Origin of the sequence: Hymenobacter rubripertinctus (genome assembly GCF_003583925.1) — a bacterium.
In the GTDB taxonomy this organism is placed as follows: Bacteria; Bacteroidota; Bacteroidia; order Cytophagales; family Hymenobacteraceae; genus Hymenobacter; species Hymenobacter rubripertinctus.
Genome location: NZ_QYCN01000035.1, coordinates 1 through 40,772, shown reverse-complemented (window position 1 = coordinate 40,772; position 40,772 = coordinate 1). Strand labels below are relative to the sequence as shown.

The 40,772-nt window shown below is 55.7% G+C and carries 37 protein-coding genes; 13 read left to right on the top strand and 24 right to left on the bottom strand.

Annotated elements, in window-relative coordinates; translation table 11 throughout:
• Window positions 1–1,364, bottom strand: a 1,364-nt coding sequence (locus D0T11_RS17960; protein ID WP_317127277.1) for a DUF6603 domain-containing protein, incomplete at its 3' end; no start/stop codon positions are given.
• A 1,410-nt stretch (window positions 1,365–2,774) separates the two neighbouring features.
• Between D0T11_RS17960 and D0T11_RS17955 the strand changes: the two genes are divergently transcribed.
• Window positions 2,775–3,422: a hypothetical protein gene (locus tag D0T11_RS17955; protein WP_119657188.1), complete on the top strand. Its 648-nt coding sequence runs from the start codon at window positions 2,775–2,777 to the stop codon at window positions 3,420–3,422.
• A gap of 10 nt (window positions 3,423–3,432) precedes the next feature.
• Here D0T11_RS17955 and D0T11_RS17950 read toward each other — a convergent pair whose 3' ends face one another.
• The 5 genes from D0T11_RS17950 to D0T11_RS17930 form a co-directional block, all read right to left on the bottom strand.
• Window positions 3,433–4,911, bottom strand: coding sequence for a hypothetical protein (locus D0T11_RS17950; protein WP_147374714.1), 1,479 nt, complete (start codon window positions 4,909–4,911; stop codon window positions 3,433–3,435).
• A gap of 444 nt (window positions 4,912–5,355) precedes the next feature.
• Entirely contained in the window at window positions 5,356–6,348 is a 993-nt protein-coding gene (locus D0T11_RS17945) for a hypothetical protein (protein WP_119657186.1), read from the bottom strand.
• A 24-nt stretch (window positions 6,349–6,372) separates the two neighbouring features.
• Entirely contained in the window at window positions 6,373–6,858 is a 486-nt protein-coding gene (locus D0T11_RS17940) for a Mov34/MPN/PAD-1 family protein (protein ID WP_119657185.1), read from the bottom strand.
• On the bottom strand, window positions 6,855–8,657 hold the full coding sequence (locus D0T11_RS17935) for a ThiF family adenylyltransferase (RefSeq protein WP_119657184.1): 1,803 nt from the start codon (window positions 8,655–8,657) through the stop codon (window positions 6,855–6,857). The genes D0T11_RS17940 and D0T11_RS17935 overlap by 4 nt, the downstream gene beginning before the upstream one ends.
• A 20-nt stretch (window positions 8,658–8,677) precedes the next feature.
• The gene (locus D0T11_RS17930; protein WP_119657183.1) at window positions 8,678–9,145 is read right to left on the bottom strand and encodes a YegP family protein; all 468 of its coding nucleotides are present in this window, start codon (window positions 9,143–9,145) and stop codon (window positions 8,678–8,680) included.
• Between the two features lie 261 nt (window positions 9,146–9,406).
• Between D0T11_RS17930 and D0T11_RS17925 the strand changes: the two genes are divergently transcribed.
• From D0T11_RS17925 to D0T11_RS17915, 3 genes are all read left to right on the top strand, one after another.
• Window positions 9,407–9,814, top strand: a complete 408-nt coding sequence (locus tag D0T11_RS17925) for a helix-turn-helix domain-containing protein (protein ID WP_119657182.1) — start codon at window positions 9,407–9,409, stop codon at window positions 9,812–9,814.
• Window positions 9,780–10,385 carry an ImmA/IrrE family metallo-endopeptidase gene (locus D0T11_RS17920; RefSeq protein ID WP_119657181.1) on the top strand — a complete coding sequence of 202 codons (606 nt, stop codon included), beginning with the start codon at window positions 9,780–9,782 and terminating at the stop codon, window positions 10,383–10,385. The genes D0T11_RS17925 and D0T11_RS17920 overlap by 35 nt, the downstream gene beginning before the upstream one ends.
• 392 nt (window positions 10,386–10,777) lie before the next feature.
• Window positions 10,778–11,626: a hypothetical protein gene (locus D0T11_RS17915; protein ID WP_119657180.1), complete on the top strand. Its 849-nt coding sequence runs from the start codon at window positions 10,778–10,780 to the stop codon at window positions 11,624–11,626.
• Between the two features lie 96 nt (window positions 11,627–11,722).
• Here D0T11_RS17915 and D0T11_RS17910 read toward each other — a convergent pair whose 3' ends face one another.
• The 8 genes from D0T11_RS17910 to D0T11_RS17875 all read right to left on the bottom strand — a co-directional run bounded on the left by D0T11_RS17910 (window position 11,723) and on the right by D0T11_RS17875 (window position 20,309).
• Window positions 11,723–11,992, bottom strand: coding sequence for a hypothetical protein (locus D0T11_RS17910; RefSeq protein WP_119657179.1), 270 nt, complete (start codon window positions 11,990–11,992; stop codon window positions 11,723–11,725).
• Complete coding sequence (locus D0T11_RS17905; RefSeq protein WP_119657178.1) at window positions 11,989–12,780, bottom strand: ParA family protein; 792 nt, start codon at window positions 12,778–12,780, stop codon at window positions 11,989–11,991. The genes D0T11_RS17910 and D0T11_RS17905 overlap by 4 nt, the downstream gene beginning before the upstream one ends.
• Before the next feature lie 377 nt (window positions 12,781–13,157).
• Window positions 13,158–14,486, bottom strand: a complete 1,329-nt coding sequence (locus D0T11_RS17900) for an ATP-binding protein (protein WP_119657177.1) — start codon at window positions 14,484–14,486, stop codon at window positions 13,158–13,160.
• Window positions 14,487–14,597: 111 nt separating this feature from the next.
• A complete protein-coding gene (locus D0T11_RS17895; RefSeq protein WP_092743128.1) occupies window positions 14,598–15,290 on the bottom strand; it encodes a recombinase family protein in 693 nt (230 codons plus the stop codon).
• Window positions 15,291–16,201: 911 nt separating this feature from the next.
• Window positions 16,202–17,242 carry a replication initiation protein gene (locus D0T11_RS17890; RefSeq protein ID WP_119657176.1) on the bottom strand — a complete coding sequence of 347 codons (1,041 nt, stop codon included), beginning with the start codon at window positions 17,240–17,242 and terminating at the stop codon, window positions 16,202–16,204.
• Window positions 17,243–18,066: 824 nt separating this feature from the next.
• A complete protein-coding gene (locus D0T11_RS17885) occupies window positions 18,067–19,017 on the bottom strand; it encodes an IS481 family transposase (protein ID WP_119657175.1) in 951 nt (316 codons plus the stop codon).
• A 189-nt stretch (window positions 19,018–19,206) separates the two neighbouring features.
• Window positions 19,207–20,013 (bottom strand): IS5 family transposase, encoded by an 807-nt coding sequence (locus tag D0T11_RS17880; protein WP_119657174.1) that lies wholly within the window; start codon window positions 20,011–20,013, stop codon window positions 19,207–19,209.
• Between the two features lie 62 nt (window positions 20,014–20,075).
• Entirely contained in the window at window positions 20,076–20,309 is a 234-nt protein-coding gene (locus D0T11_RS17875; RefSeq protein ID WP_245990994.1) for an XRE family transcriptional regulator, read from the bottom strand.
• A gap of 237 nt (window positions 20,310–20,546) precedes the next feature.
• Here D0T11_RS17875 and D0T11_RS17870 point away from each other — a divergent pair, with 237 nt between their 5' ends.
• The 5 genes from D0T11_RS17870 (at window position 20,547) to D0T11_RS22655 (ending at window position 27,349) form a co-directional block, all read left to right on the top strand.
• The gene (locus D0T11_RS17870; RefSeq protein WP_119657173.1) at window positions 20,547–21,557 is read left to right on the top strand and encodes a helix-turn-helix domain-containing protein; all 1,011 of its coding nucleotides are present in this window, start codon (window positions 20,547–20,549) and stop codon (window positions 21,555–21,557) included.
• 92 nt (window positions 21,558–21,649) lie between these two features.
• Window positions 21,650–22,237, top strand: a complete 588-nt coding sequence (locus D0T11_RS17865) for a hypothetical protein (protein ID WP_119657172.1) — start codon at window positions 21,650–21,652, stop codon at window positions 22,235–22,237.
• Between the two features lie 736 nt (window positions 22,238–22,973).
• Entirely contained in the window at window positions 22,974–23,213 is a 240-nt protein-coding gene (locus D0T11_RS17855; RefSeq protein WP_147374713.1) for a hypothetical protein, read from the top strand.
• A gap of 1,790 nt (window positions 23,214–25,003) precedes the next feature.
• Entirely contained in the window at window positions 25,004–25,807 is an 804-nt protein-coding gene (locus D0T11_RS17850) for a hypothetical protein (RefSeq protein WP_119657169.1), read from the top strand.
• 132 nt (window positions 25,808–25,939) lie between these two features.
• The gene (locus D0T11_RS22655) at window positions 25,940–27,349 is read left to right on the top strand and encodes a DUF5712 family protein (protein ID WP_182888481.1); all 1,410 of its coding nucleotides are present in this window, start codon (window positions 25,940–25,942) and stop codon (window positions 27,347–27,349) included.
• On the opposite strand, the gene D0T11_RS17840 is transcribed toward D0T11_RS22655, so the two are convergent.
• The 4 genes from D0T11_RS17840 to D0T11_RS17825 all read right to left on the bottom strand — a co-directional run bounded on the left by D0T11_RS17840 (window position 27,271) and on the right by D0T11_RS17825 (window position 29,841).
• Complete coding sequence (locus D0T11_RS17840; RefSeq protein ID WP_245990998.1) at window positions 27,271–28,290, bottom strand: IS3 family transposase; 1,020 nt, start codon at window positions 28,288–28,290, stop codon at window positions 27,271–27,273. The two genes, D0T11_RS22655 and D0T11_RS17840, sit on opposite strands and share 79 nt — an antisense overlap.
• 38 nt (window positions 28,291–28,328) lie before the next feature.
• The gene (locus D0T11_RS17835; protein ID WP_119657167.1) at window positions 28,329–28,742 is read right to left on the bottom strand and encodes a hypothetical protein; all 414 of its coding nucleotides are present in this window, start codon (window positions 28,740–28,742) and stop codon (window positions 28,329–28,331) included.
• Window positions 28,743–28,853: 111 nt separating this feature from the next.
• On the bottom strand, window positions 28,854–29,468 hold the full coding sequence (locus tag D0T11_RS17830; RefSeq protein ID WP_119657166.1) for an ImmA/IrrE family metallo-endopeptidase: 615 nt from the start codon (window positions 29,466–29,468) through the stop codon (window positions 28,854–28,856).
• Window positions 29,434–29,841, bottom strand: coding sequence for a helix-turn-helix domain-containing protein (locus D0T11_RS17825; RefSeq protein WP_119657165.1), 408 nt, complete (start codon window positions 29,839–29,841; stop codon window positions 29,434–29,436). The genes D0T11_RS17830 and D0T11_RS17825 overlap by 35 nt, the downstream gene beginning before the upstream one ends.
• Before the next feature lie 104 nt (window positions 29,842–29,945).
• Here D0T11_RS17825 and D0T11_RS17820 point away from each other — a divergent pair, with 104 nt between their 5' ends.
• The 3 genes from D0T11_RS17820 to D0T11_RS17810 are packed head-to-tail and all read left to right on the top strand — an operon-like array spanning window position 29,946 to window position 32,865.
• Complete coding sequence (locus D0T11_RS17820; RefSeq protein WP_119657164.1) at window positions 29,946–30,560, top strand: YegP family protein; 615 nt, start codon at window positions 29,946–29,948, stop codon at window positions 30,558–30,560.
• Window positions 30,561–30,580: 20 nt separating this feature from the next.
• Window positions 30,581–32,383 carry a ThiF family adenylyltransferase gene (locus D0T11_RS17815; RefSeq protein WP_119657163.1) on the top strand — a complete coding sequence of 601 codons (1,803 nt, stop codon included), beginning with the start codon at window positions 30,581–30,583 and terminating at the stop codon, window positions 32,381–32,383.
• Window positions 32,380–32,865 carry a Mov34/MPN/PAD-1 family protein gene (locus tag D0T11_RS17810; RefSeq protein ID WP_119657162.1) on the top strand — a complete coding sequence of 162 codons (486 nt, stop codon included), beginning with the start codon at window positions 32,380–32,382 and terminating at the stop codon, window positions 32,863–32,865. Before D0T11_RS17815 ends, D0T11_RS17810 begins: the two co-directional genes overlap by 4 nt.
• Window positions 32,866–33,154: 289 nt before the next feature.
• Here the strand turns inward: D0T11_RS17810 and D0T11_RS17800 are convergent, their stop codons facing one another.
• The 6 genes from D0T11_RS17800 to D0T11_RS17775 all read right to left on the bottom strand — a co-directional run bounded on the left by D0T11_RS17800 (window position 33,155) and on the right by D0T11_RS17775 (window position 40,232).
• The gene (locus tag D0T11_RS17800; RefSeq protein WP_119657160.1) at window positions 33,155–35,377 is read right to left on the bottom strand and encodes a LamG domain-containing protein; all 2,223 of its coding nucleotides are present in this window, start codon (window positions 35,375–35,377) and stop codon (window positions 33,155–33,157) included.
• Window positions 35,378–35,380: 3 nt separating this feature from the next.
• Complete coding sequence (locus tag D0T11_RS17795) at window positions 35,381–35,794, bottom strand: hypothetical protein (RefSeq protein ID WP_147374712.1); 414 nt, start codon at window positions 35,792–35,794, stop codon at window positions 35,381–35,383.
• A 33-nt stretch (window positions 35,795–35,827) separates the two neighbouring features.
• Complete coding sequence (locus D0T11_RS17790) at window positions 35,828–36,745, bottom strand: hypothetical protein (RefSeq protein WP_119657158.1); 918 nt, start codon at window positions 36,743–36,745, stop codon at window positions 35,828–35,830.
• A gap of 83 nt (window positions 36,746–36,828) precedes the next feature.
• Window positions 36,829–38,115, bottom strand: a complete 1,287-nt coding sequence (locus D0T11_RS17785; RefSeq protein ID WP_119657157.1) for a patatin-like phospholipase family protein — start codon at window positions 38,113–38,115, stop codon at window positions 36,829–36,831.
• A 198-nt stretch (window positions 38,116–38,313) separates the two neighbouring features.
• Window positions 38,314–39,462: a hypothetical protein gene (locus D0T11_RS17780; RefSeq protein ID WP_119657156.1), complete on the bottom strand. Its 1,149-nt coding sequence runs from the start codon at window positions 39,460–39,462 to the stop codon at window positions 38,314–38,316.
• Window positions 39,459–40,232: a lipase family protein gene (locus tag D0T11_RS17775; RefSeq protein ID WP_119657155.1), complete on the bottom strand. Its 774-nt coding sequence runs from the start codon at window positions 40,230–40,232 to the stop codon at window positions 39,459–39,461. The genes D0T11_RS17780 and D0T11_RS17775 overlap by 4 nt, the downstream gene beginning before the upstream one ends.
• Before the next feature lie 246 nt (window positions 40,233–40,478).
• On the opposite strand from D0T11_RS17775, the gene D0T11_RS22650 reads away from it, so the two are divergent.
• Window positions 40,479–40,649 (top strand): hypothetical protein, encoded by a 171-nt coding sequence (locus D0T11_RS22650; RefSeq protein WP_182888480.1) that lies wholly within the window; start codon window positions 40,479–40,481, stop codon window positions 40,647–40,649.
• Window positions 40,650–40,772: the final 123 nt, after the last annotated feature.

Below are 40,772 nucleotides of genomic sequence, written 5' to 3'. Positions count from 1 at the left end.
TGCAGGTAGAGCTGCAGGGTGAGCTTGTTCTGGCCGTTGCGCTTGATGGCCACGCCGGCCCCGATCTGCACGTCGAGGCGGAAGGGGTTGAACTGGAAGAGCGTGTCGAAGAACAGGTGGCCCTCCAGCGAGAAGCCCAGCGGCAGGTCCACGAACAGGTCGAGGCGGGCGCCGACCTGCACCGTGTTGGAGGTGATGGCCAGGTAGGTTTGCAGCACCAGCCGGAAGTCGCGGCTGTCGGCCAGGGCCAGGCGCAGGCGCTGCAGTTGGGGTAGGTTGGCGTTGGCCGGGGGCTGGAAGGCGGGGTGGAAGCCGCCGGCAGTGAGCAGGAACACGGGATTCTGGCCCTGGTAGAGGCGGAAGGCCCCGTCGCCGCTGAGCGGGAAGCGGTCGAGGATACTCGAATCGCGCAGCGTGGCGTCGAACTCGACGCTGCCGGCCCCGAAATCGACGCTGCCCACAAAGTCGGCCCGCAGGCGCAGGATGGGCTTGTCGAAGCTCGGCAGCGTGGCTTGCAGCACGCCCAGCAGCACCAGGCGCACGGGGGCGGGCAGCTCGATGATCAGGCCCACATCGAGCGTGAGCAGCGTTTTGGGTGCCCCCCAGCCGATTTTGGCCAGCAGGCCGAACACGTAGCGGCCCTCGGTGGCCGGGAAGCTGGCGTCGGTCACGGCCAGGGCGGCGGCCGGGTTATCGAGCACGTTGGCCGGGAACAGCAGCTGGTCCAGCTGCCCGCCGGAGAGCAGCCCGCGCAGGTAGTCGGTGTTGGCGGCGCGGTTGACGCCGACCAGGCCGCCGATGCCGTTGAGCGTGAAGCCCAGCCCGAGTTGGAGGGGCTTGAAGCCGGTGGCCGTGATGAGCAGCAGCAGCGAGTAGCCGTCGCGGCCCTCGGGCAGCTCGGTTTGCAGCAACCCCAGGGCGTTGAGGTTGATTTTCTTGTGGAGCGTGAGGTTCGCCACGCCCGCGTATTGCTTAGCAGCCGCATCGAAATACAAATAACCCCCGCCTGATACGGCATCAGACTCAATGTTGATATCGATACCTTGAGGAAATTTGAATCCGAAAGCTAACTCCTTCGGATTTGACAAATCAGCAATTGAAAAAAACGCGCCCGTATTGCCGACTGTGACAGTTACCGGGCCCAACCCGGCAATTATATCGACACCCGCATTGATAATCAGATCATATCGGGAAGTTGATGCAATACCGATCGTTAACCGCTCAAACTGAATAGAGCCTATTTTAACATTTTTTGGAATTTTTATAAGAAAGGAGTTATTGCCATTAACTCTCAGCCCTTCTTTAGATGAAAGAGAAATACTCAGCGGTACTAAGATGTTGCTCTTAGGTAGTATACGACCCATAAATGAGTCGCCTTCGCTCCCATCAATTATCAATTGGCTGTTAACCAGTTCTAGCTCCAGCTTTGCTCCACGGTCCACACTTAATGCCAGTGCTAGCTGCACGCTATCGGCTTGCAAACGTGTCCGGCCTTTCTCCCCGACAAAAAGCAGGGGTTCTGTTGGTGTGTATGCCAGCACTACAGCTGGGTCGAGACTCAGGCTGACAATTGGATTGCTGGCTCCATCCGCAAAGCTGATCCCATCTGTCCCCAGTCGGAGAGTAAGCGCATTACTCAAGTCCGCAAACATTAGGGTCAGATGGTCGCTCAGGCTGATGGGCTGCGGTGGTTTGGAACCTGATATAAAGTTGAGAAGTAACTCGTCGTAGGGGGGGGCGTAGGACGAGAAGTAAATAGCTTCTGAGTCTGGGTCATCCTGAGTCATAGTGCTATCATCCGTCAGCTCTTCCGGATAATCTTCTTCCGGCACGGAGTTAGCCGTTAACTGAGGCACTAGCGACACGGAAAATAGCCGGCTTAATTTATTTCCCACCGTCTTAGTAAAGGGCAAGTACAGCACCCCGCGGCCCGCAGGGTCACTAGTTCCTTCATATACGACCGGTGAGGTCAAATCCGTCGTCAGCAACACGGGCTGCCCACCAAGGGCCTCTACAAACCGAAGAATATCGTTTTGTAAGTCACTGTCTAGTGAGAAACCCGCTCCCCAACTCAGGTATTTGCTCAAGTACTGAGCCGGTTGGTTGAGTAAGGCCTTAAAGTTGGCTAGGTTAAAACTTTTACGATGGTATACCTCTGTACCTATAGTGGGGAAATCGTCCGTGGCTGTAACAATTCCAATAGCCGAAAACAAGTAGTAAGCTGCTGGGAAGTTGCGCCTGATCCCTGCCTCTACCAGTAGCCCTATGAACTGCTCCTTGAATGCAGTCAGAAAATTTGGGTCGGTGACATTACCTGGCACATCGTTGATGGCTTCCAGGTCGTCGATAAAGTTTACGAGCTTTTCGACTAGTTCCCTCAGGTCGGCATAGCTGGGGTCGTCGGCCAGTACTAAAGTAGCATCGCGCAATAGTAAGGCCTTTTGAACTAAGTTCTGATAGCTGGCTGGCAACACTGCTTCGGGCCAACCCAAATAGGCGACTAGGCTTTGGAAGCTGTTGGCATCCCCAAAAAAATCGGCTACATCGCCGAATGCCTGGCCCAGTGCTGTCACCAGCCGCGTAGATAGTCCCTGCTGCATGTGGCTACTTGTTAGAGCGTACGAAATAAAGGACAAGCGACATATTTGAGTACAGCAGTTGCCAGAAAAAGCGATGAGTAGCGCATGGTTCTGGCCACCATCACCGCTCTGTTCATACCGTCGCATTGAGTTGCCAGATGGCAGCCCTTGGGTAAATATGCTAAATTTGGAAGTATGAAAAAGTTCATCTGGTTACTATTGCTGCTATTGCCACTGAGCACTATGGCGAGCCTTCCGCCTGACTCAATTGAGGCCCGCACACTCCGCCAAGGAGTGGCATGTCGGCAACCGGCCGAAACGGTCGAGGCGTTTGTACGGCGGGTGCTACCGGTCTCGTGCCCGGCAGATGATCCATCCGGTATCGTTCAATACGCTTGGCGTCCCAGTACCTTTGGCAAGCAGTTGTTTTTGTCTGCATACGATCCGCAGGAAGCCTATCGGCTGTACGTGTATATACTTGATCCCTACCAGCCAAATACTTATGCTGTCAAGCGGTGGGAAGTACAGTTACCCATCAGTGACCAGCCAAGCCTTCAGGCTATTTTCTTTGCCGACGCCGACCAGGACGGCCGCAAAGAACTGTTGGTGCTGGTTAACTCTAGTTCCCGGGAGCCAGTTACGGAAGACGATATCTCCCGGTATGGGCACTTTTCGCATTACCATACGCGCCTGTATGGCTACCTGCCGGTGGTTGACGGCCAGCGTCCACGCTACCGAGAATTCCCTAACCGCCCATACCTTGACGACTTGGAAACTGCCGCTGAAGTACGCGAGGTGCTGGATAAGCGTCGGCCGTCAGTCCGACGGCGACGCGCCCGTTAGACTAACCGGTTCAGAGCAATCCGCGGGCCCTAAATGCAGCCAGAATAGCTGTGTAACGACTACCTCCCTTAGAATACATAGGTGGCCAAATCCCTTGTCTAGTATCGCGTAGTGGACCATATATCTCAATTAATCGGGGCTCATATCTCAGTCGGTCTGCGGCCGTCCACTGGCGCGGGTCTTGCTTAGCTAGCGGCAGAGATAACTCGTTGAACAATTGCCGTAGTGCCACACCTATGTGTGGGCCTACGCAATTTGGGCGGTTGACAGAATGGTCAAGCACTATCGTTTGACCCAAGCTGGATTGAAAGCAGTCAGCCGCTGTAAAGGAATATGTAGGCGCGTTAAGCTTGGAAGTGTTAAGTGCTGGGCGAACGGCCAGCGCTTGATGTAGCCGGGCAATAAAGTCCTGAACCTGCTTGTCCTGGAATATCTCGTTTTGTCCAAGTAATACGAAAGGGGCTAGCAGCGTACTACGCTTTTTAGTTTTGTGCTTGATGTTCTCGTCTGTAATACCTTCTCGGACCTTCTCAAACAATTCTTCTTCCGTGTATATGATATTGGTACCGGGTTCAGTATAGACAGCCCGTCGTGTCGTTACGTCCCATCCGTACTGGCCCAAGAAGCGGTCAAACAAGGCACGGTGGTCACGTTTGAACTCGGTAATCTGTTGTATCAATTCTCCACCTCCGCCTATTATACCAGTAGGGTTGCGACGAAATGTTTTCTGCATTATCCCAATAGAGAGAATTTGGTCGTCCCATGCGTTAATGGAATCGAAAGCTCCTTCGTTATCCGCCATGATGGATGCAACAACCCGCTCAGCTGCTGTTGCAACACCATTAACGATTAGGTCGTCCCAGCGGGGGTATGCATTGAGTTTGAGGCTCCTGCCAGCTTTTTTTTGGCCAGCAGCACGACGACCCATGTGGCCTTCATATAGAAAACCTGGCTCGTTTCCCTCAAGTAGTGGCTGACCGTTCGGCTTAAACCGAAGCTGACCCTTCTTGCTGCTGCTCTTCGGATAGACCATCTGCTTACGATTAATAGCAAGCTTTCCCTGTGTAATAAATATTGCGCCGACATCTGCCACAGTACGTGGAAAATCGGTTGGTAATGGTGGAGTAGCAAAATCAAACTCCAACGAGACCGTCAAGTGGATACCACTTGTCAGCAACATATAAAATTTGGGTTTGGGATTGGTTAAAACATTGGGCACTATAGTATCCGGCAGTTCTAGTATGAAATTGGCACTGTACTCCGGTAAGGTTATAGGCAGCGTTTGCACTCCAACCCCATAGGGTAATGGTTCATCTTCCGCATGCATAAGCGTGAGTGCAGCCGCCACGTCCTTGAGACCAGTGGCTGTAACAGTACATTTTATCTCATATATATTGTTAGCAAGCGTCACAGATACGTCTCCTACAGCAATGCCAACCGGTCTGGAAACGATAGGAAGCTGCGTAGATATGTCAAGAGAGGTAGACATTGGATATATTCAGTTAAGTAGTTGCTTTTTAATAATACACATCTTGAGAAAGCCTACATATTCAAGTTGCTTAAGTGTTAGTATGCGGTAAGAATCTGTGCCCCAGGTAATCTAAAATAGAGATTATTCTTCCCGTTTAATTCTGACTCTGAAAGAAGGCCATCACATTTGTGTTTAGGAAAGCGTTTTATTTTCCTGATAGCTGAGTGAGGTGTGTTGCCACATTCTTGTTGAATATTTTGAAAACGATGAAGTTATACCAAATTTTCAATCTTAAATATTTAAAAACACAGATTTATAGCGGTTTCGTGAATGATGCGTCCACCCGGGTAGAATGTAGAGACGCAATATCTTGCGTCTCGTCGTTGCTGAGGTTAGTCGTCTTGAAGGCACATATCCTAAGTGGACGCACCGTTCACGAAACCGCTGTAAATACTCTTTTATCTAAAACGATATCTCCAAATTTTCTAGCAGTAGTGACAAAAACCGTTTATCGAACTTGGGGGCCTTGAGCAGCTTGCGGCGAAAGGCCGGCTGCCCGAGCCAGTCGGTCATCGACGCGCGCAACGGATCGAACACGTTGACCAGCAGGCAATAGAAACCGGTGTGCAGGTCGGTGGCGTCGAAGACCAGCTCCAGGATGGGCATTTGCTGAAGCGTGGCCCGGGCCACCCAGATGTATTTGGGCAGCGAGGTAACCAGGATGCGGCGCAACGGCTCACCGCTAACCGCTCGTAAGTAACGTAATTCTTCCTTGTACTTATTGCTGTAGTCCAAATAAATATCCCACACGATGTCGGCCCGCTCCCGGATGGTGTCGGTGAAGATCTGCTCGAACAAACCCACCTGCCGGTAGACCTGCTCGTAGGTGATGCGGATGTCGGCGGCCAGGGGCACGAAGAGGCTGAAGAGCGAGGCTTCGCGGTGCTGCTGCCAGCGCCCCTCAGCCGTTTGCCAGTCGGCCTCGGCGGGCCAGGGCGTGCGCAGGCGGCCCTGCTCGGTGAAGCCGTAGCGGGCGAACGGGCCCATCTGGTCGTCGTGGGCGTAGAGGCGGTCGAGCGCGTCGGAGGCCAGCGAGATGTCAGGCGTGGGCAGGGCCGTGGCGGGGGCCAGGCGGTAGCCGGTGATAGTGACCAGGTGGCCCAGGTCGGGGTTTTCGTCGAGCAGCAGGAACAGCAGCACGGGCAGGCCCAGGCGCAGGTAGGCGTAGAGGAAGCCCTTGGCCCCGCGCAGCTGCTGCTGCATGCGGGCGGAGGCCGAGTCGCCGGGCGGCAGCAGGCCCCACTCGTGGCCCTGGCGGTAGGTGCGCAGCTCGGCCACCAGGCCCACGGCCTCGATGGCCTCGCCGATCTGGGTCTGGTCGAGGCCGGCGCTGGGGAAGGTGCGGCCGTGGCGGTAGAACAGGTTGCGGCTGGTGGCCGTGATGTGGTAGGGCAAACGGCTAAATAGCAAGGCTGCCACTCACAGCAATTCTAAATACATAGGCTTGTGCCATGCCCGGTGCACAGAAGCTCTCGCTTCCAGCTTATCCGGGGGCACCCCTCCAATAATTAGTAACAGGGGATTCTTCACCCCATACTGCCGCCAAAGGGCAAAGCGATTCATCTGCCGAATATCCGGGCCACTGGCCCGGGCCTCGTGGGCGGGGTGCGTGTGCCATTCGCCCAAGTAGTGCAATGAGGGCGTTTGTCTCTTTACTTCCACCAGCAGCTGCTTGAGGCCATGCACGCCCCGCTCGAAATGGGTTGGCCCGTGCTTGGAATCGGGTGGCGGCGGGGTCACCAGCACGACGGTAGCGAGTCGAGGATTGGCGCTGTAATATCCTACCAGAATACCACCTGTTTCCAACGGATGCTTCCGCAGCGCCTGGTCCCGGATGACCATCACTGCCTCAGTGGACAGCTGCAGGCACTGGTGACCATCCGCGGAACTAAATAGCAGGCTCACAAGGCCATTGCAGCTTTGACGGTCAGTGCCAGCGTGGGCACTTGCCAGTCATAGGACACGGCAGTGGGCAAGGCGACAGATTCCTCGGATACCTGCTGTAACAAGTCGACCGCTACCCCAGCTAATCCCGCAATCCTATTGAGTGGGGCCGGCGTCAGCGGGTGCCAGCAGCCGGCGCCACGCGGCAGTTCTATTTGCTGGGCCAGTTCATGCTGCTCGATTCGGTAAGGCTCAAACCAGCGGTCGAACTGCACTTTTTCGAATGCCCCTACCCGCTCGGCGTAAAAGAACAGCTGTTGCGCGTACAGACTCAATGAGCAACTGACAAATAACGCGTGGGCCTGCATGCTGGGCATGGGCACCATGCGAAGCACGTTGTCTTCTCCCGTAGCGTCAATGATGAGCGTCGCCTTGGCCGCCGCTTTTTCGAATTCAGCATTAGTGGTTGGCAGCCCGAGTGGTAGGCCTACGATCTGGGCCAGCGGGTTCACCAAGTTCAGGTGATCTGCCAATCGAAGCGCCTTGCTGTCGAACAGGTGATTCAGCCCCAGCACGTGCCGCACCAGGTTACCTCCTTCCAGCACCTGGCCATCAACCACCGTCATGTGCCGGACTCCCATACGGACTAACTGTTCGGCCAGCACACTACCCAATGCACCGGCACCCAGCAGCAGGATGCGGGCGTCACACAAGCGCTGCGGGAGGCGTCCCCGGCTCTGGAGCTCTTCGGCATGCCAGTTTTCCGCCTGCTTTACCCAGCGCAGGTTATGGGGGGCCAACAGGTGCTGGCGCAGCAACGCAATCCGGCTCTTGTCCGAACCCTTTGCCACCGGAGGCGCAAGCTGCAGGGCCTGCCAATGGTAGCGGTAAGGCGCTTCGCCCACTTTCTTAGGCATAGGAGCGCCCAGTAGCAACAGCACTTCGGGCGAAAGCTGCAGGCGCTTCCACAAGGGGGCTAACAGCTCCTGCAAATCAAGCCCCTGGGCGGCCAGCGCCTGGGTTAGCTCCTGCATGGTGGCCGGCGCTTGCCAGCCGTGCACGACCGGCATTTTATCCAGCCGGACCCATAAAGCTTGTTGCGGTGGGTTGAGGCCGGATAATACCTTGCCCCATTTTGGCGCGTGCACGAGCTGTGTGCCTTTCGCGTCCAGGAATTTTGTTACCACATAACCCCGGCGCGCCTGGATGGGCACAACCCAGGCCAGGCCGCTACGGCTTGACTCCTGTTGCCAGTGGGCAAACGAGTCCTCGTCTTCCTGGTAGATGAGCGTTGCGCTCACCTGCTGCTGCTCGATCCCAAAGTCGGGTAGCTCAAAGGCATCTCCATCCTGAATCAATTCGCCTCTGGCGGCCGCAGTCAACCACTGCAGTGCTCTAGCAACGTGCCAGCACAGCCGCTCGATGGTAGTGGGCGGTTCCAGCTGCACGGCATTGCGACTTTTAGCCAGGTTGCCCAGCCAGGAGCTCGTGCAGATGTGGCCGTTGCGGCAAGGCAACTGCGCATGTTGGCTTCCATTGAACATCTGGTGGTGAAAGGTAGCGGCCAGCCCCTGCTCTCCTAGCGCCGGATGGACAGTTATCTTCCCCCATAGGTCTTGCGCGAAATCCGCCACGAGCTCCCACTCAGTGGTTGGCGGCACTGCGGCAGTGGGCTCCGCCCCGAGCAATTCAAGGCGAAGCCGCAGCATCCACGTGGCCGAGTTCGATACGCGCTGCCACTCCTCAAGGACCGTTACGCCGGCTAAGCTGGTCAGCTTAACCCGGGCCTGGGCGAGGGCAATTTCATCATAGTCACTCATCGCCGAGCAGTGAACAGCTGTTAAGCGAAGCGACCAGGACCGGACGAGCCGCCTGCTGTAGCAGGGGCATAGCCACCTCCATTACCGCCGTTACTTCCCCCGTTGTTTCCTCCCTTATTGCTGCCAACTTCTTTTAGCAATGAGCGAACATTGGTGATGGCCCGTTTCACATTCTGCTCGCTGACATAGCCTTCCGCACTGTCGGCGATGATTTTGTTGTTCTGGGCCTGGAAATGCCACCGCCACTCCCCTGCTTTGTCGAGGAAATATTCGTACTCGGCCCCTTGCCCGCTGTCGGTACCCGATGGGTTGGTTACCTTGCGTTCGGGGGCATCCACGCCGAGCGTAGTGAAAAGCGCCGCGCCTTTCTCGCAGTCGGCCTTGTGGTTGTAGCCTTCAGCGGAGTCTGCGACAATCTGGTGATTGCCGTCTTTTAGGTTCCAGCGCCACTCCTTGGCACTATCCTGAAAAAAGTTAAATCCCTTCATGAGTGAAATTTTTGGGTTTGTAAGTGTGAAAGAAGCTCTCACTGTTCTCTACCGGCCGGTACTCTACAGCTTGAGCTCCTTCAGCAACCGGCGTGCCAACATTGCTTTACTGACACAATTGCAGCAGTGGCACACTCTGAGATTTTAAACAAGCCATGCGACTGATGCATTAATGAGACAGACTTGCTTACATTTGTCGGCGCAGGCACGCGCCTGCCACAATGACAATGCCCCGCATATGTCCTTAATTAATATACAGTTATGTCGCAGGAAATCAATGCTGATGCTTTGGCAGAAGCCATTGTAAGACATCGCGAAGCCAAAAAGCTGACAGGCCGCGCCGCCGCGGCCGAGATGGACAATGTCAGTCCCTCTACCTTATCCCGGATTGAACGGGGAAGTCTGCCCGACTTGGATACCTACATGAGAATTTGCCGCTGGCTGGAAGTGGACCCCGCTTACTTTGCCAGCACCCCCCCTGGGAAAAAAAGTCCGAGCGCGGAATCACCACTAAAAAAAGAGGATATAATTACGCATCTTCGGGCCGATAAGCTGCTCACTCAGCAGACCCGGGAGGCTTTGATCACCATGATTGAAGTAGCGTACGCGGCCGCCCGGCGCAACATCTTTCCCGATGAGTCCCAAGTTCCCCCCCCGCTTCAAGGCTAAGGCAGAGATCACCTCCCTTGGTTTGCGTCGGCAATTGGGCCTAACGGCCGCCAGAGCGTGCCCCGCTAAACAGGCAACCGGCTTTCATGGGGTCCTGGTAGCGGCGGCTAGTGCTCTTAACGACTCGATAGTGGATGCGCTCGCGGATGAATTCCCTGATCACTTACGGGTGCGTCAGCAATTGGCATGGATTGCCGGCAACATGACCGAGTTCTCGGCCATCGTGGCCATCGTCCGGGGATGTAAGATGATTCTCTACAACGGCAACAACTCCCCTGCGCGGCAGGAAAGCGATATTATGCACGAGCTCGCGCATATTCTCTGCGAGCACAAGGGAGACTGCCTGCAACTCAATTCCGACATCTCATTGCGGGTGCATAATGCCGACCACGAGCAGGAAGCGAAATGGCTGGGGGCCGCGCTGCAAATTCCGGAGCAAGGCATCTTCGAGCACGTTCGGGCCGGCCGGTCCTCGGAAGAAATAGCGCAAATATATGGTGCCAGCCTGCCGATGGTCATCTACCGCCGCCGCATTTTGGCGATTGACCGACGCGTTTCTTATTTGAAATAGGTAAGCCAAACCAGTTCAACTCCCGCGAAAAGGTGCTACTCCCGTGACGACGGGTCAATTTCTCCAGAGGCGTACGACAAGTCGTTTGTTCATAAATACGGTCCTTTTTCTGAACAATTCTGCTTCGTAAATAAATGCTTTAAATTATATCTTGCTACCTGAAAGATACCCGTCATCAGCTCCTGCTCTGGGCTTGGGCTCTGGCAATGGCTGGTTATCTATGGCCAGCCATTGTTGCACAACCGTTGCAATCGGTATGAGCACGGCTTCTACTTAGTCGCTGAATAGTTGGAAGTGAGGTACTACCTGTGTGTCAGGAGCTGTTGGTTGCCAGATGAACGAGAGGCTCACACTTGTAAGAGTAAAGTAGCGTGCCTATCCCTGCTAAGCCTATGCTAACCACTGCGCTGCATCACTATAACGACACGCCGCAGCCGGACTTCTGCGGCCTGAGTCCGGCGCAGATGCACCAACTGCTCTACCAGCCGCTGGAACCGTCATGTGTAGTACGGCTGCGCACCAACGTGCCGAACGACGTGCTGGATCAGGTGCCATTTTTGCGGCTAACGGAAGCATTCTTGCGCCTGCTACAGCGCGAAACGCCCCTTCGTCTGACACCCTTGGGGGCCTTGCCGCGCAAGTACCTGCGTGAGCTCTATGCCCACGGATTCATCCTCGAAGAAGGGCTGGAAACGGGCCTGTTCACCCTGAGCCGGGAAATCGATTCGCTGGCCATCACCACCTTGCACCAAACTACTCGGCTGGCGGGCCTTGCCCGCTTGGTGCGGGGGCAATTGCTACTGACCAAAAAAGGTGGGCAACTGCTCGACCCGGCCCAACGCCCGGCCCTTTGGGCGCTCGTGTTGGATACCTTTACCAACCGCTTCCTGTGGGCCTCGAACGACGGCTACCTATCAAGCATGGTGGGACAAACAGGCTGGGCCTATTCCGTGTATTTGCTCGCCCGCTTCGGCCAGCAAATACATCCCGTATCCTTCTATGCGGCACACTACCAACGGGCATTTCCTTTTGTGCTGGCCGAGTTCACTGACCCAGCGTATCGGACGCCGTTGGAACAACTCAGTCATTGCTACGGCGTGCGCACATTTGAGCGGGGATTGAACTGGTTTGGCTTAGTCAGACATGAACCCCAACCGGCAGCACTTCACCAGCCTGACCAGCTAACGAGTGCTTTTACGCTGCTGCTCCAGTTGTTTGAGGTGCAGCAAATGCCTGTGTAGGGTGTGCTCGCCAAATGTGACTTTTGAACCAAAATTTCAACCAAAGCTATGATTGAGAAAGGCTGCATTCTAATTGCTCCCCTCCTCCCCCACTGCCTATTCTTTAGCGATAGGTCGTAGCAATTCGGGGTCCTGACGGGAAAAGAATTCGTTTAGCGCCTGTTCGAGCAGAAGCCGTTCGTTGCGCCGGCTCCAAAAAGCCAGCCGACTTAGCTGCTCTTTGTGGGTGACGGTAATGCGCTGGCCAAAGGCGACGAGCTTCTCCCCCGCTTCCGGCAGTGGGGAAGCAGCCGGAGCAGCAGTGAGTGGAGGAGCGGCGACCGACTGCATCAGCATATCGGCCATGCTTTGTGTAGGCTTTTTCATAGAGCTTTCAGAATGGCTTGGGTGAGTAGCTTGTAGTCCTGCGCGGCGCGGCTAGTGGGGTCGTAGGTACACACGCTTTGTTGCGTAGCCTGTGACATTGGCACGGCCATATCCTTGCGAATGTGGGGCAGCAAAGCATCATCACCATAAATACGGCGCGTGGCCTCTACCGTACCGTGGTTGAGCGCGCCGCGCTGGTTGGGATGGTAGGCAGTGAAAAAAATGCCGGCCATGGTCAGCTTTTCGTTCAGGTTGTCCCGCACAACGCCGGCGGCTCGCACCATGTCGTGTAGTCCGTCGAAGGCCAACTGCTCGGCTTGGCAGGGTATAACATACACATCAGCCGCCGTCAGGGCTAGGCTGGTCAGGTCCCCCAACGAAGGTGGACAGTCAATTACTAGGTAAGCGTAGCCGCTGAGCTGTGGCAATAGCCGGCGTAACAAACCGTGGTAGCCAGGAATTCGTTGGAGCCGCGATTCTTGGCTCAGCAGTTGGATTGAAGCAGGCAACAGGTCTAAGTTGGCTTGCTTGGTTTCGACAATGATTTCCTCCAGAGTAGCCTCCCCCAACAGCACAGAAAGCAGTGTGTGTCCCCGATAACCACGCTGATGCAGCACGGCCGTGAGGTTACCCGCCTGCGGGTCCAAATCCAATGCGAGTACAGCGTGGCCCTGGCAAGCCAGTTCACCAGCAATAGCTGCTGCAGAGGCCGTCTTTCCAACGCCTCCCTTGTTGTTAGCAACGGCAATGACCTGTGGATTTGACGTTGTTGTAGTAGAAACCGACATAACTAGCAGAGCTTACATCGCTAGCTATGCTAGCGCTTATTGTGATTATTTTGATGCAATATATACTATAAGGGCAAGAATACCTAGCGCTTATAGTAGTAATAGTTTGAATATCATCCTCGCCCCTTCTGTTCTAATTAACTAACAATCAGAAGATAATCTCGCAAACAGGTGTATGTAATAGCATTGCTAGTGCATATATAGCGACTATAACTGATAGTATTACTTGTATTGCTAGCAGTTATAGAAGGAGTTGGTGATATTGGCTCAAACAGAGTTGATTGAGCCAATAGTGAACCAATTGAAATGCCACTAAAGCAGGCTCTGCAGCGTCTATTCAACAAATTGCAGCCGTACCCTCGTTCACCGTGAACCAATTATGAACCAATTAACCGGTACTCCGTTCCAGCCCCGCGGGTCCCGATTTTCAGCAGGTACCCGCCCTTATCCAACTCGCCGAGGTAGCGAGTGGCCGTAGACTTGCTTACCCCCAATTGCTGCTGCACTAAGGCGTTTGTGATGATGCTGTGCCGTGTGGCGTACAGCAATACCGGAATCAGGTCCGCGCGTACGCCCCGCTGGTGCCAATATGTCGCCGAATATTCAGCAAATGCCACCACGAAGCCTGAGGCTTCGAAGTAGAATTGCGGTGCCGGCAAGTGGGCGGCCCGACACTCATTTAGCATTTTGATAGTGCCCCTGCCCCAGGACTCAATGTATCCAGCCCGGAATAGAGTATTGGCCACATCCGGGTTGAAGGGCTTTGATGGGTGCTTGCGCAATAGGTTTTCCACGGTCCAGCTGTCGGGCAGGTGGCCTTCATTCCAAAACTGCAACTGGTCTTCGTAAACGCTAATCTGGACGGGTGTGCCCCCGCTGTAGTCTTTGTGGGCTAAGGCGTTGAGCAACGCCTCACGCAGGGCGGCGGCAGGGAAAGGAGGTTCCTCTAAGCGACTTGCACCCTCATAGCGTACCTGGGCTTTGGTATACTTTGTCTGCAGCAGATCTAGCGTACGCTCTACCTGCACGAGCAGTGGCCCATGCACCTCGTCCTGATAACGCAAATCATCATCGGTGGCAAAGAAGCCAATCTTGACATAGGCACCCGTGATGAATTTCTCGGGCGTGGAGTGAAACAGCAGTACGGCGGCGCGCTTCAGATAATCACCGTCCACTAGATTCAGGTTGTCGAGCAGCGCTTCATTACTGTCGTCGAGAACCTGCTCATCCACGCGCCCAATTTTAGCGGCGCGCTGCCGAAATAAGGTGAAGGCCTCAGCCGATAAATCGTGCGCCTTGACGCCTGGCACCGGTACACCATCCCAGCGCTTGCCTTGTTTCTGCAACAGAAACGCACTTAGTGCCGGACCCCTAAGCTCCTGTTTGGTGCTGCCACTACGATAGTGATACTGACCGCGGTAGCTGATAGGGTAGGGGTAGGGTTCGACGACAACCTCTAGATACTCCAGTCCACCTTCTTCGTGCTGGTTGACTTCCACCAGGATGCCCATCAAATCACGCACCTGGTTGGGCAAATCTTCGAGCAGCTTGCGGATACTAGTGAGCCCAACGACTTGTCCATTGTCGTTTTTGCCGAGATAGATGCGTCCACCTTGCGCGTTAGCAAAGCCGCAAATCCACTTGAAGTACTCCTCTCGCCACGACTCCTTCCACTCGATATTCTGCTGTTCACGGGCGGTGCTCATAGAGGACGTAAATGGGGCGATGAGTGAGAAACAGGGCGCTGCCGCTAGCTGGGCAAGTTACCCAAATGCGGGTCTGCAAACACTTAAAACGTGATGACTAGTGGCAACAGCCTACGCTATGGCATCAGGCTCGGGTAGACTGGCCGAGGATAAATCTGGTTTAAGCAGACGTAACACCGTGGTTTTGTGAAAGCTTTTTCCCCGACGTGTGCAGTAGCCGTGGGCATTTAACTCGTCGGCAATAGCCAGCAACGTCAGTCCATCCCGCCGGAGCAGAGAGGCGAGGCGACGGGCCTGTTTATTGGGTATGGCTTCCTGAGCATTGCGTTGTACTGTTGCTCGGCCCAGAGCCCGGGAGTCAGCCGTGAAGTTACTCGGGTTGCCCAAGGTAAAGCCGCGGGCCTTCTTGGCCAGCAGACCCCGCTTCGTTGAATCGGAAATATCCTTGGCTCCCTTTTGCGCGACGGCCGCCAGGATGTTGATGGTAAATTCGTCAGCATTAGGAATGTCGCACGCTTTAAAGCGCACCCGCTCTTCCATCAGCTTGGAAGTGAAGTAAACGCTGCGAGCCAACCGCGACATTTCCGCCACGAGGAGCGTAGCGCCAGCTTGGCGAGTTTCGACAATGGCCTTCGCCATTTCCGGTCGGTTGTTTTTGCGCCCGCTCTCCACCTCAATGTACTCAGAGAGAATCCTGTCGCCGGGCTGTAGGAACCGATGCGCAATCAGGCGCTGACCTTCCAGGCCCAGACCGCTCTGGCCTTGTCGAAGCGTCGACGCGCGTAAGTAAAGAACGTAGTCCATCTCGAACAGTCAGAAACGATAAATGAGAGGCCGAAACTACAAAGTTACGAGTTAAGAACGACCGTTATTAGCATGTAACTTTAGTCTGAATAGAAAAATGGCGTCTGCCAAGCTGTCGGGGTCAGGGTGAGAACGGCATACCAAGTCGTCCCAGAGGCCAATACTCCCTTTAGAAAGGGCAACCCCACTACAAAGTGAGAACCGAAAAGATTAAGGCTACTAAAATGTCGGGAGGGCTACCATCAAAAAGGGGGGTTGTGCGCTAAGTAGCAATGCTCTTCAGCAAGGCAGAAACTAGGATTAGCTAAAAATTCGGCACGATACTGAAAGCTGCTGAAGAATCAGAAGGTATAACCAGTATGTTATAGTATAAAAACCGCATTTTTGAAGCGCAAACGGACTATTTTATACTATTATCCAAAAACCGGACGGTTTAAGTGGGTTCTGTTAAGAAAATAGATGCGGTATTGAAAGTAGGCGTTTGGGCGAAGACTTGGGCTGGGGTTTGGCTCTGTAGCGACTGGTGGGGGCGGTAGTGATTGTAATAGGTGAAATAGACTTGTAATTGTTAGTAGAGCTGTTGGCCATCGGTGGCGGGGCTTAGATAAACACATTCCCACTTGACCGGGCACCAGAGGCGTTCAATAAAGGCATTGTCGGTGGCCCGACCGCGACCGTCACTGCTGATCTAGCAGCCGGCGGCCAGAAGCCCCTGCTCGAAGGACTGGCTGCCCTGATCGGATTTGAACAAGACCTGAAAACCACCCTACCTTAGCTCACTGTCCATTTTTACTGAACCACCCCATATCTAGGATTAACACACTTAGTTTTGATACGCTACAAAATAGACGTTAGTACAACGAGTTGATCGGAAGAGATTACGTACGCTACTTCTTTAACAATAGCCCTGCTTATGCCTTATCGTAAGCATCACAAGCCTTTTTGACCTGAGTAAACTCTTTCTTCAATCTGGCCCAAAGGACGGCTGGTGGGTTCTCTAACTTGTCCCAATCAGCATTTACGGCAGACATTGTATCGCGAAGCTTAGTATACTTTACCTCATCAGCACCGATAGCATTCTTCACTATCGCGAGTTGCCACGAAGCAAAATCCCACTTCTTTCGCAACGAATTCAGGATTGTAGCAGCCTTATCCGTGGATGATGCATCCTTGCTGGTAGGTACTACTGTATTAGTAGGTGGTTTGATCTCCGGATTCAACCCGAGGGAGAGCTGGCGAGCAACAAGCGTATCAGCTTTAGGAATTTCGAAATGAATACTGGTAACCTTTCGGCCCGTCTTGATCGGATTCCATACTACCATGAACCCGACTTCTTTGGAAGTAAACTCCTTCATTATGGGCTCCAGAACGTAGCGCTTGAAATCGGCGAAAACCGGGTAAATGAATTCGTCATTGAAAAGGATATACTTCAACGATTCCAACGTTGGCTCATACTCATGCTTTCCATATTGGTAGCTCTTCAGTAACCAATAAAACCGCTGGGCATTCGGCGTCTTTAGAGTCAGCAGAGTTTCAATGTCGGCGCTGGTAAAATTGCCCGCCTTGGTTAACTGTAAGAGATAGGGCTTAATCAGCGGAGCAAAGTTTCCGGTGACGTATCCAGTACCAGTATCCAGAGATATGTCTGATACGATACGGGTGAGAATAAATGAGCCCTTTTTGTTACCTCCTTCAACCGGCTCTAGGTTTAGCTCCTTGTCGAACAGGTCACGACAAGCCTGCTTTAGATTAGCATACGCAGAACCACCACGCTCACCATGAAGGATAGCATCGACGTGAATTCGGATGGGTGGAAGTTCATCGTTGGATTGATGAATACATCTCAGAGCTTCGACAAAGACACGCGCTTCAGTCTGGCCCATCTTCATCTGAGTGCGGATAAGGTGGTTATGCTGAAACACAATAGTGTTCTCCGCCTTAGTCAGATTCATAAGCTAATGAGTTAGTTAAGGCCCGAAGATATGAATTATGGAATAACTTTAAATTCTTTCCATGATTGACCGGCATTCCCTTCCATACTTACCGGCATTCCCTTCCATACTTACCGGCATTCCCTTCCATAGTTAACCGGCATTCCCTTCCATACTTACCGGCATTCCCTTCCATAGTTAAACTTATAAATTATTGTTTATCAATGAGTTATGGGCTGCTAAGAATAGAAGAGTAAAGAAGAGAAAGAAGAAACCGAAGAAGGATTTCGGATTTTTAATTTATTTCTTTTTTTCAAAAGTGTCCACGGGAGGTAAATGCTTTGACATGGCTGAAAATGGTCGAAATCCTTGCTCTCCAGGACTTTCACGCCCCAACAGGTACCTACGGTCATAAAGGGTTGCAATCGTCCAGCAGGGCTGCTAAACACGAAGCCATTAAAAGTAGCCGATTCATGTACATACATATATTTCAATAGACACCACCGGCATTCTCTTCCATAGTTTGGAGTACGTAGCACCGGCATTCTCTTCCATAGTTCAGTCCGTATAGTACCGGCATTCTCTTCCATAGTTCAAAGTAAAAGACTCTACCAAAATGGGTTAACTGTACAGAGTGCAATGTCAGACAAGCCAATTTGCCGAATAGGGTCATCTAACTATGGAAGGAAATGCCGTTCGATAATTGAGAGTAATGAGGGTTCCTATCTCAAGAAGGCGGATTTACACGTCAAGACCTACATGATTCAGAACACAGCATAATCTTTTATGCTGAGCCCAACTGTTTGCATTAAGCTGCGCTACAGTGAGGCCTCGCTCCTAGAATCCTAGGTGTATAGTCCCAGTGTAAGGTGGGTCGGGTCACGGGTAAAGATAGCGGGGTTCTTTTGCCACTGGGCACACACAAACTCGTGCGGGGTGAGCCCACGTAGGGTCTTCAGACGCTTGGCGTGGTTATAAGCCAGTAAAAAGGCTTGCAGGTGCTCGTTAAGTTCGTCGGTACTCTGGTAGTGAAAGCGCTTGACCGTAGCTTCTTTAATCGTTCGGTTCATGCGCTCGACCTGTCCGTTAGTCCACGGATGCGCTGGTTTAGTGAGGCGATGCTCCACGCCGTATTGGCGGCAAACGCGGTCAAAGCTGTGTCCGCCTGGTAGGAACTGATGCGCTTGCGCCGTGAACTGCACGCCATTATCGGTCAACACCTTATGTACTTTGTACGGCAACTTATCGAGCACGCGCCGCAGAAACTCGGCCGCCACGACCCGTTTAGCGCGCGGATGCAGCTCGGCAAACGCCACTTTGCTGGTGCGGTCAATCGCCACAAACAGGTATTGCTTACCTTCCTCCGTCTGCACTTCGGCAAAATCAACGTGCAGGTAGCCGATGGGATAGTCTTTAAATTTCTTTTTTGGTAGACTCTGCCCGTCTTCGTTCAGGGGCAAGCGGCTGATGCCATGGCGCTGAAAGCAGCGATGGAGCGCGGAGCGGGACAGGTGTGGAATCGTGGCTTGCAGCGCGTAGAGGCAATCATCGAGTGCCAGCAAGGTGTGCCGTCGAAAGGCCACGACAATAGCTTCCTGCTCAGCGCTAAGCACTGTCGAAACTGGTTCAGGACCCATGCGTGCATCCCGCACGTCGGGGCGCTTACGCCACTTAGCCACCGTTTTCGGATTGATGCTATAGCGCGTGGCTAGGCTTTGTAGGCTTTCCTGGCTGTGTTGGATAGCGCGCCGTACTGCCTGAGTTGTGCGGGCGCTGCCGTGGAGTATTTGTCCCATAAGTGTGTCCGAAATTCCAGCCCGGAAAATACACCAGCACACTTTGGGACTATACACCTAATTGAAGGTAAATCCTCATTACTACAGATATCACAGTGCTACCCGATACTACGCACCAAGTTCAATTGGTAATTAGACATCTCAATTACCAACTCTCAGGGCAATCATATTTGTTGCCTCTAGAGCCTGTTATGGACTAGTAGCTCGGAAAACGCCTTTTGCCAGCAAGAGTGTCGCAAAGGCCAGGAAGTGAAATTGCTGCATGGTCAGGGCCAGGCGTTCGTAGTCGCGGGCCAGACGGCGGAAACGAGCGGCCCAGCCGAAGCTGCGCTCAACCACCCAGCGGCGGGGCAGCAGCACAAAGCCGGTCTGCCCTGCTGGCTTAGCAATTACCTGTAGGTCAATGTCATGCACGGCTGCGGCGTACGCGGCGTCTTCGCCCGTGTAGCCCTGATCGACATAGGCCACCTCTACCTTCTGGCCCGTGACCTGCTGCACCCGCTGGCAGAGCGCATCTACCTGCCCGCGGTCGGATTCGTTGGCCGGCGTGACAACGGCAGCCAGCAGGTGGCCCAGCGTGTCGACGGCCACGTGCACCTTACTGCCCTTGCGCCGCTTGGCCCCGTCGTAGCCGGCACGGGCCCCGCTTTCGGGCGTGCTCTGCACCGTGCGCGAGTCCAGAATCACGGCCGTGGGCTCGGCCTCACGGCCGGCCAGCACGCGTGCCAGTTCGCGCAAATCAGCCATCATGTGCTCAAAACACCGATTATCACGCCAGCGGGCCCACTGCTGATAGACTGCCGACCAGGGCGGCAGGTCGTGGGGCAGGTAGCGCCAGCCGCAGCCGGTCTTGACTAGGTAGCGCAGGGCGTTGAACACGTCGCGGAGCGCGTGCTCGCGTTGCGGAGCGTCTTCGCGCACCAGGGCCAAATAGGGCGCTACAAACATCCATTCGCCATCCGTTACGTCGCTGGGGTATGCTCTTTGCTGTGCCATGCCCCAAATTACGCTACCAGTGCATAACAGCCTCTAGCTGGGGTGCTTAGTGCAAGATCTACTCATATATCAGTGAAGAAATCTGCTAAAGAGGCCTGGTGTATGTCAAGCAAACGCAGCAAGCTCTTCAGCGTCAGGTTATGTCCTTGCTCGTGACGACCATAGCCTACCCGAGGCAGGTCATGGTCGAAGGCAAAGGCTTCGTAAGAAGAATAGCCTTTTTTGATGCGCAACTGCCGCAGCTTATATCCAACAAGCTTTAGGCGAGGATCTGGTAATATTTCCGCCTCCGTCATAACAGACGAAAGTGAGGGAATTATGTGGCGCTGATTACCTCTTATAATAAACACGTTATTTTAAACATATTATAGTATGTTTGAGGTATCGTTTCTTGTATTGCTACAAAGTAGCGTGTTTAGATATAGATGCAATAAAATATTCAAAACATGAGTTCGAAACCAACTTCAGACAAAGACAAACATTCAAGTGTAAGTGGCTCTCCGATGCGCCTGCCTAAGACTTCTGGCCGCACTTTGCGCCAACACATCGAGGCGTACGTGCGTCCGGACGGCAATCGAGGCTTACAGGTGCGCGAACTTGCGCGGGCAACACACGTGTCGGCCGCCACGCTCAAACTAGTGCTCGACCGGCCCGAACTATTGGCCATGAACAGCTTAGTGGGCTTGGCGCAATTACTCACCATCCCGCCCGCGCAATTACTGATCGACGTGGCCTTACAGGTAAGCCGACAGGCTGCCGCCACGCCGCACCAGATTGGCCGCAAGCCTAGCCTCCGTCAGCGGCGAACAAAACCCGCCAACGCTGCTCAACCGGCTACCGAGAGCGTAACAGCAGAAACGTTGGCCTCCGTAGCCGCCACAGGGGCCGTCGCATCGCCAAGTCATCAGGGGCCTCAGGCCTCCAAGGCCACTATCTCCCGCGTTGGGTACGCTACGTCAGGACCGAGTACAGTCGATTTCCCCGAAGACTTAGCCGTACGGGTACCCTACTGCGAGGCGACGTTCCAGCAAAAAGCGCTGGCCGTGGCCAGCCTGCAACAGGAACTGAAGGACCACTTTCCCCCCTTGCCTTTGCCGCGTTGGGCCACCGAACTCGATGCGCTACACCCCGATTTGTGGATCGAAGGCCAAGTGGTGGAGCTAGACTACGCTGATCTGACCCAACTCACCCAACGCTTGGCCATGGCTCCAGAACTCCCGATGATCGACCCACCGGTTTATAACCACCGCGCGCGCTATTTGGCCCGCCGCCAGGCCGAGTACACCCAGCAGGCCATAGCTGCCCTAGCAGAACTGGAGCAAAACCCGTCGGCGTATGGCCCGGATACCCGCGGCTTAATCCTCAAGCTGGCTATCGGCAACGGGGTCGTGACGGAGGTGCTGCAGGCCTTCGGCGAGGCAGACAATTACGCCCAGCACCCCAACCAGGTACCTGGCGGCGCGACCGTGAATGAACGCCTCTTCGCCCTGCACTGGCAGAAAATTAAGGCCAGTAGTTTCTATCCCAAAGATGCCCGCCAATAAGGCCTGTCAGCTGTCAAAGGTGCGGCTGGTAGAACCTCCTAATGGCACTTACCGCACGTTTTCCTCTCCGTTTCTGCTGCTTCCCTACCCGTATGTTCAACCCTACCACTACGCTAGTACTGCCGCTAGTAACGGCGACCACTCTGCTGCTGAGCAGCTGCTCCGATTCTAGCGCCCCAACGACTGAACGCGGCGCGGAACAAGCTGCCAAACAAGCGCAGCAGTATCCTTTCGGTGGCAAGATTGATTCGCTCAACGGCATCTCCGGCCACATGCTTGGCGACCCGCTGACTAGCTTTTCCCAGATGGAGGCGGGGCCCGCCAACCCGCAAGTGATGACGCGTTTCTACCCCGCTGTTCCGGCCCAGGAGAAGGGCTGGTTCGCTAAGCACAGTCGGGAAGTGCCGGAGCAGTACTACTATTTCCTGGACGGCAAATTCAGTAGCTTCCGGGCTCTGGGCGACGGGCCGACGCTGCGCGCTGAAGTAGACTACCTGCTGGGCCCTGGCCTAGTGGAGGGCTCGACGACGTTTTGGGAAGGCCAGCATGCGCGGGCCGTGTACTCGGAGCGCGCCGTGGCGTTCGGGCGGTTGGGGCAACTCGATATTATCAGCAAGCCGCTCGAAGCCGAGATGGCCGCCCGAGAGCAAGCCAAACTGAAAGCGGACAACGAGCAGTAACCCGCTGCTCAAATCTCAACAGAGGCGACGTATGGCGGTAGAAGGGGCCAGTACGGGATAATCCTGAGCCTTATGGATATCCCCTTGCCTGTTACGTGCAGCCACAGCAGGCAAACCTAATTTCCTGCCAGCAGATACCGAAACAGCAACTGCTGGTGGAGTAGAGCATAGTACACAGTAGTACCAATCATCTTGCTTCACTTCCCAGAAAGACTTGCGCATGTGTAAGCATCGATTACTCAACTCAGCGACATTGGCCGAATCCCTGTTTGGGGGACCACTCACGACCAATTACTTGGTCGTGGCCAGCATTATTGGATTCATGGGTGCTTACCTCACCTACTCGGCTAACCCCCTGCCGGATACTGTTCGGGCCCTCGTGATGATGGGTACGCTGCTAGGCCTAGCCCGTCTGTTTCGTTCTCGGCTGATGCGTTGGGCCTGGTTAGGGCTGATGGGATTACTTGGTATCATTCCGCTCATGGACGGGCTATTATTGCTCACCTGAGTGATGGATTCTTACTCCGCTGTTTTTAGCAGCCACAGACGCAATGCATAGAGTAGTTGGCAAAACGACTAGAGACGTTTAATCTCTCGTCGTTTCGTTTAACAAGGGAGCATGCGGAATAACGAAGCGCTAAGGCATGCTGTGCTATAGACGCGTAAGAATGAAACAAATGAAACAATGGAAATGAAGCCAATAGTAGTGTGTCAGCAGCCGATAACGCAACCCGTGATGAAGCCGGTCCGAGACGTGCAGGAAGGAAAGAGCAGGACGAAAAAATCACGGCGCACAAAAAAAAGCACAAACAAAAAGAAGCCGGTGCTTTACACGCTCGACCCAGACGTGATTCTGCTGGTCGAACGGGTGGCCTATCACGCGGGGGATGCAAAGAGTACAGTCGTAAATGAGGCGCTGCGACGAGAGTTGAGCAAACTGCACTCCGCCACCATTCCCACTGAATGGGAGAAGTAACCAGCGCAGAGACGGACTTTACTTGAATAAGCAGCAGCAGTCAGGGAGGGATTTTAGTACTTGAGAAACGCACATTGAGCAAACACCCAAGCCCGTAAAAAGCATCGGGGCAGTGCGCCAATCATTCGACCTGTCTACTGATAAGCGCAATGAACTCACGCACCATAGCAAGGCTCGGCAGCTACTAGAAGAAAGCAGATGAGCAAGGGTAATCGGGATGGGCCTTTGCTGCTCAGTTGGTCCACGTGCTATGCAAAGCGCGCGGAATAAGTCGGGTACTAGTCTGATAGAAATGAACAAGTGATGCGCCGACAATGGGAGTCGACCACGAGAGCATACGGCCTGCACTCTATCATGCCAGGTGGGAAAAATTGAGCAGCGAGTGAGGTAAAAACAAGGGAGCAGCAAAGGCTCAGAGGAAGTTCAGCCAAGTACCACCAGTCGTAACAATACGCTGATGGTATGCTGTACATTGTCGGAAGCAGCTAGCTGAAAAAGCAGTAGCCAACTTTTCTTCTAGAGAAGTCGGCTGCTACTTTAGCTGAGGGAGTAGAGGAGCCGGTGGGTATAAAAAATGGCGAGTAGTAAGTCAAATAGGGCGAGGGATAAAGTGAGTTTGCTCAGGTTCTCCAGTTGCTTTAAGTGAGCCAGCTTACCTGTCTTCTTGCAGCAAGCCGGTTGCTTATTGAGGGCTCAGCGTACGAGCGCATTGGAAGAAATTTAGTCACCTTGAGTGCCCCTGTCTACACAAGCCGGCCGAAACAAAATCTTCACGTCCTCGAACAATCAGTAGATTGGTTCGACTGATTTTCGTGACTTTCTTTTCCTTGAAATCGAGGAGGCCACGACAGAACTTTCGGCGCTGGGTTCGAAGACGGACGTGTCTGGGTACGAGAAAAAGAGGGTAGCAGAAGGATCGTTTTTACGACAGAGGTTGGGTGTACAGACCCGGTAGCATTAGTTGCGGTAGGGGGTAGCCGAGGATGGTCGATAAGCCTAAGAGAAGAGAGGAAGAGTCGGCATCTATTTCCTTACTGATCAGTAACTTTTTCTACGTCGGTAAAGGAGCAAACCCGGAAAAATAAGAGCATGATAGTCTAACCCACTCATTAAAACTAAGTAAGTAGTTGATTGGGGAAAGTAATAGAACTAAGTAAGTAGTTGATTGCATGGCTCGATAAAACTAAGTAGGTAGTTGAATAAGTGTTGGCTTAAGATTTATAGCTGGAGACGGCTGAGCACTTTTAAAGGTCACCAGGATTTTATGCGGCTGATTGTAATAAGAGTTGCTAGCGTACCCAGAGAACCGAGATGAAGTGGGGGGGCGTGCTAAGAGAACAAAACGAGTGCAATGGATAGTGGCGGCTGGCAAAGTTGGTAAGCAGTGGAGATGACCATAGTCAGAGATATAGCGGCTTGGGCAGAGACTATCACGACCAGGTAGGAGGGAGAGCGAAAGAATTATAAGCAAGGTCGGATAGGCCAAATTCAAAGCCAGCACATATATTACAACCTGTGGTGGGGCAACGCACAGGATCACACATGTGGTAACCATCGTAGTCTTTAGCAGGAGGAGCTTTACAGATAGTGCTTAACAAACTGATTATGAGTGAATAAAATAAATACTACCTGATTTTATAATCTAACTAACTGTCAATCAAGACATAAAACATTATATAAAGCGCTTATTTATGACCTGCAAATAGTGTTTTTATCAAGCAGTTATGAAAGGGTATGTTTTTATTGATTCAAACAGCTGATAATCAAAGCGTAAAACCATTAATATCACGATGAATAAGGAAGAGAAGCCGAAAAGACCGGCCCGCCGTCAACCGGCGCAGAAAGTGGGGCGCAAGTCCTCCCACGCCCAAGGAAGGGCCGTGGCGTTTGATGATCAAGCCTACCACTTGTTAACGGCCGCCGCTTCCAAGTTAAAGCTTAGTAAGAGCGCCTACGCGGGTGCAGCGGCCAGCTATTTCGCGGAGCTAGGGCTCGATCCGACCAAACGGACTGCTGGTGCTGGCCTCGCTGAGGTAGGAGAAAAATTGAGCCAGCTTTCTCAACGGGTAGAGCAAATGCAGGAAGCGGGCCGCCAGCACAGTACGGGCATTGGCAACGAGTTGGTGAGCACTTGGCGCGCGCTGGAACAGAACCTCTACGCTCAACTAAGCACCAACCAAACGACGTTGCACTTGTATTTGGAAGCCATTGAAGTGAACTTGCTTCAGCGGGCAGCAGACACTGAATCACAGTACTTGTGGCCGCTCATTGAGCGGGTACTGCGCGCGAGTATTGATAGTCAGGTGGGCCGTAAAACGGCGGCCGATTTAGGGCAATTACTGGCTACGGTAGTTCCACCGGGGGCAATGCCCAAATTCATGCTGGACGAGTTAAATAGCGAGCAAGATAGAGTGCGCGATATCGAAGTTGTCGACCTGTCCCGGAAGCTGCTGCAAGGAATTGCACTACTGGAACGTACCCATACAATGCGTCCTGAAATTGCTGCCCCGCCCCCAATGACTCTACCTGCCGGCACGCCCGGTTCCAACCCGGATTCGCTGTCGGATCAACCGTGGGATGAGCCTTGGCACTAACGAAGACCTCTCGGAAAACCCACGTTTGGTTCTTCCTGCAACGCCCTGCAATTTACCCAGGCCCGCGCTGCTTTCGCCCCAGCCGCCAGCCTATTTACGCACTTGTTTACGCACTTGTTTACGCACCCGCTCATGCTCTACGCAAAGGTAATAAACCCGGCTATCCATGGTAGGAAAGTGTACGCCAATACCGGCTCTGCTCGTCGAACCACGAACTACTTGGAGCAAGAGGCCAAGCAGGCTGGACGGGAAGGAGCTGAATTCTTCGGCACTGAAAAGGCGGGTGTATTGAGCGCTGACCAGGTAGTGGAGATGCTCGATAACAACCACAAGGGCTTGCGGCAGGGAGCGGCTAAATTTTACTCCTTGGTGCTTAGCCCGGAACCAAGTCAGACAGCTTATTTGGGTAACGACGCGCGGCATCTTGCCGCGTTCACTCGTGCGGCCATGGAGCTATATGCAAAAAACTTTAGCCTGGAAGGAAACCGAAAATTAGGAGAAAGCGAATTGGTTTGGGCCGCGACGATCCACCGGGAACGGACGTACCGGGGTACCGATGACGGCCCTCAGGGCCAGGAAAAGGGGCCACTCCAGACTCACATTCATGTCCTGGTGAGTGCACGGGACCGTGCGCAGAAAATTACGCTCAATCCCTTAGGTACGGCCAACCGGTTTGATCGCGTTGATTTTCACGCAACGGTCGGAATCGAGATAGAAGAGCGGATTGGAAAACTTCGATTCGAAACAGGACCGCTAGGAGATATGCGACGTCGGAAACTTATATGGGAAAGAGCCGAGTACATTCACCGCCGCGCGAAAGAAAACAGTAAGCGGGAGTTGACGCCGGAGAAAATTGGGCAGAAAGAAACTCGGCTCGAGGCCCAACTGATCCGCATAAATTCCAAGCTCATAACCGGACAAAAACTTGACCCAGACCGGGTGAAAGAGGCAGCCCGGGAGCGAAATTTTGATGACGTATTTTATAAAACGCTAGGCAAGATTGAGCGCAGAGCTGAGGCAGGAAGGATTACTATCGACCCGATTGAGCACCTGACCACCGGCTGGGTGCAGCAGGGCGTAGCGTTCAAGAAATGGCAGCCACAACAGGCCCCCCCACCCATGAGCCGGGAGCTCCACGACATTCTGACTAGACAACCCAAACCGGGGGTCGGGTCGGCCGTCGCCGCTATTGAGCGCCGCATCCAAGAACTGGCCAGCGCTACGCAACCACTCAACGCCAGTCAGCAGCGTGAAAAGGAGCAGATTGAGCGGGTGTGTCAGGCCGTTATTGCAGACAATCATCACACTGGCAGCTACCACGCTATTTTTGTCAGCGAAACAAGCAAGCAGGGGATTGAAGTAAGAGAGCACAGTGCAGGGAGTTTCATGCTCGCCGTGAAAGGAAGCCAACAGGAGTTTTCTCCCCGTGATCTGCGGGTAGGTGAGCAGTCTCTTTCCACGTTCTATAACAAACAGCTAGATGCTAACATAGCATTTCTTAAAGCATACGAGCAGGAACACAACAGAGAAAAAGCACGGTAGCTAAGCGGAAGAGTCAGTTTGCTAGGCGGCCCGGTATAGCTTGGTAAAATATCTGTGTCGCTTAACTGGTCGGGTCGAAAGTATCCCGTAAGTGTTTGTCGAGTTTGACCCGTCCTGAAAAGCGTTGACCATTTGAGCTTTCCTTCTTTTTGATGCGCCTGATCCGGCACCAGCATGTCACAGCTCAGGTGGAGACGCTGGTAGTTGTAGAGGTACAGGGCCTGTTGTAGCACCGTTTGCGCCTGCGCCAATGAGGTCACGAGCTGATGGGCCAGATACTCGTTTTTTAGAATCCCGTTGATGCGCTCGGCAATGGTATTCTCCAACGGGTCCCCCTGTTGGGTCATACTCACCTGCACGTGGTGGGCGTTGAGCAGGCCGATATACTCGGCACTGCAATATTGGACGCCCCGGTCAGAATGGTGAATCAAGGCGTTGGCCTCTTTTCCCGTCAGTTGATCCAGGGCCCGTTGTAGCGCGCTCTTGCAATGAACGGCTTGCAGCGTTTGTGCTACGGCGTAGCTCATAATACGCCTGGAATACGCATCCGTGACCAGCGAAATGTACAAGCAACCGTAGGGCGTAAACCAGTAGGTGATGTCGGCGACCCAGACCTGGTTGGGCCGGTCGACAACCAGCGCGCTGATTAAGTTGGGATACTTGCGGAAGCGGTGCCGGGAAAAAGTCGTCCGCACGCGCCGTCGGCGCCGGCGTACCAACAGGCCATGAGCCGCCAACAACTCAAATAAGGCATCGCGGCCCATTTTCAGTTGCTGCGTGGTCAACTCGTCCTGTAATCGCTCATAGAGCTTGCGCGTCCCCATGCGAGGATGGTCTTCCCGGAGGGCTCGCACTAGGTTAACAACCACCGCTTCCTGATTAACCGCTCCGGTTTGTCGTTTCCAGTATTGATAGTACGCCTGCCGGCTAAAACCAAGCACTTCTTCCAACGACCGAATAGCGATTGAAGGGTGGCTCTTTAGCAGGATGCGGAGGGCTTGGTAGCGGACTTTTTTTCGATATCAATACCGAGCTCCTCCTCCGCTACGCGTAGTAAAGTGGCATAATACAGGGCTTTGAAGTTGGCCTTCTCCAACGCGACTTCCAGAGCTTGAATCTTCGCGGTGAGGGCCTCGACCGCTTCGCTCTGCTGCGGCACCGGACGAGTTACTCGTCTCCTTGCCCTGGGGGGAGCCGATGAGGCAGCCGGGGGCAAATTGTCGGCCTCCGCTTCCGCTTCGACCAAGTCGATCCAATGCCAAACGGTTTTACGCGTAAGTTCGAATTTGGCGGCAGCCTGGGCGATGTTGAGTTTGCCCAGATGGATTTCAGCCACCATTTGGCGCATGGAAAGCGCGTGCTTTTGCATACGCAAGTCAGACAGTGATGCCATAAGTTAACCAAGTTTTTGGTCAACTTTTCTTAGGACGAGACACTTTATAGGTGCTTGGATTATGAACTCATTGCTGCGAGATTCGTGCGTTTTTGCGGCAATAGTGCCGTTTCAGCGCACTTGCTTCAGATAAGAAATACGTCGGTCAATCGCCAGAATACGGCGTCGGTAAATAACCATCGGCAGGCTGGCACCATATATCTGGGCAATTTCTTCCGATGACCGGCCAGCGCGAACGTGCTCGAAAATGCCTTGCTCGGGAATCTGTAGCGCGGCCCCCAACCATTTCGCTTCCTGTTCATGACCGGCATTATGCACCCGTAACGAGATGTCAGAATTCAACTGTAAGCAATCACCCTTGTGCTCACAGAGAATGTGCGCCAGTTCGTGCATAATATCACTCTGCTGCCTGGCTGGCGAGTTATTAGCGTTGTAGAGAATCATCTTGCATCCCCGGACGATGGCCACAATGGCCGAAAACTCAATCGTATCGTTGGCAATCCATCTTAGCTGCTGACGCATGCGCAGATGGTCCGGGAATTCATCTAAGAGCGCATCGACTATCGAGTCGTTGAAAGCATCAGCCGCCGCTAATAGGACGCCATGATGACCAGTTGCCAGTTTAGCGGGGCACGCCGCAGCCGCAGTGAGGCCCAGTTGCCGACGTAGATCAAGGGACGTGATTTCTGCCTTAGCTTTGAAGCGGGGGGGGAACTTGGGACTCATCAGGAAAGATATTGCGCCGGGCGGCCGCGTACGCTACTTCAATCATGGTGATTAACGCCTCCCGGGTCTGCTGCGTCAGCAGTTTGTCCGCCCGAAGATGCGTAATTATATCCTCTTTTTTTAGCACTGACTCCGTATCTGCGCTTTTTTTACCGGCCGGGACGCTGGCAAAGTGAGCCGGGTCCACCTCCAGCCAGCGGCAAATTCTCATGTACGTGTCCAAGTCGGGCAAGCTGCCCCGCTCAATCCGCGATAAAGTGGACGGACTGACATGGTCCATCTCTGCCGCAGCCGCCCGACCTGTCAGCTTTTTGGCTTCGCGATGCCTTACAATGGCTTCTGCCAAGGCATCAGCATTGATTTCTTGCGACATAACTACTTGTTGATTAAAGGGCTATGCATGACATTGCCATTGTGGCAGGCGGATGCCTACTCCGGCAAATGTAAGCAAGTCTGTCTCATGAATGCACCAGTTGCATGGTTTGGTTAGTCGTTCAAGACGTGCCATCAGTGCAATTGTGTCAGCAAAGCAATAGCGGCATGCAGGTTGATAAGGCAGATGAAGCTGTGCAGTACCGGCCGGTGGCGAGCAGTAGACGTTTCTTACATCCTTACAACCAAAACCGTTTACCCATGAAGGGATTCAACTTTTTTCAAGACAGCGCCAAAGAGTGGCGCTGGAATCTAAAGGACGGCAACCATAAGATTGTCGCAGATTCTGCAGAAGGCTACCACCATAAAGCTGACTGCGAAAAAGGAGCGGCGCTGTTCACCACGCTTGGTGTAGAGGCTCCGGAGCGCCAGGTGACCAATCCGGCAGGTACCGATAGCGGTCCAGGAGCCGAATATGAATACTTCGTCGATAAAGCAGGCGAGTGGCGCTGGCACTTCCAGGCCCAAAACAATAAAATCATCGCCGACAGCGCGGAGGGCTACGTCAGCGAGCATAATGTGAAGCGGGCCATCACCAATGTACGCTCGCTGCTGAAGGAAGTTGGCGGCGGCTCTAACTCAGGAGGTAACGGCGGCAATGGGGGCAGCTATGTGCCTCCCACCACAGGCGGCTCCTCCGGTCCTGGTCGTTTCGCCTAATCACTGTTCACTGCCCGGCCATGAGTGACTATGATGAAATTGCCCTCGCCCAGGCCCGCGTTACGCTTACTGGCTTAGCCGGCGTAACCGTGCTGGGGGAGTGGCAGCGCGTACCGAACTCAGCCACATGGATGCTGCGGCTCCGCCTCGAACTGTTCGGGGCGGAGCCCACCGCCGCAGTGCCGCTGACCACCGAGTGGGAACTCGTGGCGGATTTCGCGCAAGACCTATGGGGAAAGATAACCGTTCATCCGGCGCTAGGCGAGCAGGGGCTGGCCGCTACCTTCCACCACCAGATGTTCAATGGCAGCCAACACGCGCAGTTGCCTTGCCGCAACGGCCACATCTGCACGAGCTCCTGGCTGGGTAACCTGGCTAAAAGTCGCAATGCCGTACAACTGGAGCCGTCTACTACCATCGAGCGGCTGTGCTGGCACGTTGAGAGAGCCCTGCAATGGTTAGCTGCGGCCGCCAAGGGCGAATTGGTCCAGGATGGAGATGCCTTTGAGCTACCCGACTTTGGAATCGAGCAGCAGCAGGTGAGCGCAACACTTATCTACCAGGAAGACGAAGGTTCGTTCGCCCGCTGGCAACAGGAGCCAAGCCGGAGTGGCCTGGCCTGGATTGTGCCCATCCGGGAGCGCCGGGGCTACGTGGCAATGAAATTTCTGGACGCGCGGGGTATACAGCCCGTGCATGTGCCAGAATGGGGTAAAGTGTTGTCTACCCCCAATGCGCAACAACACGCTTTATGGGTCCGGCTGGATGAAATACCGGTGGTGCACGGCTGGCAAGCGCCAGCCACCATGCAGGAATTGACCCAGGCACTGGCCGCCCAGGGACTTGATTTGCAGGAGTTGCTAGCCCCCTTGTGGAAGCGCCTGCGCCTTTCGCCGGAAGTGCTGCTGCTACTGGGCACTCCTATTCCGAAGAAAGTGGGCGAAGCACCTTACCGCTACCATTGGCAGGCCCTGCAGCTCGCGCCTCCGGTGGGGAAGGGTTCGGACAAGAGCCGAATGAAGTTGCTGCGCCAGCACCTGTTGGCCCCCCATAGCCTGCGCTGGGTGAAACAGGCGGAAAACTGGCATGCCGATGAGCTCCAGAGCCGGGGGCGCCTTCCGCAGCGCTTGTGTGACGCCCGTATCCTGCTACTGGGAGCCGGGGCATTAGGTAGTGTGCTGGCCGAACAATTGGTTCGTATGGGAGTCCGGCACATGACCGTGGTTGATGGCCAGGTGCTGGAAGGAGGTAACCTAGTGCGGCACGTGCTGGGGCTGCATCACCTCTTCGACAGCAAGGCGGTAAGATTGGCCGACCACCTGAACTTAGTAAACCCGCTGGCCCAGATCGTAGGTCTACCTCTCGGGCTGCCAACTAGTAGTGCTGAATTCGAAAAAGCGGCGACCGAGGTGACCATTATTATTGATGCGACGGGGGAAGACAACGTGCTTCGGATGGTGCCCATGCCTAGCATGCAGGCCAACGCGTTATTTGTTAGCTGCTCGTTGAGCTTGTATGCGCAGCAGTTATTTTTCTACGCGCAGCGGGTAGGGTCATTCGAAAAAGCGCAGTTCGACCGCTGGTTTGAGCCTTACCGAATCGAGCAGAATGAATTGGCCCAGCAAATAGAATTGCCGCGTGGCGCAGGCTGCTGGCATCCGCTGACCCCAGCTCCGCTCAACAGGATTGCGGGATTAGCCGGGGTAGCGGTCGAATTGTTACAGCAGGTATCCGACGAATCGGTGGCCTTGCCTGCTGCCGTGTACTATGACTGGCAGGTGCCCGCGCTGGCGCGGACCATCAAAGCTAAAATGGCCCCGTGAGCCTGTTGTTAAGTTCCCCGGATGGTCACCAGTGCCTACAGCTGTCTGCTGAGGCAGTGGCGGTCATCCGGGAGCAGGCGCTGCTGGAGCATCCGTTGGAAACGGGTGGTATTTTGGTGGGGTATTACAGCGCCAATCGTCGACTCGCTACCGCCGTGCTGGCAACTCCGCCGCCACCCGATTCCAAGCATGGGCCGACCCATTTCGAGCGCGGCGTGCGAGGTCTCAAGCAACTGCTGGCGGAGGTAAAGCAACAGACGCCCCCGTTGCACTACCTGGGCGAATGGCACACGCATCCCGCTTATAACGCCCAGGCCAGCGGACCGGATATTCGGCAGATGAACTGCTTCGCGTTTCGGCGGCAGTATGGGGTAAGGAGCCCACTTTTATTGATCGTCGGAGGGGTACCCCCGGATGAGCTCCAGGCCAGGGCGTCTTTGCATCGGGCATGGCATAGGCCCATGTACTTAGAGTTGCTGTGAGTGGCAATCACGATATTTAGCCGTTTGCCACCCTGCATCTGAGTATCAGCCCGCAACCTGTTCTACCGCCACGGCCGCACCTTACCAACCGCCCGCATGCAGCAGCTGCGCAGGGCCAAGGGCCTCCTATACGCCTACCTGCGCCTGGGCCTGCCGGTGCTGTTGTTTCTGCTACTCGACAAAAACCTAGACCTAGGCTACCGGGTCACCATCACCGCCTTCTGCTATGGAACGCGCCCGAATCCGGTCAGGGTTCTGCAACAGCCACGACCAGTTCTCTGAACGATAGCTATGATTGAGAGGGCGCTGTAGCACCACTGATACCATACTTAATTAATAGGTTGGCATGAAGTTCATCGCGCTCCACTTGCTCAAGGGTCCGATCGTACAGAATAACTTCTGCGATCCAACCGTTCCACAAATACGAGCCTGAATTAAGGAATACGGAGCCACCTACCCGAAATACGGGTGATAATGGTCGGTCGACAGTCGTGTTTATAACTGGCGCAACCTGTTGCGGCTGCCCATTGAGCCACAGCCGGAAAGAAGAGGAATCCTGGTGGTAGAGTTCAGCTGTCACCAGGATCGGCTGATGTAGGAAATCGCTGGCATTTCGTAACCCGTAGATGTTGTCGTTAAAATTATTGAGGCCAAAGCAGTTGTAGTTAGCCCACAAATCGTTTGCCTCCTCACTACTTCGACCAAACGCGATGGGCATCATATTATCCTGACCAGCCTGTTTTTGCAACACCAGCAGCACCGTGTATACCGCCGGCGCCAATTCTGGCAAGGCAAAGGGCAAAAAAGCGGGTCCGCCAGTAAAACGAATGGCTGTCCGGCCAGCCCACACATCAAGGTTTAGTATGCCTGCCGCCTCGGGCATTAGGTGCCGGGCATGAACGCTTTGATCGGTCCACTGCGTAATGAATCCGTCCGCATCAACCTCAACGCCAGTATCGGCCCGCCACCAGCCCTGTAGCTGTTGGCTAGGCACAGCCCCATCTGCTGCGCTTCGTACCGGTACGGCTCCTTTAGCCCCCAGGTAAGCGCGGATCTGCTCATGTTCCGGCCCTGTTACAAAACGGTCATACACCAGCACTTCTAAGAAGTCTACTACACTCGGGCCGTAATAGCCACCCCATGCCAAGAACAGCGGAGTACCGGGGGTGTTCATGTATGGCGGACCGCCTTTAGCACCTACTTGATCATTAAACTCACTGTAGCCGCCTGCTTCACCGTCATAGCGCCAGGTCCACAAAGCAGGAGCTAATACGGGTTGACTTCCCAACGTATTCAGATTGTCCATGCCCTCCCCATAGGCATGAATAAAGGGTGAATTACCTTCCTGAGCACACTCAAATAACCGTCCGGTGTTTGCTTCCCCCCAGCTCAGCACGACGTTACCCTCGACCAAACGGCCCAGGAAATACACCGATCGGGCACTGTTGCCCGTTATCCGGCACAGCTTAGTAGATGCCAGGCGCCCACTAACACGAATCATGGGATGCGCGTTTAGCTGCTCAGCAGAAAGCACAGCCGACCCATCAGTCGGCGTCAGATCCATCCCGTTACCGCTTTGATCGGTCCAGGAGGTCAACTGACCCGCTTGATTGAATTGAGCCCCTCGCTCAGCCTGAAACCAAGCTTGCAGGCCATTCTGCGGGACGAGCACCGGGGTATACTGCTGCCGCAGAAACTGCTGTAAGGCCCCCCGCGCCTCATCACTGACCGCAACATCGAGTATCAGCAGGGAGTTGAGCAACCCATTGCGCAGGGGAAATTGATTGCCGCCCCGCGCCCCCAAGTACAATACGTCGGGACGGAGTGGGCCGGTCGTATCCCGGTTGTAAGGCGTCGTGCCGTAACTGTATTCGGTCAGTTCCTGCTCATTCATGCGCACGTTGATTTCTTCCGAACTGCGCGTAAAATCCCCGCGCGTGACGACGTACAGCGGTTGCTGCTGGTAGCTGCCCGCATCACGAATCACCACGAAATCAGTAGTATGATGGGCGACTTCCAGCTGATTATTCTCGATCAGCGCCGTCATTCCGCCCGCCGACTGGTTGTAGTCGCGGGACAGCTCGTAGAAGAAACCGATGGTGTCGCGGGTGCGCTGTTGCCCCAGCCAGAGGGTGGTATACTGGTTGGTATGGGAAAGATCTAGCAGGGGCACTTGCAGGCTGGCCTGATCGTATCGAATTTCCGGATGACCATTATAGCCTTGCGCCACATAGCGGGGACCCGCTACGCCGGGAGTTGTCACGGCATCGGGGCCGCGCAATGAAAACTGCCGCGTAACCTGCCCTTGCTCCACGACCACACCAAATCGGGCATCACTCCAATGGACAACGTGAGGCAACAGATTCCAGCGACGTAGTAATTCCACGGCGGCCCTCACGTAGCTGGCATCGGCAAATTGCCCCCCAGCGGCAGCGACCCTGGCCAAGTGGGTTTGCGCCAAGGTAAGCGGGGCACTTGGGTGGTTGCTGTAATACGTAGTCTGATAGCGCATAGCTTATGGAATATTGTTGCCGAGCGATTCCAGCGTCACGATTGCGCCGGAGGTGGTGCTCTGCCGGGTTACGGTGACGGTGAGTTCGTCGCCACTCTGGACATTTATGGGAGCAGCTGTTGGATTGCCGTTCACGACAAAATTGATGCTGGTGGTGTTTTGCGTGGCGGCCAGGCGGTAAGAGCCCGCTTGACGGTTGCCGATGGTGGCGCGGACCTGCTCCCCAAAATCGGTGGCGAACACGAACTCCAGCACGGAGGTAGTAGATTCCTGCGTGGAGCGGGCCAGTACTTCGTCGATGAGGATGCCGAAGGCCGTTCGAACATCGTTGGCCGTAATCTTGGCGCTATCAGGGCCACCTGGCCGGATGACGGCTTCCACGGCCGCGATTAGCTGTTCACGAGTCTGGGTTGGCATAGGAAAAGGGGGGGGGGAGTGGGAACTATTAAATCAGGCGTGAATCCAGAAACCGAAGCGGCGGAACTGCGTGCCCGTCCACCAGACGCGGCCGCCGTAGCGGAAGTTGGTAGCCCCGGCCTGGCTCTGCAACGGGGTAGTTACGGCGTTTCCTTTACGACTGGCCTTGTGGGTATCCGTTTCCGGCACCACGGCCACGATGTGGCCGGCGGCATTCAAGTTCGTGCGCTGAGCGGCGATGATGCAGACCTGGCCCAGGTTGGCCGCCTGTTGCAAATCGGTCAGGCTGGTGGTGCGCCGCCAGCCGAAATCCGGGCCGAACTCTTCCAGCCAGTTGTAGAGCGCATTGACGTTGTACTCCACCACCGTGGTGCCATAGCGTGCCTTCAGCGGCTGCCGCTGCAGTAACTGGACCAACGCCTTGGCCTGCCACCACACCCGCGGCAGATACACTCCGGCCAGGTGGCAGTAGTCGTGGACGTAGATGTTGCAGTAAGTCGCCGTGGACGTGCGCCGGTAGCGGGCCGCCGACTCCACATGCAGGTAGCTGACGATGCGGCCCAGATCCTGGGCCCTGTCTGCGATGGCCGCACTGGTGCGGCCGGGCTGCTTGGGGTCGTTGAGCGAGTAGGCCCACCAGTCGCGGTTGGTCACGCGCACCGCACCGGGCGGGGTCAGGTGGGCCTCGGGCAGCGTGGGCAGAACGGGCGGAGGCGTGACGACCGGCACTTGGTCGAGCTTTTTGAGCAGGAATGCTTTGATGAAGCCTTCTACCGGGGTGCCTTGCACCTCGGCCCGCACGCGTCGCCACCCGGCCGGCGTGTCGCTGCGGGCGGGCAGCTCGTCCACCTGCTGGCCTTGTTTGAGCTGCACGAGAACGGTGCTGGCGACCAGCTTGGGCTGGCTGCGCAGGTTGGCTTCGAGCGGAATAATCTGGTACTGCGTGGCCATAACGAAAAAGCAAGGAGAGAAAGAGAGAATCGACTACCCGTCGCGGCCGCAGCCTGCGCTAGCGGTGGATGCGAATACTAGGTTCAGGTGATACTGGTGCTCGGGCTCACGGCGTCCGTGACCTGGAAGGCTTTGAGCAACTGGCGGCGGACTTGCTTGTAGCCCGCCCAGTCGAAACGGGCCACGAAATCGGCCGCCGCCCGCGCGCCTTCCGCGAACAGGGCCTGCTTATCGGTTTCGGGCAGCGAAAAGTCCAGCCAGTTAAAACGGCCGGTGTCGGCATAGCTGACCAGGTGCCGAAAGTCGGGGTTGCGGGTGATAAAGTCGTAGTCGTGGCCGTGGCGGGTGGTGTTGAGAATGCCGCCCAGCAGCTGGGTGAACTTCTGCGTTTGGTTGGGCACCGAGCGGTCCAGGCCCAGCTTTATGCCGAACGTGGGGCAGGCGGGCACTTGGTAATGGTGATGAAACAAGTCGATGGGGAAGTTGGAAAGGATGCCGCCATCGACGAAATACACCGTCTCCGGCACCGGGCCACGGTAGCCAGTGGCCACTTCCCAGGCCGGGCCGCCGGGTTGCCCGGTCCCCGGTAAGTCGGTGAGCTGGTAGGGTTGGAAGAACCCGGGAATGGCCATCGAAGCCCGCACGAAATCGGCGGGGTGCACCTGCTCAGGCGCGGCATAGTAGAGCGGGGCCATTTCGGGGAACACCACCTTGGATTCGGTCGTGACGTCGGCCGTGACCAGGGCCACGCGGATGGGGTGGTCCGGGGCGTACACTTCCCCCGTGCGGCGGCGCAGCCCGTCGGCGGGCGTGAGCGTACGCAGCCGGTGCAGGTCGGCCACCGTGCGGATGCCGCGCTCATCGAGCAGGCCCCGCAGCCAGTCGTGGAACACGTGGCCGGGGTTGAGGCCGAAATCCTGGGTCAGGTTGTCGAGCACCTGGGCCCCTTTCCAGAGGTAGCGCAGCAGGCGGCCATTATCGACCAGCACGCGCACGAAGTCGCGGGCGTCGTCGTCGCCATCCACGAACTCTTGCAGGTCCTGCGCCGTGAGTTGGCCCAGCAGCCAGTCGGTTTTGGGGGCCGCCACGGGCCCGGCCGCCGCCATAAGTAGAGCATTGATGGAGCCGGCGGAGGTGCCGCCGAGCTGCAGGAAGCGCACGCCCAGTTCTTCGAGCACGTACACGTAACCAACCAGCGCAATGCCCAGTACCCCACCGCCCTCCATCACCAAGTCCACGTACTGCTGACCGGCCTCGTCGACGATATCACTGATGTGCCAGTCGCCGGTCGTGGCCCGGTGTTGTTCAACGGCCGCACGGGCAGCTTGCAGGTGGGGTGCGGCGGCGGCATAGTAGGCAAGAGTATTCATAATAAGGGGTAGTAATGAGATAAAGAAGGAGCGGATAATTACCGTGCAGCGTCGTATCCGTTTCGGCGAATCCTGGCGCACCACCTGTTGGGTAACGTAGCGCTGGCAGGAATCTATATGTCACCCGGACAACTGCCGGCCGTGAGGAGGAACAGCCTCGTGGTAGTTGCTCGGATATGGTAGTTCACCGGTCCTACGTTAGGGTTCGGTCAGGCGCAGCCCGGTGGCCTGTTGGGCCAGGGCCCATAGTTCGGCCAGCGAATGTAGCCCCGCCTGATACTGCGCCGTCAAGGCCGGTAGCGGTGTTTCGGGCGCGGCCCCGATGGGGTCGAATACGGTTCCGGTGGTGAGGTATAAAAGTACTTCGGGCGCGACGGCTTCCCCCGACCAGTCCGGGCCCGTGCGCAGCGCCTGCTGCCCGCGCAGGTGGTAGCCGAAAAAAGCGCCGACTGGCCGGGCCAGGAAGGCTGCCAACCCGGTGCGGTCGGTGCCCGCGAAGAGCTGCCAGGCGTTGGCGAGGCCTTCCACGAACCTGACCAGCCCGCTGGCCGCTTGGAGCGCCAGGGCCGTATCGGCCGGCCCTGCTGGCTCGCCCGCCGGGCCGGATTCGGGGAGCAATGAGAGGGTGCGGAGCCAGTCGGCTGGTACCCGCCGGAGTAGCCCGCGCAAGGCCTGTTCGGTGGGTGGTGACTGCCCGGCGGACTGTTCGGGCTCGGCGAGCAGTTGTTGAAAGGCCTGCAACGCGCTGTCCTGTTGCCATTGCCCGTACAGGGAGAGAAAGGAGGCAAACCGGACCTGGTTGCCGGGAGCCAAAGGCGGCTGATCCGGCACGGCTGCCAGCATCGGCCGCAAGGCCGGGTCGCGCCCGGCCAGCTCGTCGGCCAGCCCTACGCGCTGGGCTAGTTGCCAGAGCAGCGGATAGCCGTAATCGAGTACGTACTGCTGCACGGCCGTGGTGCTGAGCAGGGCCCGCAGCTGCTCGTAGAGGGCGGTGTGCACCCCGGCCAGCGTCACGTACCCATTGGCCAGGGCCAGCTCCTGGAGTTGCAAGTCCGTCAGCGTCTCATGCAGCGACTGCCGGAACCGGCGCTGGGCCGGGTCGGTCACCGGCGCTTCCCAGTGCGGCCGCAGCCACCGTTGGAGCAAAGCGGCCGAAGGGCCTGCTACGGCGGAGCCGCCGCCAGTGGCTGCCAGCGGCGACCAGTGGCCCTTGAGCCCGGGAGTAGTGGCTGGCTGGGGCGCCAAAGCCTCCCCGACGGCGGGGCCGGTGGGCCGCCAGGGTGCCACCGCCAGCTGGGCCAGTCGGGCCTGTTCTTCGTCGGGCGAAAGAAAAGCGGAAGGACTCATCGGGCAGCGGGGACGGGTAGCGGCGAGAGCGCTTGCACTAGGTAGTCAACGACGGTGCAGTCCCAGCCGGTGGGTTTGACCATGGCCGAGTGGCCGAGCGACTCCAGGCGGGCGGGCTCGTCGCCGGCCCAATTCACCAGGTCGGCGAACTTGTGGCCCACCACCTGGTCTTCCAAGCCCAGTAGCACCCGGGGCGCGGGCCAGCGCCGGGGCTGGTAGCTGCTGTCGGTCCAGGCCTTGAGCATCCGCAGTTGGGGGCTGGCAGGCCGTAGCGCGTCGCTGACCGGGAATACCCACTGCCCGAACCGCGCCAGCGGACTACCGTTGACGGGCGTCCCGAACAGCGTGATACTGTGCAGCTGCTCCAGCAGCGTGGGCGGCGTGTGCAGCACGCTGGCGCACAGCAGCTGGCGGATGCCGAGCGTGCCAAGCGAGTGGCCCAGCAGTGCGAACCGTGCGTACGCCCCCCGGTAAGGAGCCGCGCCGGCGTGGGCCTTGGCCAGCTCCGTGGCCAGGCGGCGGGCAAGGTCGAGGCAGCACTCGACTGCGCCGGTGCGGTAGCCCAGGAATACGTAATCCCAGTCGGCCAGGGGCGGGTGGGCATCGGCCTCCTCGTAGAGCATGTGCGGCAGCCGGCCCCAGGTGCCGAGGTAGTCGCCGGTGTAGCCGTGCAGGAAAACAGCCAGGTTGGGGGCAGGCTGCTCCCGGCGCACGATGTAGGCCCAATGGTCGGCAGTGCGGTCGAGAAAGTCCCGGGTGGGTAAGGACATGTAAGCGATAAGAATAGCAAGTAGATCAGGATGCGGGGCCAAGATAGATGTTCAGCGCTAATGGCCAAACTACTTCTTGCTAAAATACCTTTTCAGAAGCTGACCAGGTAGTCCGGTAGGCCAACAGCACACAACTGGTTTTCAGCCAGCCGCTCGCTTTTTGCGTAGAAAACGCTATACTTGACCCTGCGCTATCACCGGCTGACTTTTTACGTATCTTTGCCGGCCTATCCATATCCCACTGCCATGCCCGCTATTGAGCCGCCCAAACTGGTCATCGAATTTCGGGGCGACCAGGCCAAATTCCAGACTAAAGCCTACCGGGCCCGCATCGAGCGGGTGCTGCGCGTGGCCGACGAGCTGACGGACCGGGCCGTAGTGGACCGCGACAGGCTGAAGGTGCGGGCGCAGCTGTAGCCGCTTTCGCATTGCCCATCCCAGGCGTCCCGCACAGCCGGACGCCTTTTTTATGCCCTGGCAATAGGACCGGAGGTGGTGCGTTACGAGGGTGTCGCCGATCCAGCACCTTGGCCGCGTCCG

What these genes read in the sequence shown, in the direction of transcription:
- D0T11_RS17785 (WP_119657157.1), bottom strand. Translation starts at nt 38,115, where the DNA reads ATGAATACTCTTGCCTACTATGCCGCCGCCGCACCCCACCTGCAAGCT.
- D0T11_RS17775 (WP_119657155.1), bottom strand. Translation starts at nt 40,232, where the DNA reads ATGTCCTTACCCACCCGGGACTTTCTCGACCGCACTGCCGACCATTGG.
- D0T11_RS17905 (WP_119657178.1), bottom strand. Translation starts at nt 12,780, where the DNA reads ATGTCGGTTTCTACTACAACAACGTCAAATCCACAGGTCATTGCCGTT.
- D0T11_RS17855 (WP_147374713.1), top strand. Translation starts at nt 22,974, where the DNA reads ATGAAGCCGGTCCGAGACGTGCAGGAAGGAAAGAGCAGGACGAAAAAA.
- D0T11_RS17930 (WP_119657183.1), bottom strand. Translation starts at nt 9,145, where the DNA reads ATGAAGGGATTTAACTTTTTTCAGGATAGTGCCAAGGAGTGGCGCTGG.
- D0T11_RS17790 (WP_119657158.1), bottom strand. Translation starts at nt 36,745, where the DNA reads ATGGCCACGCAGTACCAGATTATTCCGCTCGAAGCCAACCTGCGCAGC.
- D0T11_RS17885 (WP_119657175.1), bottom strand. Translation starts at nt 19,017, where the DNA reads ATGGGACAAATACTCCACGGCAGCGCCCGCACAACTCAGGCAGTACGG.
- D0T11_RS17920 (WP_119657181.1), top strand. Translation starts at nt 9,780, where the DNA reads ATGAGTCCCAAGTTCCCCCCCCGCTTCAAGGCTAAGGCAGAGATCACC.
- D0T11_RS17850 (WP_119657169.1), top strand. Translation starts at nt 25,004, where the DNA reads ATGAATAAGGAAGAGAAGCCGAAAAGACCGGCCCGCCGTCAACCGGCG.
- D0T11_RS17880 (WP_119657174.1), bottom strand. Translation starts at nt 20,013, where the DNA reads ATGGCACAGCAAAGAGCATACCCCAGCGACGTAACGGATGGCGAATGG.
- D0T11_RS17900 (WP_119657177.1), bottom strand. Translation starts at nt 14,486, where the DNA reads ATGAGCACCGCCCGTGAACAGCAGAATATCGAGTGGAAGGAGTCGTGG.
- D0T11_RS17795 (WP_147374712.1), bottom strand. Translation starts at nt 35,794, where the DNA reads ATGCCAACCCAGACTCGTGAACAGCTAATCGCGGCCGTGGAAGCCGTC.
- D0T11_RS17830 (WP_119657166.1), bottom strand. Translation starts at nt 29,468, where the DNA reads ATGAGTCCCAAGTTCCCCCCCCGCTTCAAAGCTAAGGCAGAAATCACG.
- D0T11_RS17825 (WP_119657165.1), bottom strand. Translation starts at nt 29,841, where the DNA reads ATGTCGCAAGAAATCAATGCTGATGCCTTGGCAGAAGCCATTGTAAGG.
- D0T11_RS17815 (WP_119657163.1), top strand. Translation starts at nt 30,581, where the DNA reads ATGAGTGACTATGATGAAATTGCCCTCGCCCAGGCCCGCGTTACGCTT.
- D0T11_RS17865 (WP_119657172.1), top strand. Translation starts at nt 21,650, where the DNA reads ATGTTCAACCCTACCACTACGCTAGTACTGCCGCTAGTAACGGCGACC.
- D0T11_RS17875 (WP_245990994.1), bottom strand. Translation starts at nt 20,309, where the DNA reads ATGACGGAGGCGGAAATATTACCAGATCCTCGCCTAAAGCTTGTTGGA.
- D0T11_RS17935 (WP_119657184.1), bottom strand. Translation starts at nt 8,657, where the DNA reads ATGAGTGACTATGATGAAATTGCCCTCGCCCAGGCCCGGGTTAAGCTG.
- D0T11_RS17890 (WP_119657176.1), bottom strand. Translation starts at nt 17,242, where the DNA reads ATGAATCTGACTAAGGCGGAGAACACTATTGTGTTTCAGCATAACCAC.
- D0T11_RS17955 (WP_119657188.1), top strand. Translation starts at nt 2,775, where the DNA reads ATGAAAAAGTTCATCTGGTTACTATTGCTGCTATTGCCACTGAGCACT.
- D0T11_RS17780 (WP_119657156.1), bottom strand. Translation starts at nt 39,462, where the DNA reads ATGAGTCCTTCCGCTTTTCTTTCGCCCGACGAAGAACAGGCCCGACTG.
- D0T11_RS17910 (WP_119657179.1), bottom strand. Translation starts at nt 11,992, where the DNA reads ATGAAAAAGCCTACACAAAGCATGGCCGATATGCTGATGCAGTCGGTC.
- D0T11_RS22655 (WP_182888481.1), top strand. Translation starts at nt 25,940, where the DNA reads ATGCTCTACGCAAAGGTAATAAACCCGGCTATCCATGGTAGGAAAGTG.
- D0T11_RS17915 (WP_119657180.1), top strand. Translation starts at nt 10,778, where the DNA reads ATGCTAACCACTGCGCTGCATCACTATAACGACACGCCGCAGCCGGAC.
- D0T11_RS22650 (WP_182888480.1), top strand. Translation starts at nt 40,479, where the DNA reads ATGCCCGCTATTGAGCCGCCCAAACTGGTCATCGAATTTCGGGGCGAC.
- D0T11_RS17800 (WP_119657160.1), bottom strand. Translation starts at nt 35,377, where the DNA reads ATGCGCTATCAGACTACGTATTACAGCAACCACCCAAGTGCCCCGCTT.
- D0T11_RS17895 (WP_092743128.1), bottom strand. Translation starts at nt 15,290, where the DNA reads ATGGACTACGTTCTTTACTTACGCGCGTCGACGCTTCGACAAGGCCAG.
- D0T11_RS17950 (WP_147374714.1), bottom strand. Translation starts at nt 4,911, where the DNA reads ATGTCTACCTCTCTTGACATATCTACGCAGCTTCCTATCGTTTCCAGA.
- D0T11_RS17925 (WP_119657182.1), top strand. Translation starts at nt 9,407, where the DNA reads ATGTCGCAGGAAATCAATGCTGATGCTTTGGCAGAAGCCATTGTAAGA.
- D0T11_RS17820 (WP_119657164.1), top strand. Translation starts at nt 29,946, where the DNA reads ATGGTTTGGTTAGTCGTTCAAGACGTGCCATCAGTGCAATTGTGTCAG.
- D0T11_RS17835 (WP_119657167.1), bottom strand. Translation starts at nt 28,742, where the DNA reads ATGGCATCACTGTCTGACTTGCGTATGCAAAAGCACGCGCTTTCCATG.